41 protein-coding genes and 1 pseudogene are annotated in these 47,776 nt (G+C 36.5%); 25 read left to right on the top strand and 17 right to left on the bottom strand.

What is annotated here, in order from left to right; all coding sequences use genetic code 11:
• Positions 1 to 48: 48 nt before the first annotated feature.
• The 7 genes from WBM60_RS06610 to WBM60_RS06580 form a co-directional block, all read right to left on the bottom strand.
• A complete protein-coding gene (locus WBM60_RS06610; RefSeq protein ID WP_424282883.1) occupies positions 49 to 1,068 on the bottom strand; it encodes an endonuclease/exonuclease/phosphatase family protein in 1,020 nt (339 codons plus the stop codon).
• Entirely contained in the window at positions 1,068 to 1,943 is an 876-nt protein-coding gene (locus WBM60_RS06605; RefSeq protein WP_424278720.1) for a rhomboid family intramembrane serine protease, read from the bottom strand. The genes WBM60_RS06610 and WBM60_RS06605 overlap by 1 nt, the downstream gene beginning before the upstream one ends.
• A 1-nt stretch (position 1,944) precedes the next feature.
• A complete protein-coding gene (locus WBM60_RS06600; protein ID WP_299161165.1) occupies positions 1,945 to 2,688 on the bottom strand; it encodes a rhomboid family intramembrane serine protease in 744 nt (247 codons plus the stop codon).
• Positions 2,689 to 4,539: a DNA mismatch repair endonuclease MutL gene (gene mutL / locus WBM60_RS06595; protein ID WP_424277136.1), complete on the bottom strand. Its 1,851-nt coding sequence runs from the start codon at positions 4,537 to 4,539 to the stop codon at positions 2,689 to 2,691.
• On the bottom strand, positions 4,539 to 4,829 hold the full coding sequence (locus WBM60_RS06590) for a riboflavin synthase subunit beta (RefSeq protein ID WP_424258659.1): 291 nt from the start codon (positions 4,827 to 4,829) through the stop codon (positions 4,539 to 4,541). The genes mutL and WBM60_RS06590 overlap by 1 nt, the downstream gene beginning before the upstream one ends.
• Positions 4,830 to 4,982: 153 nt before the next feature.
• Complete coding sequence (gene ribH / locus WBM60_RS06585) at positions 4,983 to 5,459, bottom strand: 6,7-dimethyl-8-ribityllumazine synthase (protein WP_299161158.1); 477 nt, start codon at positions 5,457 to 5,459, stop codon at positions 4,983 to 4,985.
• Entirely contained in the window at positions 5,460 to 6,227 is a 768-nt protein-coding gene (locus tag WBM60_RS06580) for a tetratricopeptide repeat protein (RefSeq protein ID WP_424258656.1), read from the bottom strand.
• Positions 6,228 to 6,342: 115 nt separating this feature from the next.
• Between WBM60_RS06580 and recF the strand changes: the two genes are divergently transcribed.
• Genes recF through WBM60_RS06565 form a run of 3 tightly spaced genes read left to right on the top strand, consistent with a single transcriptional unit; the run spans position 6,343 to position 8,136 of the window.
• Complete coding sequence (gene recF / locus WBM60_RS06575) at positions 6,343 to 7,422, top strand: DNA replication/repair protein RecF (RefSeq protein ID WP_424277137.1); 1,080 nt, start codon at positions 6,343 to 6,345, stop codon at positions 7,420 to 7,422.
• Position 7,423: 1 nt separating this feature from the next.
• Positions 7,424 to 7,843 (top strand): lipocalin family protein, encoded by a 420-nt coding sequence (locus WBM60_RS06570; protein WP_424258652.1) that lies wholly within the window; start codon positions 7,424 to 7,426, stop codon positions 7,841 to 7,843.
• The gene (locus tag WBM60_RS06565) at positions 7,843 to 8,136 is read left to right on the top strand and encodes a DUF721 domain-containing protein (protein WP_424258650.1); all 294 of its coding nucleotides are present in this window, start codon (positions 7,843 to 7,845) and stop codon (positions 8,134 to 8,136) included. The genes WBM60_RS06570 and WBM60_RS06565 overlap by 1 nt, the downstream gene beginning before the upstream one ends.
• Positions 8,137 to 8,175: 39 nt before the next feature.
• Here WBM60_RS06565 and WBM60_RS06560 read toward each other — a convergent pair whose 3' ends face one another.
• Positions 8,176 to 8,595 carry a nucleoside-diphosphate kinase gene (locus tag WBM60_RS06560; RefSeq protein WP_299161147.1) on the bottom strand — a complete coding sequence of 140 codons (420 nt, stop codon included), beginning with the start codon at positions 8,593 to 8,595 and terminating at the stop codon, positions 8,176 to 8,178.
• 48 nt (positions 8,596 to 8,643) lie between these two features.
• Positions 8,644 to 9,672, bottom strand: coding sequence for an alkaline phosphatase D family protein (locus WBM60_RS06555; RefSeq protein WP_424258646.1), 1,029 nt, complete (start codon positions 9,670 to 9,672; stop codon positions 8,644 to 8,646).
• A 173-nt stretch (positions 9,673 to 9,845) separates the two neighbouring features.
• On the opposite strand from WBM60_RS06555, the gene WBM60_RS06550 reads away from it, so the two are divergent.
• From WBM60_RS06550 to WBM60_RS06540, 3 genes are read left to right on the top strand one after another with little or no spacing between them, the layout of a single operon-like run.
• Positions 9,846 to 10,862, top strand: coding sequence for a DHH family phosphoesterase (locus WBM60_RS06550; RefSeq protein WP_424282882.1), 1,017 nt, complete (start codon positions 9,846 to 9,848; stop codon positions 10,860 to 10,862).
• Complete coding sequence (gldI, locus tag WBM60_RS06545; RefSeq protein ID WP_424260783.1) at positions 10,859 to 11,410, top strand: gliding motility-associated peptidyl-prolyl isomerase GldI; 552 nt, start codon at positions 10,859 to 10,861, stop codon at positions 11,408 to 11,410. The genes WBM60_RS06550 and gldI overlap by 4 nt, the downstream gene beginning before the upstream one ends.
• Positions 11,411 to 11,420: 10 nt before the next feature.
• Complete coding sequence (locus WBM60_RS06540) at positions 11,421 to 12,539, top strand: peptidylprolyl isomerase (RefSeq protein WP_424282881.1); 1,119 nt, start codon at positions 11,421 to 11,423, stop codon at positions 12,537 to 12,539.
• A gap of 36 nt (positions 12,540 to 12,575) precedes the next feature.
• On the opposite strand, the gene WBM60_RS06535 is transcribed toward WBM60_RS06540, so the two are convergent.
• On the bottom strand, positions 12,576 to 14,030 hold the full coding sequence (locus WBM60_RS06535) for an aminoacyl-histidine dipeptidase (protein ID WP_424260779.1): 1,455 nt from the start codon (positions 14,028 to 14,030) through the stop codon (positions 12,576 to 12,578).
• Between the two features lie 70 nt (positions 14,031 to 14,100).
• Here WBM60_RS06535 and WBM60_RS06530 point away from each other — a divergent pair, with 70 nt between their 5' ends.
• Positions 14,101 to 15,171: a DUF3810 domain-containing protein gene (locus tag WBM60_RS06530; protein ID WP_424278174.1), complete on the top strand. Its 1,071-nt coding sequence runs from the start codon at positions 14,101 to 14,103 to the stop codon at positions 15,169 to 15,171.
• Positions 15,172 to 15,224: 53 nt separating this feature from the next.
• Here the strand turns inward: WBM60_RS06530 and WBM60_RS06525 are convergent, their stop codons facing one another.
• Positions 15,225 to 16,085, bottom strand: coding sequence for a DUF6503 family protein (locus WBM60_RS06525; RefSeq protein ID WP_424278175.1), 861 nt, complete (start codon positions 16,083 to 16,085; stop codon positions 15,225 to 15,227).
• 18 nt (positions 16,086 to 16,103) lie between these two features.
• On the opposite strand from WBM60_RS06525, the gene WBM60_RS06520 reads away from it, so the two are divergent.
• From WBM60_RS06520 to WBM60_RS06500, 5 genes are all read left to right on the top strand, one after another.
• Positions 16,104 to 16,916 (top strand): TrmH family RNA methyltransferase, encoded by an 813-nt coding sequence (locus tag WBM60_RS06520; protein ID WP_424260773.1) that lies wholly within the window; start codon positions 16,104 to 16,106, stop codon positions 16,914 to 16,916.
• 105 nt (positions 16,917 to 17,021) lie between these two features.
• The gene (locus WBM60_RS06515; RefSeq protein ID WP_424282880.1) at positions 17,022 to 18,254 is read left to right on the top strand and encodes a M48 family metallopeptidase; all 1,233 of its coding nucleotides are present in this window, start codon (positions 17,022 to 17,024) and stop codon (positions 18,252 to 18,254) included.
• A gap of 41 nt (positions 18,255 to 18,295) precedes the next feature.
• Entirely contained in the window at positions 18,296 to 20,503 is a 2,208-nt protein-coding gene (locus WBM60_RS06510) for a RelA/SpoT family protein (protein ID WP_424260769.1), read from the top strand.
• A 97-nt stretch (positions 20,504 to 20,600) separates the two neighbouring features.
• Positions 20,601 to 21,056, top strand: a complete 456-nt coding sequence (locus WBM60_RS06505; RefSeq protein WP_424260767.1) for a Fur family transcriptional regulator — start codon at positions 20,601 to 20,603, stop codon at positions 21,054 to 21,056.
• A gap of 15 nt (positions 21,057 to 21,071) precedes the next feature.
• The gene (locus tag WBM60_RS06500; RefSeq protein ID WP_424260765.1) at positions 21,072 to 22,343 is read left to right on the top strand and encodes an adenylosuccinate synthase; all 1,272 of its coding nucleotides are present in this window, start codon (positions 21,072 to 21,074) and stop codon (positions 22,341 to 22,343) included.
• A 51-nt stretch (positions 22,344 to 22,394) separates the two neighbouring features.
• Here the strand turns inward: WBM60_RS06500 and WBM60_RS06495 are convergent, their stop codons facing one another.
• Positions 22,395 to 25,631, bottom strand: coding sequence for an AAA family ATPase (locus WBM60_RS06495; protein ID WP_424282879.1), 3,237 nt, complete (start codon positions 25,629 to 25,631; stop codon positions 22,395 to 22,397).
• Positions 25,632 to 25,921: 290 nt separating this feature from the next.
• Between WBM60_RS06495 and WBM60_RS06490 the strand changes: the two are divergent.
• From WBM60_RS06490 to WBM60_RS06460, 7 genes and pseudogenes are all read left to right on the top strand, one after another.
• Positions 25,922 to 27,478, top strand: a pseudogene (locus WBM60_RS06490) (OstA-like protein); the annotation flags it as partial.
• 415 nt (positions 27,479 to 27,893) lie between these two features.
• A complete protein-coding gene (locus WBM60_RS06485) occupies positions 27,894 to 29,075 on the top strand; it encodes an aspartate aminotransferase family protein (protein WP_424260761.1) in 1,182 nt (393 codons plus the stop codon).
• A 99-nt stretch (positions 29,076 to 29,174) separates the two neighbouring features.
• A complete protein-coding gene (locus WBM60_RS06480; RefSeq protein WP_424260759.1) occupies positions 29,175 to 30,575 on the top strand; it encodes a tetratricopeptide repeat protein in 1,401 nt (466 codons plus the stop codon).
• Between the two features lie 30 nt (positions 30,576 to 30,605).
• Positions 30,606 to 31,529: a DUF368 domain-containing protein gene (locus tag WBM60_RS06475; RefSeq protein WP_424260757.1), complete on the top strand. Its 924-nt coding sequence runs from the start codon at positions 30,606 to 30,608 to the stop codon at positions 31,527 to 31,529.
• Between the two features lie 5 nt (positions 31,530 to 31,534).
• Positions 31,535 to 32,557, top strand: a complete 1,023-nt coding sequence (locus tag WBM60_RS06470; RefSeq protein ID WP_424260755.1) for a DUF368 domain-containing protein — start codon at positions 31,535 to 31,537, stop codon at positions 32,555 to 32,557.
• Positions 32,526 to 33,281 carry a shikimate dehydrogenase family protein gene (locus WBM60_RS06465; protein ID WP_424260753.1) on the top strand — a complete coding sequence of 252 codons (756 nt, stop codon included), beginning with the start codon at positions 32,526 to 32,528 and terminating at the stop codon, positions 33,279 to 33,281. The genes WBM60_RS06470 and WBM60_RS06465 overlap by 32 nt, the downstream gene beginning before the upstream one ends.
• A gap of 153 nt (positions 33,282 to 33,434) precedes the next feature.
• Positions 33,435 to 35,441, top strand: coding sequence for a DUF349 domain-containing protein (locus WBM60_RS06460; RefSeq protein WP_424282878.1), 2,007 nt, complete (start codon positions 33,435 to 33,437; stop codon positions 35,439 to 35,441).
• A 101-nt stretch (positions 35,442 to 35,542) separates the two neighbouring features.
• On the opposite strand, the gene WBM60_RS06455 is transcribed toward WBM60_RS06460, so the two are convergent.
• Together WBM60_RS06455 and WBM60_RS06450 are read right to left on the bottom strand one after the other, a co-directional pair.
• Entirely contained in the window at positions 35,543 to 36,121 is a 579-nt protein-coding gene (locus WBM60_RS06455; protein ID WP_424260749.1) for a 3-keto-disaccharide hydrolase, read from the bottom strand.
• A 146-nt stretch (positions 36,122 to 36,267) separates the two neighbouring features.
• Positions 36,268 to 38,478: a DUF5916 domain-containing protein gene (locus tag WBM60_RS06450; protein ID WP_424260747.1), complete on the bottom strand. Its 2,211-nt coding sequence runs from the start codon at positions 38,476 to 38,478 to the stop codon at positions 36,268 to 36,270.
• A gap of 174 nt (positions 38,479 to 38,652) precedes the next feature.
• Between WBM60_RS06450 and WBM60_RS06445 the strand changes: the two genes are divergently transcribed.
• The 3 genes from WBM60_RS06445 to WBM60_RS06435 are packed head-to-tail and all read left to right on the top strand — an operon-like array spanning position 38,653 to position 42,203.
• A complete protein-coding gene (locus WBM60_RS06445; protein ID WP_424260745.1) occupies positions 38,653 to 39,891 on the top strand; it encodes a serine hydrolase domain-containing protein in 1,239 nt (412 codons plus the stop codon).
• 36 nt (positions 39,892 to 39,927) lie between these two features.
• Complete coding sequence (locus WBM60_RS06440) at positions 39,928 to 40,575, top strand: GDSL-type esterase/lipase family protein (protein ID WP_424260743.1); 648 nt, start codon at positions 39,928 to 39,930, stop codon at positions 40,573 to 40,575.
• 11 nt (positions 40,576 to 40,586) lie between these two features.
• The gene (locus WBM60_RS06435) at positions 40,587 to 42,203 is read left to right on the top strand and encodes a family 20 glycosylhydrolase (protein ID WP_424260741.1); all 1,617 of its coding nucleotides are present in this window, start codon (positions 40,587 to 40,589) and stop codon (positions 42,201 to 42,203) included.
• Between the two features lie 13 nt (positions 42,204 to 42,216).
• Here WBM60_RS06435 and WBM60_RS06430 read toward each other — a convergent pair whose 3' ends face one another.
• Genes WBM60_RS06430 through ruvX form a run of 3 tightly spaced genes read right to left on the bottom strand, consistent with a single transcriptional unit; the run spans position 42,217 to position 43,699 of the window.
• The gene (locus WBM60_RS06430) at positions 42,217 to 42,642 is read right to left on the bottom strand and encodes a DUF5606 domain-containing protein (RefSeq protein ID WP_424260739.1); all 426 of its coding nucleotides are present in this window, start codon (positions 42,640 to 42,642) and stop codon (positions 42,217 to 42,219) included.
• A gap of 51 nt (positions 42,643 to 42,693) precedes the next feature.
• On the bottom strand, positions 42,694 to 43,284 hold the full coding sequence (def, locus tag WBM60_RS06425; RefSeq protein WP_424279173.1) for a peptide deformylase: 591 nt from the start codon (positions 43,282 to 43,284) through the stop codon (positions 42,694 to 42,696).
• A gap of 4 nt (positions 43,285 to 43,288) precedes the next feature.
• Positions 43,289 to 43,699 (bottom strand): Holliday junction resolvase RuvX, encoded by a 411-nt coding sequence (gene ruvX / locus WBM60_RS06420; RefSeq protein WP_424260735.1) that lies wholly within the window; start codon positions 43,697 to 43,699, stop codon positions 43,289 to 43,291.
• Positions 43,700 to 43,800: 101 nt separating this feature from the next.
• Here ruvX and WBM60_RS06415 point away from each other — a divergent pair, with 101 nt between their 5' ends.
• From WBM60_RS06415 to WBM60_RS06405, 3 genes are all read left to right on the top strand, one after another.
• The gene (locus WBM60_RS06415; protein WP_299161068.1) at positions 43,801 to 44,616 is read left to right on the top strand and encodes a 2,3,4,5-tetrahydropyridine-2,6-dicarboxylate N-succinyltransferase; all 816 of its coding nucleotides are present in this window, start codon (positions 43,801 to 43,803) and stop codon (positions 44,614 to 44,616) included.
• A 96-nt stretch (positions 44,617 to 44,712) separates the two neighbouring features.
• The gene (locus WBM60_RS06410; protein ID WP_424260733.1) at positions 44,713 to 45,510 is read left to right on the top strand and encodes a glycosyltransferase family 2 protein; all 798 of its coding nucleotides are present in this window, start codon (positions 44,713 to 44,715) and stop codon (positions 45,508 to 45,510) included.
• A 311-nt stretch (positions 45,511 to 45,821) separates the two neighbouring features.
• Complete coding sequence (locus tag WBM60_RS06405) at positions 45,822 to 47,681, top strand: glycosyltransferase family 9 protein (protein ID WP_424282877.1); 1,860 nt, start codon at positions 45,822 to 45,824, stop codon at positions 47,679 to 47,681.
• The last annotated feature ends 95 nt before the right edge of the window (positions 47,682 to 47,776 follow it).

The following is a 47,776-nucleotide window of genomic DNA, read 5'->3' as shown; positions in this document are numbered from 1 at the left end:
GCCTTACTCATTCATATATTGGCGGATTTAATCGATTGTTACTTCTTGTTATCGGAGGCGAATTGAAGACAGGACCGCATAGTGGTCAGAAAGTCTCAATTCAAAGTTTTGATGTGTCATTACTTTCATGGTCTTATCCGCTAAAATAAAGTCGATCCGAAATGGAACTACCTTTAAGTCAAAAGTTTTTCCAAAACCAGTACCTTTTTCGTCAAATGTATCCTGCATTTCACCTTTGGCAATACGATACACATTTGAAAATGGTGTATTGTTAAAATCCGCACAAACTATGGTCCTGAAAGGAGATTCTTTCCTGTGTTTGTCAAATAGTTGCACCTGCTCTTCATGTTTTACGAAGGTTTTTCTCATTTTACCATAAGCGCTAACCACGCGCTTCACGCTCTTAACCCGGGATGGACTAACGTTAAAGGATTGTAAGTGTACGTTATATACTCTAATGGAGTTGCCTTTATATTTAATATCCACATAAATGGCATTGTTAATAGTCTCGGGAAATTCGAGAGATCCATTTGCAATAATAGGATATTTTGAGAAAATAGCTTGTGTCGATTTATTTGAACCATATGGTGTTATATAATGAAAGTCATATCCAGGTAATAATTTTATTGCAGCTCTATTAAATTCCTGAAAACAGACTATATCAGGGTCTTGTTCTATGATAAAATTGATAATTTCATTCCCATTTAATTCACCTTTTATTAGACCAGTAAAGGTAAAAGCTCTAGTATTATAAGTCATTATGCTCAGGTCTTCATCCAGAGGCGATTTACTGGAAGAACCAAATCTATAAAAGGAGCCAAAAGTGAAATAAGAAATGAGAACAGCTAAAGATGACAGAACAAAAATCTTTTTTTTTCTAAATAGCCAATATAAAATAAATGGAATGTTTATGATAAAAGTTATTGGGACTACAAGGCCTAAAAAAGATAAAGGAAGAAATATCTTTACAGAAATATAGGGTGCCAGACATGACAATAAAAGAAGTACGCCTATTATCAAGTTTAAAAAAAAGGCTACTTTATCAAAAAATGATAATTCTCTCAACATTAGTCCTCTTTGCCAGCCTTAAACAAGAAATCCTTTTCCGATTTGGATAGGCTTTCATAACCGGATTTACTTATTTTATCGAGGATGGTATCAATTTTGCGTTGCTTACTTTCCCTGTCGTAATTCAAACTGGAAGCGCTATTTCCTTTTGCGCGACGATACACCGTTTTTAGAGGTGCTTTTTTTTCTTTCTTCTTAAAAAGATCTTCAATGCTTTCCAGGATTTTGATAAATCCTTCTCCTATATCTCTGCCTCTTAAAAGCTGTCTGGCATAAACATATCCCAATAAAGCCCCCCCCAAATGGGCAAGATGCCCCCCGGCATTTCCGCCGGATGGAATTTGAATTAAATCTACCAACACAAAGAAAACTCCAATATACCATAACTTTACATTGAAAATAAAGAGCCTTACCTCCTGGTTAGGAATATAGGTACATACAAATATTAATACGGCAGTTACACCAGCGGAGGCACCTATAAGTGCTGTATTGGTACTTAAAAGAGCAGGGAATACATTGTAACTTAGCAAAAAGACCAAACCACCCAATATGACTCCCAAAAAATAAACACTTGTAAATTTTTTAGGACCAAAAAGATTAAGGAAAATTCTCCCTGAAAAATAAAGCATTACCATGTTCCAAAATAAGTGCCAAATACCTCCATGGAAAAAGGAATAGGTTACCAGAGACCAGGGTTGAGAAATAAAGTCGATAAAATCTTTTGGCAGTTCAAACCATTGGAGCAATGAATTGGAAGGCATCCCCATTAAGAAAGTAAATAATCCGTTTATTATAAAAACAAATACATTTACTGCAATTAATTTTTCTGCTATACTAAGCCTTGCATATTGATATTTTAAATTTCCAGAATTCATTCTAGTCCCATCGGTTTTTATTATACTGATTTTTTTTCCAGTACCACATCATTAGAAATCCAAAAAGGGCTCCGCCTACATGGGCAAAATGAGCAATTCCATCCCCAAATATGGAATAGCCGGTAACACCTGAAAACAAGTCCAGGCCTATTAATACAGGAATGAAATATTTTGCTTTAATAGGAACAGGCAGGAAGATAAGGAATAATTCACTATTTGGATAAGACATTCCAAAAGCTACCAATATTCCATAGATAGCTCCCGAAGCACCTACAGCCGGCGTATTATATGCACTCAAAAAATTATCTATAACACTACGCGGCGCGTAATTATACCAGTCCGGACTATATTGGCCGCCAGAAATAATTTCGATTATCTGACTTTTCTCTATTCCCGAATTCACAAGGGCCTCAATTCCCTGATTGAAATAATAATAATTTACACCAGAATGTATCAGTGCTGCACCAATTCCCGCTGAAAAATAAAAGAACAAAAACTTATTCCGACCCCACATACGCTCCAATGGCGTACCAAAGGCCCAAAGCGCATACATATTAAATAAAATATGCATAAATCCGCCGTGCATAAACATATGGGACAATATCTGCCAAATTCCAAAATTCTCATTTTCCGGAAACCACAATGAAAACCATTGATACATCTGATCTCCATATAAATTGGTCGCCACAAAAAACAACACATTAACTATTAGCAGATGCTTAATGGCATCAGTTAGTCTTCCCATCTAAATAAATTTATTATCAATATCACGCTCGGTTATTGTAACGTAAATTAATTTGTTAAACGGACTTCGATTAGTTTCCTTACATGCAAACAATGCATTTACCAATGCCTGCTGTGACTCATTATCTAAAATTTCACCTGTTTTTACAGCCAAAGACTTACAAAGTGCTTTTGATAATACCTCAGACTGAGTAAATCCGTTCCCATTTATCTCCATCTGATAATCAGAAATTAATTGATCCAGGATAATACCTATTTCACTCTCATTAATAAGCTGAGGGATTCCGGTTATTTCGATTTCATCCGGTGTAAAAGGACCGAACGCAAAACCCAGAGATATTAAACTAGCCTTAATTTCCTCAAGTATCGCTAGTTCTGTTTTTGAAAAAATGAAAGATATAGGAAAAAGTAATTGCTGGCTTAAAGTTTCCTTTACTGTAATACTCTTAAGAAATTTTTCATATAACACCCGTTGATGTGCACGTCCCTGGTCAATAATAAGCATGCCAGATTTTATGGTCGTAACTATATATTTTCTTCTAAGTTGAAATGTAGTTGCCCCTATTCCATCTAATTCCCCCTGTTCCTCAAAAATAGAACCCGTAATGGTCTCAGATTCAAAATGTACTGTACTAAATCCCTCTCCTCTGCCAACTTTTGACTCCAAACCTACGTACATACTTTCCCAATCTCCCGATGGTTGGCTTCTAAAGGAGCTTTTGGTGCTTTTTTCAAATCCGCTTTCCTTAAAAGGATTATAACCAGGATTAATTGTAATACCAGGCTGTTGTGCCTGTTTGTTTAATAAAACATAAGGAGTATCTAAATTCTGATCTTTCTCAAAATCTAAAACCGGACTTACATTAAACTGACCTAGGCTGTGCTTTATTGTTGATTTTAGTATAGCGTATAAGGTATGTTCATCATCAAACTTAATTTCTGTCTTTGTAGGGTGTATATTAATATCTATTGTTGTTGGATCTACCTCGAGATATAAAAAATAGCCCGGACTTGTATCAGGTCTCAACAGTCCTTCAAAAGAAGCCATAACGGCGTGATGGAGATACGGGCTTTTTATAAAGCGATTATTCACAAAGAAAAACTGTTCTCCCCTACTTTTTTTTGCATATTCCGGTTTGCAAATAAAACCTGATATCTTTACCACCTGGGTTTCTTCCTCCACAGGTACTAATTTTTCTTTTGTTTTACTCCCGAATATATGAACAACTCGTTTTTTTAAATTGGTTGAAGGCAAGTTGAAAAGCTCACTGTTGTTGTTATAAAAGTAAAAGTGCACCGAAGGATGTGCAAGAGCAACACGGTGAAATTCATCAGTTATATGACGTAATTCTACCTGGTTGGACTTTAAGAATTTTCTCCTTGCCGGGATATTAAAAAAGAGATTCTTTACGGATACAGATGTTCCTTTAGGTGTCACGGCTACTTCCTGAGACAATACCTTACTCCCTTCAATTTTAAGAAGTGTACCCACTTCATCTCCCTCCGGACGGGTATTCATTTCAACATGCGCTATAGCAGCAATAGAAGCCAGAGCTTCACCACGAAATCCTTTTGTGTTCAAATGAAATAAATCCTCAGCACAATTAATTTTGGAGGTAGCGTGCCTTTCAAAACTCAATCTGGCATCCGTTACACTCATACCCAATCCGTCATCAACAATCTGTATCAGGGTCTTTCCTCCATCTTTTACAATTAATTTTATGGTAGTAGCTCCTGCGTCAATGGCATTCTCCAACAACTCTTTCACCACAGAAGCAGGGCGTTGAACTACTTCACCCGCGGCAATCTGATTAGCCACATGGTCTGGCAAAAGTTGTATGATATCTCCCATTAGTTTGAATAGAAGATTGACAAATCAAAATCGATAATATAAAGGAATAAAAGGATTAGGATAGCGATTATAATTAGCATCCTTAATTTTAAGTTTCGGTCGCCGGCGCTCCTGATATCAGCCATTGCATTACTAAACTTTCCCTTTAAACCTCGCGGTGCATCTATGGTAGTGCGATATTTATCAAGTTTTGGCTGCATTTTAAACGGGCTACCCTCACCCTTGTCGTCATAATAACGTGGCGTATAATTGTATTTTCTATTTTTACGTAGTTTTGAAAATTTTCCCATATATCTATGGTCCAAAGTTACTCAAATTCAAAAAATATGAAGAGATATCCTTCCTAAAAATTGTTAACAGTTGGCCGTATTTTCTTTATTCAGATCATATGTCACAATATAATCCAATTGTTCCTAAATGTGAATAATAGCCAAAGTAATCTATTAAAGTAAAGCCATTTTAATCGCGGCAATTGCAGCTTCCGTTCCTTTATTTCCATGTTTACCGCCACTTCTGTCCTTTGCCTGTTGAAGGTTATCATCGGTTAACACACAAAAAATCACCGGGGTATCGGTATCTACATTCAGGTCTTTTATTCCCTGGGCAGTAGCGCTGCAAACAAAATCAAAGTGTTTGGTTTCTCCCCGTATTACGCTGCCTATTGCAATGACAGCATCCGGATTATTTTTTTGTATCATTTTTTTACACCCAAATGTCAACTCAAAACTACCCGGAACATTCAACCTTAAAATGTTCCCGTGAATTGCACCACAATCCAATAGTGCGGCTTCAGCACCTTTATATAAGTTTTCAGTAATCTCCGGATTCCATTCTGAAACAACAATCCCAAAGCGAAGAGTCTTTGCGTTTGGGATTGTTTTCCTGTCATAAACTGACAGATTTTTGTTGGACGTAGCCATCTATTTTTTGCTTTTAGCCATTCCTATAAAGGCGTCTATAGTTTGGGCTTCTTCTGAATTGGGAAATTCATCTTTTATTCTCTGGAAATACTGAAGCGCCTTATCATTCTGATTAAGTTCCATAGCCGTAACTCCGGCTTTATAAAGAAATCTTGGGGTGGTATAATCATTTATATTGTGGGCAAATGCCAATTCATAATACCCTAAAGCATCCGTGGCTTGCCCTAATTGCATAAATGCATCTCCAATTCCCCCTTTGGCAAGAGCGCCAAGGATGGCATCGTCTGAAGAAAAATTCTCCAAATGCCTGATAGCATCTTCGTATTGTTTCATGTTCAAATAAGCCATGCCAGCGGAATAATTTGCCAGATTGGATGCTTTTGTCCCTTTGTATTCGTCAATAATATCCAGAAAACCATATTTACCTTCGGCTCCATTTAATGCTAAAGTAAACAGTGAATCCTTTTCCGTTGTATTGTTTAAAGCCTGATCAAAATACTGCTGGGGATAAAAAAGTTCATTGGCGGCATTTGCCTCTTTTGGTTTTTGAATGAACTGATTATAAGAAAGATATCCTAACACAGCTATGGCAATCACACCTATCAGGCCAAGGATATAATTTTGATTTTTGGCCACCCATTGTTCTGATCTGGAAGCACTCTCATCCAGGCTGCTAAAAACCTCCGCCGTCGCACTTTTCTGAGCATCAAGTTCTCTTTCTTCGGCTTTATTTTTAGGTTTGTAACCCCTTTTCTTATATGTTGCCATCTTTAAATTTATTGGTCGCGCAAAAATAAAGTTTTTATCCAAAACCAAAAGCCAAATTATTCGTTATTTTTCGATAATTTGCACATTCCATGTTTATTGCCAAATTACTTTCCCAATGTTTCTGAAGAATTTATCACTGGTTAACTACAAAAATTTTGAAGCGCAACAATTTGAATTCGATTCCAAAACGAATTGTTTTGTTGGTGATAACGGAAAAGGAAAGACCAATGTGCTTGATGCTATTTACCACCTTGCTTTCGGTAAAAGTTACTTTAATCCCCTTGCCGGACAGAATATAAGGCACGGAGAGGAATTTTTTATCATAGAAGGTACTTTTAAACTCAAAGACCGGAGCGAAAAGATTGTTTGCAGCCTTAAAAAAGGCATGAAAAAAATCATAAAACGAAATAATAAAGTATATGATCGTTTATCTGATCATATTGGACTTTTACCTTTAGTTATTATTTCACCAGCCGACAGAGATTTAATTCTTGAGGGAAGTGATATTAGAAGAAAATTTGTAGACAGTGTCATATCTCAGTCAGATAAAGAGTATCTGCAAACACTTCTTAAATACAATAAAATACTACAACAGCGTAATACCTTGCTAAAATATTTTGCGGTAAATCACTCTTTTGATCAGGCAACAATTTCTGTTTATAACGAGCAGTTAAACGGCTATGGAACAAGTATTTTCCAAAAACGGGCGGCTTTTATCGAAGATTTTATTCCAATTTTTAAAGAACAATACTTATCAATTTCAGGAGGACAGGAATTGGTTAGCATACACTATGAAAGTAAATTGTTCTCACAAGATCTATTATCACTCCTTGAAAGCAATATTGAAAAAGACAGGGCATTGCAATACACCTCCACAGGAATTCATAAGGATGATCTTCGCTTTGAAATAGAAGATTATCCCATAAAGAAATTTGGTAGTCAGGGGCAGCAAAAATCATTTTTAATAGCTTTAAAGTTTGCTCAGTTTCAATTTCTTAAGGCACATGCGAAAACAACACCGATAATGCTTTTGGATGATATCTTTGATAAATTGGATGAGAGTAGGGTAAAACATATTATTACCTTAGTTGATGATGAGAATTTTGGGCAAATATTTATTAGTGACACACATCCAGAACGGACAGAAAATGTGGTGAAATCTATTCATCAATCCTATAAAATTTTTAAATTGTAGTATGCGCAAGTTGATTTCTTTACTGCTGTTTTTTTGCTTTCTGGCCTGTTCCGAAAAAATATCCGTTTCAGATTTAAATCATATCAATGGTTATTGGGAGATTGAAGAGGTTAAATTTCCCGATGGTGAAAGCAAAGAATATGACGTAAATATGACTATTGATTATTTTGAATATAATGATATGAAAGGTTTTCGCAAGAAAGTGCAACCCACATTTGATGGAACTTTTAATACTTCCAGTGATGCAGAGTCATTCCAAATAAATATTAGAGATGGTTTATATTGGATGAGTTACCGGAATGACTTAAGTTTCTGGGAAGAGCAAATAATCAGGATTACTAAAACCAATATGGTTGTGAAAAATAAAGAAGGCCTGTCCTATCATTATAGACGATTTCAGCCCATCAATGCTAAAGAGTAATGGCTAAAGAAAAAAATATACATTCCCTGAGTGAAGCTTTGAATGCATTTATTAAAGAAAATAAATTGCAGAAAGGTATAGATAAGGTCATGGTCAGGAAAGCCTGGGAGAAGATAATGGACAACGGAGTGAATAACTATACTACCGCAGTGGAACTGCGCAACGAAACACTTTATGTCTCACTTTCATCTTCTGTATTACGAGAAGAACTGAGTCATGGTAAATCCAAGATCATTGATATGCTAAATGAAGAATTGAACAAGGATTTAGTCAAAAATATTGTATTGAGGTAATTGGTAAGTTTTATTTACGATTTTTTAGTATTACTCTTTTTAGTAAATTTCCCTCCCTGAAAAATGGAAACTTCCTTCTATAGCAGCGTTTTCATCACTATCCGAACCATGTATTGCATTTTCACCTATATCTTTGGCGAATAATTTTCGAATAGTTCCCTCAGCAGCTTCCATAGGATTTGTAGCCCCTATTAAAGCTCTAAAGTCATCTACTGCATTATCTTTCTCTAAAATAGCAGAAACAATAGGTCCTCTTGTCATAAACTGAACCAATTCGCCAAAAAATGGTCGGTCGCGGTGAATGGCATAAAACTGCTGGGCATCACGTCTGCTCAACTGAGTATATTTCATAGCTATGATCTTGAAACCTGCAGATGTGATTTTTTCTAAAATGGCTCCAATATGTCCATTTTCAACTGCATCTGGTTTAATCATTGTAAAAGTTCTGTTAGCTGTCATTTATAAAATTTTGGGCAAAAATACATTTTCTTGCAGCAAACCACAACATTAATAATTCTGTCTAATCTCAAGAGGAACAATCCCTTTATTTTCAACGATTTGTAAATGAACTTCCTTTGTAATCAAATTCAGCTTAACCAGTCCAAAACTTTCTTTGGCAATAACATTACCCAGTCGGTATGGATTGGGTTCTCCCGAAAAATCTGAATAGGCATGCGTAAGTCCGCTACTCGTAAAATCTATGAGCGGGTAAGAAAGTCCGGGAATATCAATTTTAGAAAACTCGGAAATATGGCGATCCCCTGAAAGGATAATTACCCCCTTTGCCTGTGAATCCACAAGCAGTTGTTTAAATCTATCTACTTCATGAGGGAAATTTCCCCAACATTCAAAACCGTGCTCATTGGACAAGAACTGAATGCTGCTTACAATAAGATTAAAATCGGCATCCGATTTATTCAGCTCGTTGGCAAGCCATATCCATTGTGTTTCTCCAAGAAGTACGCCTTCACCATATTGGTTTGGCTTAATACGTTTCTCAGTTTCTGTGTCCGGGGTTAAAGCTGTTCTAAAATATCGCGTATCCAAGACTATAATTTTTATTTTACCCAGACTACCGTTATAGTTATAGGCAAAATAAACACCCTCCTGAGTTCGTCTCGGATGATCCGCCGGTACGTCCATAAAATCTAAAAAAGCCTGTTGACTCTGCTTTTTAGCTACAAATTCTGTGCCTCCATCATTTAAACCATAGTCATGATCATCCCAAGTTCCTATTACCTGTGTGCTTTTTTTTAATTTTTTATAGCCCGAAACCTTATTTTGGGCGTTATATAATTCTCTTATTTGTGTTACATCGTCTGTGTCTGCGTAAATTATATCCCCACCCCATATCCATAACAATGGATTAGCTTTCTTTATGTCATCCCATAAAAGATTTTCCATGTTATGTTTATTACAAGAACCAAAAGCAATTGTAATTTCCGCATCCGGAATAGCTGTTATAACTGATTTTTTTTTATTGGCGCAACCTGCTAGAAAACCAAACACGAGAATAACAACGAAAGATTTGTACATGATTCAGATGTTTTAGATAACAAAAATAACCTTTTATACAAAAAGGAATATTAGTTAGTCACCAGAATACTTTACAGTCTGTTTCAAAGTTGAATATATGAAGTATTCAACAAGCTCTATTTTTTGAAATTCCTGGTTTAGGGAATCTCTAATTTAATTGTATCTTTGCGCGCATGAATTCTGAGGATGTAAAGGCCATAGAAGCTCTGCTCTCAAAGCCGCAAAAAATAGCTATTGTACCCCATAAAAACCCGGATGGCGATGCTATTGGCTCTTCGCTGGGTTTATGGCATTATCTTAAGGCAAAAGGACAGGAAGTAAGAGTAATTGTTCCCAACGATTATCCCAGATTCCTAAAATGGATGCCTGGCACCAATGAAGTCCTTAATTTTGAAAGAGATAACGCTGCCGCCGTTGAATACCTAAATAACGCTGACATTTGTTTTACCCTGGATTTTAATCATCTGGGAAGAGTAGGTAAATTTACACCCATTCTGGAAGGGTTGAAAGCCACTTTTATAATGATAGACCATCATCAGGCTCCGGATAGTTATGCACAAATAACATATTCAGATGCCAAAATGAGTTCTACTTCTGAAATGGTGTTTAATTTTATAAGTTACATGGGGGATGTCGAAAAGATATCCAGTGAAATTGCAGATTGCTTGTATGCAGGAATCGTGACTGACACAGGTTCCTTTAAGTATTCTTCAACGACAAGCAAAACCCACAGGGTGGTGGCTGAGCTCATAGACAGAGGGGCAAACAGTTTTAAAGTTCAAAATGTAATATTTGATACAAATACACCCGACAGACTCCAGCTTCTGGGTTGCGCCCTAAATAATATGGTGATTCTAGAGGATTATAATACTGCTTACACGACATTGAGTCAGGAAGAACTGAATGCCCACAATTATAAAAAAGGAGATACTGAAGGTTTTGTAAATTATAGCCTCACGCTTCAAAATATTCGTTTTGCCGTTATTTTTATTGAAAATAAAGAAGAAGGAATTATAAAGATTTCATTTCGTTCGGAGGGAAGTTTTTCCGTTAATGAGTTTGCGAGAAATCACTTTCATGGAGGCGGGCATACTAATGCGGCCGGGGGAAGAAGTGAAAGCAATATGGAAGACACAGTAAAGTATTTTGCAGCCTTATTGGAGAATTATAAAGACCAGCTTAGCAAATGAAGAACTTCCTCTATGTCGTACCCATCGTATTCCTTATAGCCTGTGGTGAAACTGAACCCAGGCGACCCGTTAAAACAAAGTCCGGTAGTCTTATTAATGCCTCTGTTCAGCGGAATATAGAACTTTTAAACCAGGAGGAGCAGATTATTAAACAAATCATTGCCATTGATACTCTTCACCACTATCTGGCATCGGCCACAGGCTCCTGGTACTTTTATAGTGCTATTAATGAGGAAAGTGATTACACTCCTCTTTCAGATGATTTGGTGACTCTTAGTTACAATTTAGTCAGTCTTGAAAATGATACTATATATTCTATGGAGGAAATCGGGATTATAAAGTATAAAGTAGATAAACAAGAATTATTTCCAGGCCTTCGTTCTAGCGTTAAGCTTCTTAAAGAAAATGAAACGGCCACTTTCTTTTTCCCCTCTGCCATGGCATACGGTTATCATGGTGATAATAACAAAATTGGACCTAACGTAGCATTAAAGTCCACCATTCGCATTCTAAAAATTGATAAACAAAAAGAAAATATTGATAATTAAACCCTTAAAAATGAAGAAAATAATTGTAATTGTTTTAATCAGCATATCCGCATTAACAAGCTGTACATCAAGTAAGTACCGAGATCTGGGAGATGGGTTATTTGCAGATATAAATACCAGTCAGGGAGACATCATTATAAAGCTCGAAATGGAAAAAACACCGGTAACGGTGGCTAATTTTGTTTCCCTTGCAGAAGGCAATAATCCTTTTGTAAGTGAAGAGTATAAAAACCGAAAGTATTATGACGGGATAATTTTTCACAGAGTCATTAAAGATTTTATGATTCAGGGGGGTGATCCTACCGGTACAGGTCGTGGCAACCCAGGCTACAGGTTTAAAGATGAATTCAATGACTCCCTGGTACATGATAAGGCCGGCATTCTTTCTATGGCAAATTCGGGACCAAAAACCAATGGAAGCCAATTTTTCATAACTCATAAAGAGACCCCCTTCCTGAATGGTAAACACACAGTTTTTGGAGAAGTTGTAGTGGGATTAGAGGTGGTAGATTCTATTGCCAATGTTAAGACCTATGCAGAACCCAATAGAAAGGACAAACCTGTGGTTGATGTAGTAATGAATTCAATGACCATCGTTAGAAATGGGAAAGAAGCCAAGAATTTTGATGCCGTACAAGTGATGACCGATTATTTTGCAGAAGAAGAAGCTGTTATCGCAGCCATGGCTAAGGTTAAAACCGATTTTGTGGCAGAAATTCAACAACAACAGGAACTTGCTAAAGAGCTCCCTTCTGGTTTAAAAATTCATACTCTGGTAGAAGGTACAGGTGCTAAGCCAAATATTGGCGATAAAGTATTGGTTTATTATGCTGGTTGGCTTACAGATGGAACTCTCTTCGATAGTAATTACGAAGATGTAGCCATCAAGTTTGACAAATTCGATGAAAATAGAAAACAAGGGGGAGGTTATGAGGCCTTTCCAATGGATTATAGTCCTGATTCAAGGCTGGTAGCTGGTTTTAAAGAGGGGTTATTAGGTATGAAAATTGGAGACAAAATCAGAGTATTTATTCCACCACATTTGGGTTATGGCGCACAAGGTGGCGGTCCAATTCCCCCAAACGCTGATCTCATTTTTGACCTGGAGATTCTAGGTATAGCCGAGTAATAAAAAAGGGCCTGAAAATTTTCGGCCCTTTTTTATTTAAGGGGTATTTTTTAATATCTGTACTAGAAAGGTCCAAAATTTCTTTACAGAAGAGATACTCACTCTCTCATCCGGAGAATGGGCGCCTTTTATGGTAGGTCCAAAACTTATCATATCCATATCCGGGTAGTTTTTTCCTAGAATACCACATTCCAATCCGGCATGACAGGCTACTACTTGTGGTTGTTCATCAAAAAGAATTTCATACTGATCTTTAAGCACTTCCAATATCTCAGAATTCGGATTTGGACTCCAACCCGGATATTCCCCGTTTAAAGTAACTTTGCAATCTGCAAGCTCAAAAACACTTTTTAGAGAATTTGCTAAGTCAGTTTTAGCGGAATTTACAGAAGATCTGGTAAGGCAACCAATACTAATCTTCCCGGATTTGACTTGAATTTTGGCAATATTATTTGAAGTTTCCACCAAATCAGGAATTGCCGCGCTCATTCCATAAACCCCGTTATGGGCTCCGTATACAGCTCTTAAAATTTTATCCTGAGCGGTTTTCCCCATCATTTTTGCAGGTATTTCAACTTTATTCAGGCTAATTTCCAGATTGGTTTCGATAAAAGAATTCTCGTTTTTTATTTCCTTTATCCATTCAGACATTTTTACTTCAAAATCTTCTTTTCGGTCTGCTCTTAAAGCAACAGTCGCAAAACTCTCACGAGGAATGGCATTCCTCAGGCTGCCCCCATCAATTTGAGACACTCCAATACCGAATTCTTCAGTACTTTTAAACAAAAGGCGGTTCATGATTTTATTTGCATTCCCAAAACCACGGTGTATGTCCATACCACTATGTCCACCGTGTAATCCTTTTACGCTTATGGCGTATGCAATAGACCCTTCTGGAACAGTTTCTTCTTCATAGTCTCTTGTAGCCGTAATATCTATCCCTCCGGCGCATCCAATGTCTATCTCGTCATCTTCTTCCGTATCTAAATTTAATAAAATCTGACCCCTGAGGATTCCTCCTTTTAGTCCCATTGCCCCCGTCATGCCTGTTTCTTCATCAATAGTAAACAAGGCTTCAAGAGGGGGATGTGGAATATCCCTGCTCTCCAGTAAACTCATAATTGCTGCTACACCCATTCCGTTATCCGCGCCAAGTGTTGTTCCCTTTGCTCTAACCCAATCACCATCTACATACATCTCAATCCCCTGAGTATCGAAATTAAAATCTGTAGCGGAATTTTTTTGATGTACCATGTCTAAATGAGATTGAAGCGTAATTGGTTTACGGTCTTCCATTCCAACGGATGCCTCTTTTCTGATAATGACATTGCCTACTTCATCTTTAAACGTCTCTAACTGCAACGACCTGCCAAAATTGAGCATGAATTCAATTACTCTTTCTTCTTTCTTGGAAGGACGTGGTACAGCATTCAGTTTTGAGAAATTATTCCAGATTCTCCTTGGTTCTAATTGTTCTATTTCTTGGCTCATATTTTAAATTAAAAGATCAAAAATACATATTGAAAATTAACCTAGCGAGATAATTGGTATTTTTGAATTCATGAATAATAGGTTGAAGAATGGGATAGCGTTATCAATTATCCCGCAAATAATAATAGTCAAGAGCCTCGGCAGTTACCCAGAGCTTGTTGAAAATTATTACAGCAAAGGCCTATATCCCTTTATTTCGCAGTCTTTTCGTATTGCATTTGGATGGTTCCCATTGTCCATTGGCGATCTTATTTATACTATCCTCATAATACTTGCCATCCGTTATATTGTTGTCAAAAGAAATCAAATAAGAAAAAATCTAAAACTTTTCTTTAGAGATATCGTTTTAATTCTTTCCGTAGCCTATTTCACATTTCATCTCATGTGGGGTTTCAACTATTACCGTGTACCACTTTCTCAAACACTTGACCTAAAAGATACGTATACGACCAATGAATTGATCATGTTCACGGAAAAGCTTATTGAAAGAACCAACAAGCTACAGTATGAAGTAACTTCAGATACTTCGCAAATAGTAAATATCCCTTATAATCAGAAGGAAATCTTTCAAAAAACCTTGGAGGGATATACCGAGCTCGAATTCAGGTATCCATTTTTTAGTTACAAGAATCCAAGTTTAAAGAAATCTATTTTTAGTACTGCACTTACTTATATGGGATATGGCGGCTATCTAAATCCCTTTACAAGTGAGGCTCAGGTAAATAGTAAAATCCCTAATTTCAGATTTCCCGTGGTTACCGGACATGAAATAGGGCATCAAGTTGGTTATTCTGCCGAAAACGAGGTTAATTTTATTGGCTACCTGGTAACAGCCAATAATAAAGATCTTTACTTTAAGTATTCTGCCGCAGCCTATGCACTCAGTTATTCATTAAGTGAAATAAAATCAAGAGATGAAACGAAATTTCGTGAATTATATGCCAGATTAAACCGGGGTGTTCAAAAGAACTATGATGAATTGAATAAATTTTGGCTGGCCTATGAAAACCCTTTTGAACCTGTGTTTAAGTCGATTTTTAATACATTCCTGAAAGCGAACAACCAGGAAGAGGGCATTAAAAGTTATGGCTTAATAGTTACACTTTTAGTGACATATGATATAAAATATCCGATCGAATGAGCGTGTTCTTCGATTTTCAGGTAATTAGAGTGTGCTTCTCAATTTATCAACTTTTATTGTTGTGGCCTTTCAATTATTTTACTTCCTTCGGGCATAGCATAAAAGGTTTCCGGTTTTGAAGTTTCAGAAAGTACAATATTATCAAATTGTACCGTGTTTTTAGCTTCTTTTATTACTTTTCCCTCGTAGGCATACCAGGTCATGGCTTTTGGCAATATGATATTGGTTACTTCCATCCATTGGTCATATCGGATCCACTTGACATTGTCGGACTTTTCCCCGCTATTGTAAGTTACGGTATAACCTAACCAGGCCATTTGATAAGTTTGGGGATCATAATGCAGGAAATATTCGTCTTTAGGTGAAGTACCCACCCCTGAATCATAACTGATAGAAATACCGGGATAACTTTTCCCCTCAAAGATCAAATTTGTTGTCTCTCCATATATTATACCATCGTCAGCTAAAACAAAAGGCATGGCATAGAAATAGAACATTAAATTATGATAAAAAACAGGGTCTCCTTTATAGCTTCCATATTTATCCAATAGCCAAACATGTTTACCATCAAAACCCAAGGAATAATCGGGAGATACTATCTTATCCATCCTCGTTATGAGGTCCGTAGTATGAATTTCAGTGTATCCAGCTTTGGGTAAATCATATACGAGCACCTTTTTCTTTGTCCAGTTTTGAAGTCCGCCATGGGCCTTAAAAACCCTGTCTAAAGCATCAGGATATTTAGATTGTATAATTTTTTCCGACAAAACCTCGGAATTGTTCTTGTCTGCTTTAACGCTGGACGATTCTTTACAGGAAAATAATCCTAAAAAAATAAGTGATAAAAAAATGATACGCATTTCCGTTTCTATAAGTTGTGGTCTTTGTCGAACAATTTGTAGATAGTTTACCAATTCTTCTATTTTTGTCCTATGAACAAAGTTAAGCAGATTAGTAGTTTACAAAATTCTTTGGTTAAAAAAGTATTGTTATTAAAGCAAAAATCACGTGAACGTAGAAATTCTGGCTTATTTGTATTGGAAGGACAGCGAGAATTTGAATTGGCATGTAAAGGCGGTTATACTATTCAGAGTATCTTTTTTTGCCCCAATATTATTTCTGAGGAAAAAGTGCTGCAAATTATTGACCAGCTTGAGAAATTTCCGGAATTAATAGAAGTATCAGAAGAGATATACCAAAAAATAGCCTATCGGGAAAGTACGGAGGGAATTGTTGCCATTGCCTGTTCAAAAAATCACCACCTGAATGATATTTCTTTTAGGAATAAAAATCCTTTGATACTGATTGCGGAAGCACCGGAAAAACCTGGAAATGTCGGTGCCTTATTAAGAACTGCGGATGCGGCTAAATTAGATGCTGTAATTATTGTAAATAGCAACGGTGATCTGTATAATCCAAATATAATCAGAGCAAGTGTCGGATGCCTTTTTACGGTAAATATTGCAACGGGAAATACTCAGGAAGTCATCAATTTTTTAAAAAAGAATAAAATAGCAATTTATTCAGCCGCCTTGTCAGCTTCATGCAACTATACCGAAGTGGATTATAAGAAGGCCTGCGCGATAGTTGTAGGAACAGAGGCCACCGGACTTACATCAGAATGGTTGGAGAAATCCGATCAGAATGTTGTAATACCCATGCAAGGCGAAATAGATTCCATGAATGTTTCTGTATCGGCTGCAATTCTTATCTTTGAGGCAAAGCGACAAAGAGAATTTCTTTGAGATTATAACCTCGATTGCTCAGTTCACCAAAAAAAATATTCAATCCTTTATCAGTCCTAGCTTATTAAAATTTGTCACGTTTTTATTAAATGATAAAAGTCTTATATGAATAGTTCATTCCTATTTTACACAATAATTGCAATCATAGTTCTTCAATTCCTTATGGAAACGGTCCTGGATTATCTCAATTCACGAAAATTTCAGGATCCTATTCCAGAAGAATTGCAGGATGTCTTTGATAACAAAGAATATTTAAAATCTCAGGCCTATAAGAAAGATAATTACAATTTAGGAATTTTATCTTCCACCTTTTCAATTGTCCTTACTTTAGGATTCCTAATATTCGGTGGATTTGAATGGATAGACTTACTCGCCCGAAATATTACAGAAAACCCAATTTTAATGGCTCTGTTATTTTTTGGTATCATTATGATTGGCAGTGATATTATTACTACACCTTTTTCGTATTATCAGACCTTTGTGATAGAAGAAAAATATGGGTTCAACAAGTCTACCAGAAAGTTGTTTTTTTTGGATAAAATTAAAGGCTGGTTGATGATGGCTATATTAGGAGGAGGTATGCTCTCAATGGTCATTTGGTTTTTTCAATTAGCCGGTAATAATTTTTGGATATATGCCCTTGGCCTGATTGCCATATTCACGGTTTTTATGAACCTTTTCTACAGCCGGTTAATAGTACCCTTATTTAATAAACAAATTCCCCTTGAGGAAGGATCTCTTAAGAGTAAAATTGAAAATTACGCAGGCAAGGTGGGTTTTAAACTTCAAAACATCTTTGTTATAGACGGTTCCAAGAGAAGCACTAAGGCCAATGCATATTTTGCTGGTTTTGGAAAAGAAAAAAGGGTAACGCTTTATGATACGTTAATTAAGGACTTAGAGGAGGAAGAAATTGTAGCCGTACTGGCCCATGAGGTTGGTCATTATAAACGCCACCACATTATTATAAACCTAATTATTTCTATACTTCTTACAGGAGTTACACTTTTCATACTATCGTTTTTTATCAATAACCCTGAGTTTTCATATGCTATAGGTGTCTCAGAACCTAGTTTTCATGCAGCTTTAATTTGCTTTGGAATCCTGTATAGTCCAATCTCCGAAATAACCGGTTTGGTCATGAACATTTTGTCGCGAAAATTTGAATTTGAAGCAGATGATTATGCCAAAAATACGTATGAAGCCTTGCCTTTAATCAACTCATTAAAAAAGCTCTCAAAAAATAACCTCAGCAATCTAACCCCGCATTCAGCCTACGTATTTATGCACTATTCTCACCCGCCCTTGATTCAAAGAATACGTAATCTTAAGGCATGATTTTTGTTGGTTAGTAGAAAAGATTGTGGTAAATTTATTTTATGAGTGTGGAAACGGCCATAGAGCAGGAGAACAAGCAAATTGCAAAGCAATACAAGGAATTACTTCGAATTAGTTATCAGGCATTAACTACCGAAGACAAGAAACTTGTTCGCTCTGCTTTTGACATTGCCGTTGACGCCCATAAGAATCAACGAAGAAAATCCGGAGAAGCTTATATTTTTCACCCTATAGCAGTGGCCAAAATAGTAGCTTCAGAAATTGGTCTCGATGCTGTATCTATTGCAGCAGCATTACTACATGACGTTGTTGAAGATACCGAATATACATTAGATGATATTGAGCGAATGTTTGGTGAAACAATTGCTCGCATTGTGGACGGTCTTACGAAAATTGCACATCTCAAAAAGGATATGAACATATCCCAACAGGCGGAGAATTTTCGGAAAATGTTACTAACCCTGCACGATGATGTTCGGGTAATTATCATTAAGATAGCAGATAGATATCACAATATGCTAACCATGGACGCCATGCCAGAGCACAAGCAGGTACAAATGGCTTCTGAAACCCTTTATATCTATGCTCCCCTGGCCCATAGAATTGGACTCTATAATATAAAAACAGAACTAGAGAATCTAAGTCTGAAATACACGGAGCCGGAAGTATACAATGACATTCAGGAAAAAATTGAGCAAACCAAGGAAGAACAGCAGAGTTATATTGACGAATTCTCCAATATTATTAGAGATTCTCTGGATAAAGAAGGTCTTGAATATTATATAAAAGGAAGGATGAAGTCTATCTATTCCATCAGAAAGAAAATGGTATCCCAGAATGTTACTTTTGATGAAATATATGACAAGTTTGCCATTCGCATCATTTATAGATCTGATAAACAGAATGAGAAATTTATCGCATGGAAAATATACTCTATAGTAACAGATCATTTTACGCCTAATCCAATACGGCTTCGCGATTGGATATCTTCCCCCAAATCAACGGGTTATGAAGCTCTTCATATTACTGTAATGGGCCCTGAAGGTAAATGGGTTGAGGTTCAGATACGCAGTGAGAGAATGCATGAAATAGCCGAGAAAGGATATGCCGCTCACTTTAAATACAAACACGGAGCACAAAAAGAACAGGGAATAGAGATGTGGCTCAACCGTTTACAGGAAGCCCTGGAAACCTCTAATGGAAATGCTGTAGACTTTGTGGAGGAATTTAAATTAAATCTTTATTCAAAAGAGATTTTTGTTTTTACGCCAAAAGGTGAATTAAAGTCGTTACCAAAAGACGCCACTCCTTTGGATTTTGCTTTTAATATCCATACGGAAGTAGGAATGAGAACCCGGGGGGCGAAAGTAAATGGAAAATTGGTACCCCTGAACACTACATTAAATAGCGGTGACCAGGTTGAGATTATTACCTCAGATAAAGCGAAACCCAATCAGAACTGGCTGGATTATGCCACTACAGCCAGAGCCAGAGCAAAAATACGTTCGTCTTTGCGAGAAGAACAAAAACAAATTGCTAATGAAGGTAAGGAAACGCTAAGACGTAAACTTAAGTCTCAAAAAATTAATATGAACGAGGATTCCATCAATAAGATGGTGGTTCACTTTAAACTGAAGACCAGTTTAGATCTCTTCTATCGCATAGGTATCGGGGCAATAGATAATCAGATGATCAAAGACTTTGCATCATCTTATAACAATGCATTTATCAGTTTTTTCAAGAATAAGATACGGCGTAAACCGGTCCAGGAAGATATTGATAAGGCCGAAATAACTTCCAAATATGATATGCTCGTATTTGGTAAGGAGGAAGAAAAATTAAATTATACCCTATCCAAATGTTGCAACCCAATTCCCGGAGATGACGTCTTTGGTTTTGTGAGCGTGGCGGAAGGAATAAAAGTTCATAAGAAAAACTGTCCGAATGCTATTTCTTTACAATCCAATTATGCCTACCGGATTATCAGTGCCAAATGGATTGATTCAAGCCAGGAAGAATTTACTTCAGAAATTAAACTTACGGGAATAGATAATATGGGCTTGATGAATGAGATTACCGAAATTATTTCGGATAATATGCATGTGAATATGCGCAATCTTAATTTTAGTACCGATGGAGGTACATTTACCGGTAAAATTACGGTTGTAGTGAAAAATAATGCCATACTCAAAAGGCTTATCAATAATTTGAAGAAAGTAAACGGCATTGAAAAGGTGACCCGTGTATAAAGAAATCCTCTAAAAGTTAAGCCATAATCTTGCATTCATAAAATATCTATATTCGTATTTTTAGATGTACATTTGTCACTAAGATGATGACTTAATTATGGGGACCAGTAAGGATCAAGAAATCGTTAAAAAAGTTTTTACCGCCTTTTTGGAGGAAAACGGGCATAGAAAAACCCCTGAAAGATATGCCATTCTCCAGGAGATTTATGAAAGTGATGAACATTTTGATATTGAGTCGCTCTATATCAACATGAAGAACAAAAACTATCGCGTAAGCAGGGCAACACTCTACAATACTATAGAACTTTTACTGGATTGTAAATTAGTACGCAAACACCAATTCGGAAAGAATCAGGCCCAATATGAAAAATCCTATTTTGATCGGCAGCATGACCATGTTATCCTTACGGATACCGGTGAGGTAATTGAATTTTGTGACCCGCGAATACAATCCATCAAACAAACCATTGAGGAAGTATTCGACATTAAAATAAATAATCATTCATTGTACTTCTACGGTACAAGAACTCATAAAGAAAAAGCTAATAACTAACCAATAACTTACTGCATGGCCGTAGATTTATTACTAGGTCTTCAATGGGGAGACGAAGGAAAAGGAAAAATTGTTGATGTACTTACCAAAAACTATGATATCATCGCCAGATTTCAGGGTGGTCCAAATGCGGGACATACTTTGGAATTTGATGGCATAAAACACGTTTTACACACTATTCCTTCCGGGATATTTCATGATAATGCAATTAACGTTGTAGGTAACGGAGTAGTTATTGATCCGGTTATTTTTAAAAAAGAACTGGATAACCTTAAAAAGTTTAATCTGGATATAAAATCCAAACTTTTAATTTCCAGAAAAGCCCATTTGATTCTCCCCACCCACAGGCTACTGGATGCAGCCTCAGAGGCCTCAAAAGGAAAAGCAAAAATAGGTTCAACCCTGAAGGGAATAGGACCTACTTATATGGACAAAACAGGACGAAATGGAATGAGGGTAGGCGATCTGGAACTTAGTAATTGGAAAGATAAATATCGTGCTTTAGCTGATAAGCATGAAACAATGATTGATTTTCATAACGTAGATATACAATACAATCTTCAGGAACTGGAAACAGAATTTTTCAATGCCATTAAGGAATTAAAACAACTTACCTTTATTGATAGCGAGGAGTATCTGTACCAGGCCCAGAAAAGTGGAAAAAAGATCCTGGCCGAAGGAGCACAAGGCTCATTGCTGGATATCGATTTTGGCACTTATCCCTACGTCACCTCGTCTAATACAACCGCTGCGGGTGCCTGCACCGGTCTTGGTGTTCCTCCTGGGAACATTGGAGGGGTATTTGGCATATTTAAGGCTTATACAACCCGGGTAGGAAGTGGTCCATTCCCCACAGAACTCTTCGACGAAGTAGGGGCGACCATGGGAAGAGTTGGCAATGAATTTGGAGCTACAACCGGCAGACCCAGACGTTGTGGCTGGTTAGATCTTGTAGCTCTAAAATATGCAGTCAGGATAAATGGAGTTTCAGAATTAATGATGATGAAAGCAGATGTGCTTAGCGGATTTAAAACAGTAAAAGTATGTGTGGCTTACAAATACCAGGGCGAAAAAGTAAGTCATCTTCCCTATAATATTGAAGCCGAAAATGTTTCACCTATCTATAAAGAAATGAAAGGATGGGAGAAGGATCTCACTAAAATGACAAATGCTGAACAACTGCCGGAAACCTTAATGGAATATATTGATTTCCTGGAAACCGAACTAGAAATTCCAATAAAAATTGTATCCGTTGGCCCTGATAGAAAACAGACTATTCATAGATAAGCACAATTATTTAGAAATTATTTTCAGAAGTCGATATCTATATCTGCTTAATTAATTCTTCAATGTTTCTAATATTTTTCGGGCTTCTTTAAGATCCTGCGAATCGAATCCCTCTGTGAACCATTCATATACCCCTTTCATTAGTTCATATGATTCATCCGTTTTACCTTGATTTTTCCATAGTTTAGCCAGATCACCGGCAGCTCGGAGTTCAAAGATTCTGGCTGATTGCTCCCTGGAAAGCTCTAAAGCCTTTCTAAAGTTTTCTTCAATGTTATTATTTGGTTTGCCAAGTGCTTGCAAAGTGAGGCCTTTAATCCTGAACAATTCGGCTGTTTGAATATGGGAACCTGTCGTGTTTACATGATCCAAAATCTTTTCAATCCATTTTAAGGCAGATTCATATTCCCCTATGCGTAAATATTGTTCACCAATGTAGGGAGACATTGACACAGCAAAAGCCTTAAATCCGACGTCAAAGCAAACACTGATAAGTTCAACAGCTTTATCAAACGCACTTCTGTCACCCTGGAATGCTTTTGCTATATTATAATAGACTTCTGCGGTAAGTGTAAAAATCGGATCTCCAAAATCTCTTACGATCGGCAGATATTCCTCAATTATTCTTTCAGACAACTTCCATTCTCTTGCTTCCAGGCAATAAAGCGCCGGAAATGTATAAATATGATAAAGGGTCATTGAATCTTTGTGATCTTTGGCATAAGACAAATGATGATCAAAAAGATTTTTAGCCTGATCCAAATTACCCATGATATAAAGGCAAACCATTTGCCAGGATTTGGCGCCTATTTCGATATACCCGCTTGGAGCCAGTTCCCAAGGGAAAGGCAATGAAGGATCGAATAATTCAAGAACACGTCGAAAACCACGCTCAGCTTTTACAAATTCACCTTTGAGTATTGCTCCCCCACTTAATTGATTTACTGTAAGTTCAAACCAATATCCGTGCTCTTGGCTCTCAGCTAATTTCCTGATATAGACGGACAATTCCTCTGCTGACCCATAGTCTTCTGTATTAAAATAATATGAAAGTAAATTAAACAGGATTAAGGCAAGTTTAGGACTAACTTCGATTGTTTGAGCAATATCCCTCGCCCGGTTAAAAGTTTCTTTTACTTTTGGATGTGGAAACCCATGAGAAACAACAAAAGTACCTCCCAGAGTCAATTGAAAATCCAATTCCAGGTTATTTCGATCTTCTTCCTTTTTTATATGAGGCAATAAATCAATCCCTTTCTCCAGATGGGCGATAGCTTCAGATGTCGCATTCTTCTGACTGGCTTGCTGACCGGCTTTTAACCAGACTGGTATGGCCCTTAGTGGTCGTCCGGCTTCTGTAAAATGATGCGCCAATAACTCAGGCTGGGTCTGAACGGTTTCAATAAATTGGCGCTCCATTACATTGGCTACACGAAGGTGCAATTGTTGCCTTCTACTTTTTAACAGAGACTCATAAGCCGCATCCTGGATCAAAGCGTGCTTAAACTGATAAACAGATATTTCGCCCGGAGTAAGTTGATAGAAAATTTCTGCCTGTATTAGTTGCGACATGGCCCGCTCCATATTAAATCCCATGTGGGGAAGAACCGCATTTAAAATTTCCAAAGAAAATTGACGTCCCAGGACGGCTCCCACCTGTACAATCTCCTTTACTTCAGACAAACCGTCCAGACGCGCAAGAAGCGCATCCTGCAAAGTTGAGGGAATAGCCATTGAGGACATTGATCCCATTAATTCATATCCATCTGTTTTTTCAACCAATAAATCGGATTCCAAAATCATTTTAGTCAATTCCTCAACAAATAAAGGAACCCCTTCGGTTTTGAATGTGATCTGTTTTAATATTTCTTCAGGAAGCGTTTTCCCATTGGTTTGATGATGACATATCTCCTCTATATCCTCCACTGATAGTCGTTTGAGATCAATTTGTTTAAAATCCAGTGACTCCTTCCAGTTTGGACGAAAATTTGTGCGAGTGGTACAAAGTGTGAAAATATTATGAGTGGGGAGTTCTTTTATGAACTGATTTAACCATTCCTTCGTGGAAGCATCAGCCCAGTGCAAATCCTCAAGTACAAAAAAAACTGGTTGAATGTTGGCTTTAAACGACAAAAGCCTGGTCAGGCTATCCATGGTCTTTTGCCTTTTGGCAAATGGACTCATAATAAGTTGCGGAAATTGCTCGGTAGTAATAGACAGAAACTCTGCTAATAGGGCCATTTCAGATTTATAATCGAGTTTGGTTTCCAATAATAAACCTTCTAATTTAAGCAGTTTATCTTCCGGACTATCAGCTGTTTCAAATTGGAACAAGTATTTTTCAAACATTTCAATAACAGGGTAAAAAGCACTATTACGCTGATAAGCGGAACATCTTGCCGCAGCAAACCAACTAGTCCTATCAAGGACAATGAGTTCTTCCATGGTATCAACAAGGCGGGATTTGCCTATTCCGGCTTCTCCATTTATTAAAAGAAGATTTCCTTTTCCTGATTTTGCCTGCTCCCAACATTTTTCTAATATACATAATTCGACTGTTCGACCTACCAGGGGAGAAAGACCTCTGCTCTTGGCTGCATCCAGGCGGGTTTTTGCTCCACTTTCGCTTAAAACCTGAAAGATTTCCATAGGTTCGGAAATACCTTTCAAAGCACGTTTGCCAATACTTTTAACATTGAACCAACCTTGTACCAGGTCCATTGTCTGTGGGGTTATTACCAATCCATTATGAGGTGCCAGACCTTCAAGGCGGGCAGCTATATTGACAGTTTCACCAAGAGCGAGATGATCGTCTACCACCACCAAGCCGGTATGAATGCCAATGCGTATTTTTATTGAAGTTTTTCCTTCAGCTTCCCAACCCTTGTTCGCATCAGCAACGGCTTTCAAAATACCAAGACCCGCCTGAACACCCAATTTGGGGGCATCCTCCAGGCCTTCGGGATAACCAAAGTAAACGAGCAAACCATCGCCCAGGTATTGGGCAATATGGCCATTGTATTGCATCAGGACTTTTTCCGCCACCTCATGATAATCCGTTATTACCTGACGATACTCTTCGGGGTCAAGTTGTTCGGATAGGGGTGTGGAGCCAACCATATCGCAAAATAAAATGGTAAGTTGTCTCCTCTCTGCTAATCTATTTGTTTTCTTCTCTTTACTGTTTGAAAAAGACTGAACATCAGTATCGCTTAATCTCGCCCCACATTTACTACAAAAATTGGACTGGGATGAATTTTCATATTGACATTGGACACAAACTTTCATCAGAACAATTTTAGCTATATAAATAATGACACATATAAGATACTAAATATTTGAAATTCAGACAAGTATCTTATAAAAACAATATGAACTTTGTAAAGAGATTTAGGCTTACTTAAAAATAGGACATGAACTTCACCCGAATTGAAGAATGACTTGTTTGTACAAATGAAGTAAGGCCAATTGAAATCCTAAAACCCTGCCAATACTTATGCTCATCTTCTAATTTATCCTATTTTTGAATAAAAATTTGGGTCTTGAGTAGATTGGTATTATTATTTTTATTTGTTGGTATGCTATGGAATGTTTCTGCGCAGGAACCCGCCGAAGAAGAAGCTAAACAAATTAATATTGTATACGGCGCTAACTTCACAAAAGACGAAGCACAATTTCCCGGTGCATCTATATTTAGTAAAGATGAGAGGCAAGTTCAGTTTGAACACCAGGGGGCAGATCTTTGGTGCGATATAGCTATATTCTATCAAAAAGAAAATAAATTAAGAGCTATTGGTAACATAAGCCTAAAACAGGGTGATTCCATTGAAATGACCGGCGGAAAAATTAATTATGATGGAAATACCAAAATTGCCAAGGCCTGGGATAAGGTAGTCTTAAAAAACACCGATATGACCCTGCGCACGGACACTCTGTACTTTGACCGTGAAAAACAGGAATCTTATTACACAAGTTTTGGTACCATCGTGGATTCTGCCAATACCCTTACAAGTCAAATTGGAAGATACTTTATGGTACCCAAAAAATATCAGTTTGTAAAAAATGTATTCATTCGTAATCCTGATTACACTTTAGAATCAGCACAATTAGATTATTATACTACTTCTAAAAATGCCTATATGTACGGCCCTTCCACTATAACAGGTGAGACTTATAAAATATACTGTGAACGTGGTTACTACGACACCAGGATAGAAAGTGGTTACGGGATAAAAAATACACGAATTGATTACAATAATCGAATCATTGAAGGGGATAGTGTTTATTTCGACAAAGCTTCCGAATTTGCTTCAGCTACCAATAATATTACCGTCACAGATACCATCAATAAAGGAGTAATTAGGGCTCACTACGCAGAAGTATATAAAGCCAAAGATTCTGTATTTGCTACTAAAAGGGCTGTTTCCATAAGTTTGGTAGAACAGGACTCACTCTATATGCACGGGGATACCCTATTACTCACGGGAAAACCGGAAAAACGAATTTTAAGGGCTTTCAGAAATGCCAAATTCTATAAAACTGATTTAAGTGGTAAATGCGATTCTATTCACTTTGATCAAACCACCGGAATAACTCAGCTTATAAATGAACCTATTTTGTGGAATTTAGAAAACCAAATGACCGGTGATAGTATATATCTGATTTCTGATATGGAAACTGAAAAATTGGATTCATTAAAAGTAATAAACAACGCCTTTATTATCTCCCTGGATAGTATCAGTATGGAAGGTTATAATCAGGCCAAAGGCAAAGACCTCTTCGGAAAGTTTATTGATAATTCATTAAAGATTGTAGACCTGGTTAAAAACACTGAAGTAATTTACTATATGTATAATGATGATAATGAACTCATTGGCATTAATAAAACAATTTGCAGTGAAATTCGGTTGACCTTAGCTGAGAATGATATTGAGGATATTACTTTTTTTACCAATCCGGATGGGGACATTTTTCCGGAAAAAGATCTTCCAATAAGCAGCAGAAAGTTAAAGGGGTTTATCTGGCGAGGTGATGAACGCATCCGGAGTAAGGATGATCTTTTTGATGAAGATGATAACAATATTGAATTAGTAAAAATAAGAGGAGTCGATAATCCTATTGATACCGATATTGATTTGGCTACTTCCTTGGTAGAAAAAAAAGCACGGGATTTTGTTAATTCTTCCAATGGTACAGGAGATAAAACACAATATAAAAAAGTACCCTTGGATAAGTCTGTGGAAAAGACCGGGGATCCCGAACCCAAACAACGATTTGAAGAAAGCCAAGGGGAAGAAGATCTTATTCCCGGCTATTATCTTATTGCCAATGTATTTGAAGACCAGCTCAACTTTAATAGGTTCATGGGTATTTTATCTGATCACGGCCTGCAGCCTAAATCTTTCTTTAGAAAGCTGAACCAGTATACCTATGTGTATCTTGAACGTTTTGATACATTAGAAGAAGCCAAAAAGGCCAGAGATAACCAGCTTAATGGTCAATACACGGATGAAACATGGGTTTTTCGGGTAAAGGGCAAATGAAGCAGCTATGAAAAAAGATTTTTTTACATATCAGGCTCAAACCACTCCCCATCCCCTTGCATTAGAAATCTCACATGCCAAGGGCAGCTATATTTACGATATGCAGGGAAATGGTCACTTGGATTTTGTTGCCGGGGTATCTGTATGTAGTTTAGGTCATTGCCATCCAAAAGTAGTAGAGGCGGTAATTGAACAAACCAGGAAATACATGCATGTTATGGTATATGGTGAATTCATACAGCAACCAGCCGTGGTGTTTAGCAAATATTTAGCCTCGCTTTTACCGGGTAATCTCGAAACAACATATCTGGTAAACTCGGGCACGGAGGCCATAGAAGGAGCAATAAAACTGGCAAGGCGCTATACAGGTCGTTCCAAACTCATAGCCGCCAAGAATGCTTATCACGGAAATACTTTAGGTAGTCTTAGTTTAATGAATTTTGAAGAACGAAAAGCTCCATTCAGGCCTTTAATTCCGGATATCTCTTTCTTGGAATTTAATTCCGAGCAAGATCTTTGTAAAATCTCTAAAGATACGGCAGCGGTTATACTGGAAACAATTCAAGGAGGTGCCGGATTTATTATGCCAAAAGAGGGGTATCTTAAAAAGGTGAAGGATCGTTGCGCTGAAATGGGTGCCTTATTAATCCTTGATGAAATACAACCTGGATTTGGGCGTACTGGTAATTTGTTTGCCTTTGAGCACTACCAATGCGTACCAGATATACTCGTAATGGGTAAGGGTATGGCTTCAGGGCTACCTGTTGGCGGGTTTACGGCTTCGCATGAAATAATGAATTCTTTAAGTAATTCTCCCAAATTAGGCCATATAACGACCTTTGGAGGTAATCCGGTTATAGCAGCGGCCGCTCTGGCAACACTAAAGGAATTAACCAATAGCAATCTTATTCCGGAAACTCTTGAAAAAGAAAAACATTTCAGGTCCAGGTTAAAGCACCCATACATAAAAGAGATAAGAGGAAAAGGGCTAATGCTGTCTTTAATTATGAAAGATGAAGAGATTGCCAATAAACTAATACTTTCTTGTGCAAAAAAGAATCTAATCCTTTTTTGGCTGCTTTTTGAACCAAAAGCTGTTCGAATTTCTCCCCCACTAACCATAAACACTGAGGACATTGACCTAGGCTGCGACATAATATTGCAAACTTTAAATGAGTTGGAGCAATAATTTGTTAACTATTTTGTTAATAATATAGCCCTAAAGTGGAATTAAGGGTAGTACCAAAAAGACTATTTTTAAATCCATAGATTAACCAAGCTCGTTCTTATGGCGTTAGATCCTAACGAAAGTCAAAATCAACCAATCGCGAAGTTTGAATCCATGTTGAAGACGGATGACATTTATTTTTTTGACGCGGAAGACTTTGAAGACATAATTCACCACTACTTGAACAATGGCAAAATATCCTTAGCGAAAAAGGCCATTAAAATTGGACTTAAACAACATCCGGGAGCTATGGATTTAAGGCTTTTGGATATAGAAGTTCTTGTATTTGAAAATAATTTGGAAGTTGCTGAAAAGCTTTTAGATGAACTTCAATTGATGGATAGCGCCAATGAGGAAATTTATATTCAGCGCGCCAATATCTATTCAAAAAAAGACAATCATGAGGCGGCAGTAGACATGCTAAAAAAAGCTTTGGCCCTATCCGATGAAAGTTTTGACATTTATTCATTATTAGGCATGGAATACTTGTTCATGGATAATTTTGAGAAGGCAAAAGATAATTTTATAAAATGTGTATCTTTTGATGAACAGGATTATTCTTCCCTTTATAATGTCGTCTACTGTTTTGAATTTATGGAGGATTATGAAGGTGCCATAACTTTTTTGAACGATTTTCTTGAACGAAATCCATATTGCCAGGTGGCCTGGCATCAATTGGGAAAACAATATTGCATTAAAGAGATGCTTCCCGAGGCTTTAGCTGCATTTGATTTTGCCATAATTGCCGACGATTCTTTTATCGGAGCTTATTTCGAAAAGGGAAAGGTTCTGGAAAAAATGGGAAAACACAATGAGGCAATTGAAAATTACGAAACAACTATAAAAATAGAAGATCCTACCTCGCATGCATACTTGAGAATTGGAAAATGTCATGAAAAACTAAACAACGACGAGCTTGCAAAATTCTATTTCTACCAGACCGTACATGAGGATCCACTGCTAGATAAAGGTTGGTTAGCAATTACCGATTTCTACTTTCGTAAGGAAAATTATGAAAGAGCCTTGTATTATGTAAATAAGGCCATTAATATTGATGGTGAGAATGCCTTATACTGGAAAAAATGTGCTAAAATTCATTACGTCCTTGAAAACCTGGATGAAGCAGATTTTTCATATAAACAAGCCGTAGATCTTGGAAACTATGAGTTAGATACCTGGTTAAATTGGGCAGAAGTCGTTACGAAAAACAGTGATATTGATTCTGCTGTTGAAATTCTGATACAGGGACTCCAATTTTATCCGGAAGAAGCTGAAATAGAGTATAGAATGACCGGGTTATATCTTATGTTAAGTGATTCTGAACAAGCAAGATTTAGATTTATCAATGCACTAAAATTAGATATCTCTAAACTTACTATTTTTGAAGATGCATTCCCTGAGTATTACAACTCCATCTGGACCCAAAACATAATTAGTAATATTAAAAAGGCTTCGGAATAAAAGAACTATTTTTGTTTTTTTATTTTTTTAATGGGTCGTCGCAATTTATTAAGTTATATTATAATTTCTCTGAAAGGAGTCGCCATGGGAGCTGCAGACGTGGTGCCGGGAGTTTCTGGTGGTACCATAGCATTTATTTCGGGAATTTATGAGGAGCTTATAACCTCCATAAATAGTATAAATTTTTCCAAATTCAAAGTCTTAAGAAAAGAGGGATTTAAAAGTTTCTGGAAGGCTATTAATGGGAATTTTTTACTTGCTCTTTTTTCAGGTATTTTCATAAGTGTTTTTTCTTTAGCCAAGATGATAAGCTGGCTCTTGGTTAACCAACCTATATTGCTATGGTCCTTCTTTTTTGGATTGGTATTTGCCAGTATTTTTTTTATCGCCCGGGTTATTGAAAATTGGAATTTAGGCACTATTTCGGCATTTGTTTTAGGAGCGGTAATAGCGTATTATATAACAACCCTGCCACCTTCAGAAAATACTGAAAGTTTACCTTTCCTATTCCTTTCCGGAGCTCTTGCAGTGTGTGCTATGATCTTACCGGGAATATCGGGAGCATTCATTTTGGTGCTTCTCGGATCATATAAAACCATTTTGGATGCTGTTCACGAGAAGGAACTATACACCGTTGCAACGGTTGCTATGGGTGCGGTGTTTGGCCTTTTAAGCTTTGCCAGACTTTTAAAATGGATGTTCGAAAATTATAAGAACAGTACCCTGGCTCTTTTAACCGGATTTATTTTAGGTTCACTTAACAAAATATGGCCCTGGAAAAAAGTCCTGGAAACAAAAATATTTGGTAAGAAAGTTATTCCTGTAAATGAAGTAAACATTTCCCCCTTTCAATATGAAGGTGATAACCAATTACTCTACGCCGTAGTTTTAGCATTGCTTGGATTTTGCGTTATTTTTATACTTGAAAAACTAGCAGTAAAAAGTAAAAAATAACTCCAATGCAGAAGCCAAGAACTTTTCTTGATAAATTATTTCTGATCATAAAGGGTTTAGGAATGGGTGCTGCGAATAAAGTTCCCGGTGTCTCAGGAGGTATTGTCGCATTTGTCGCCGGCTTTTATGTAGAGTTTATTTATTCATTACAAAAAATAAATCTAAAAGCCTTTAAATTGCTTTTGAATGGCAGATTTAAAAGTTTTTACCGATACGTAAACGGACAATTTTTATCGCTACTAATATTTGGAATGTTGGTTAGCTATTTTAGCGTTTCCAAAATACTTGATTATTTTCTTGACCGACAAGAGTTGTTTGTTTGGGCCACTTTCTTCGGGATGATAATAGGTTCCATTTATTACATTGCCAATGATTTTAAACATTGGAATAAAGGAACTATCACATCGGGTTTTATTGGGTTTATTGTTGGAATTTCGATCAGCTTTTTAAGCCCGGCAAGGGAAAATGACAATTTGTTTTTTATCTTTCTCTGCGGAATTATAAGCGTTTCCGGCATGACCCTACCGGGCTTATCAGGATCATTTATACTGATACTTTTGGGTAATTACGTCTTGTTATTGGTAGATTCTGTAAACTCCCTATACGATACGATGGCCGAATTGATAAAAGGCGATTTTAGTTTCATAGAAAATCAGGCTCGTCTAAGAACATTGAAAATTCTTGCTGTGTTTACGGCTGGATCGGCCACTGGACTGGTTACCTTGTCCCATCTGCTTGGATATGTATTAAAACACTATAAATATATTACTTCCGCTGTTATAATAGGCTTTATCACCGGTTCTCTGGGTGTAGTTTGGCCCTGGAAAAATCCAATTTACATAAAAGATGAAGCCGGAAACATCGCTATTGATTCAAATGGAGATAAAGTAGTAATGAACTATGAAAGATATATTCCGGATTTTAGTAATAGCGAAACCTGGTGGGCAATCATGTTCGTAATATTGGGAATTGCATTGTTAATAGGATTAGAAAGGTATGGCAAAAACAGAAGAGCAGGAAATAGCTAGTTTTGGACTAATTGGAAAAAATATATCGTACTCTTTCTCTAAAGCGTATTTTAACAATAAGTTCACTTCAATGAACCTCGTGAACTGTAGCTATGAAAATTTTGACCTCTCCAAAATAGAGGAATTACCTGCTCTTATTAAAAAGCATAATACACTGAAAGGCCTAAATGTTACAATCCCTTATAAAGAGGCCATAATACCCTATTTGGATAGATTAAATAAAAAGGCGGAGCGCATCGGAGCAGTTAATACCATAAAATTTACAAAGGATGGTCTTAAAGGATATAACACAGATGTTTATGGTTTCAAAAAATCTTTCCAGCCATTTATAAAAAAGTGGCATAGCAAAGCCTTGATTCTCGGTACGGGCGGGGCCTCTAAAGCTGTTGCATTTGTTTTAAAAGAATTAGGTATCTCGTTCAAATACGTTTCAAGAAACCCAAAAGGAGATCAGATTGGTTATACCGAATTAAATAAGAAAATTATTAGATCACACAATGTGATTATTAATTGCACACCTTTGGGTACTTTCCCTGATATTGAAGCCAAACCAAATATTCCATATGAATTTCTTACTTCAAACCATTTACTTTTTGATCTTATCTATAACCCCGTAAAAACTGCATTTCTCTTATCAGGAGAACGCAAAGGCGCAATTATTTGTAATGGGGCAAAGATGCTGGAACTACAAGCCGAGAAAGCCTGGCGAATATGGAATTCCTAATATTCTATTCCTGAAGTTTTATAATAAGGCAAACCTCATAACACTTAAGGTATTAATTGATGCTTAAAAGTAGTTTGATTACCTTTGCAGTTATAAATGCTGTATGTATCCTGCAATGCTGGATTTAGCAAATCCACAGAAACATTAAATAAAATGTTGGAAAATAAAGACCATAAACTACAGGAAATTGTAGAGGGAGAAGAAAATTCAGAAACTACTGAATCTAAACAGGAATCAGAGAAAAGCACTGAACCAGAAGATAAATCCCATGAAGTAATAACAGCCGATAAAACGGAAACTGTTATAGAGGACGTCCATGAAGAAATAAATGACTCTAATGCGGAAGACGCAGAAGACAAAGATAATCATCGGAGGCATCATATTCCAATCCTTGACTATCACGCCATGTCTATGGAAAACCTGGTTGGGGAATTACAGAGATTGGTTAAAAATGAGAAAGTGCAGGCCATTAAAAAACATGTTGATGGCATAAAACACGAGTTTGATTTAAAATTCCTTGATTTTTTAGAACATAAGAAAGAAGATTTCATAGCCAAGGGTGGTAACGAAATTGACTTCAGATATAATTCTGTCACCAAACGGCAATTCAACGAGGTCTATTCTGAATACCGTGATAAAAGAAATGCGTACTATAAAAGTCTCGAGCAAAATCTTAGCGAAAACCTTGCAACCAGACTGGAAATTATTGCTCAGCTTAAGGGACTCGTTAATGTTGAAGAAGACATAAACACTACTTACAAAAGTTTTAAAGACATTCTGGAAAGATGGCGACATGCGGGACCAATCCCGAGAAATAAATACAATGATGTATGGAGAACATACCATCACCATGTTGAGATCTTTTACGACTTTCTGCATCTTAACAGGGAATTAAGGGACCTGGATTTTAAGCATAATTTAGAGGAAAAGATTAAACTGGTTGAAAGGGCTGAAGCCTTAGCAGAAGAAGAAGACCTTAATAAAGCATTTAGGGAATTACAAACACTTCATAAGGTTTGGAAAGAAGACATAGGACCAGTTGATAAGGAACATCGAGAAGAAATTTGGGAGCGATTTAGCAATGCTACCAAAGCCATGCACCAAAGGAGACAGGATTATTTTAAGGATCTGGACAAAGTGTATGAGCAAAACTTAGAAAAGAAAAAAAGTATTATTCAAAAGATTATCGAAATAGGGTCTCATGTCGCCAGCCACCATAAAGACTTGCAACAACAAATAAGAGATATAGAAGAACAAAGAGAAGCTTTCTTTAAGGCCGGTAAAGTGCCCCAGAATGTAAATGAAAAAACCTGGGCAGATTTTAAAGAAGCTGTTAGAGGATTTAACAGAAATAAAAACGCCTATTATAAAAAACTTAAAAAAGATCAGCAGGATAATCTCGACAAGAAAAGAGATCTTCTCGGCTTAGCACAATCTTTAAAAGATAGTGAAGACTGGGATACCACAACCTCCGAAATGAAAAGAATTCAGAGGGAATGGAAAACTATTGGGCATGTACCCCGAAAATACTCTGACAAGATTTGGAATGATTTTAAAAATGCTTGCAATCATTATTTTGACAGACTGCACGCTACAAAAAATAAAGCTCATACTGAAGAGGCTGCAAATTTTGATAAGAAATTCGCCTGCCTGGAAAAACTGAAAGCCTTTGAACTGTGCGGAGATAAAGAAAAAGATTTGGCCATAGTGAAATCTTTTATAGATGAATGGAAGTCTTATGGCAGGGTTCCCTTTAATAAAAAGAATATAAATGTCAAGTTTAACACGATTCTGGATGCTATTTTCAAAAAACTTGATGTTAGCAAACAAGAATCGGAGCTAATGAAATATGGGGACAAGCTTAAAAAACTTGCAAACGCAGATAATGAAAGAGCCTTACTCAATGAGCGAACATTTATTCGAAGAAAGATAGATGAAAGCTTAAATGAAATTCGCCAATTAGAAAACAATTTACTATTCTTCTCAGATACTTCAGGTGATAATCCTCTTGTAAAAGATGTTGTAAAGAACATAGACCGTCAGAAAGAAACCCTGGCAACGTGGAAGGCCAAGTTGAAAAATCTGAATATTATGCAACATAATCTTAACAAAGAAGAAATTCAGGAAAGTGAAGATCCGGATAGTTCAGAAGAGGAATAAAACAATTGCTTAAAATTTCCTTCTTATAATTTCTCTTTATTAATTGTGAAAAAAACTAAAGATTAATAAAGTTGCATTATTTAACTTCGAGGGCAAGTAATTTAAAACTCTTTTATTTTTACATTTCTAAATTTGATTCTGCCAGGTTCTGTAGCCTGGAGTGCTATATAACCCTGAGATAAATCATCGTCGTAAATATCCGCTGTGAGTTTACCATTGATCCAGGTACGGATATGATTACTTTTACAAGTAATTTTATAGCTATTCCACTTTCCTACAGTTTCTACATTTACCAATGGTTTTGACCTGGTAACAATAGATCCGGTTCTTGATTCCTGGTCCGGATGGAAATCCCAAATATTCATCTCATAACAATCCGTGTTTGAGATCTCTTTGTTTTTACATCTCACAAATATTCCCGAATTTATCCCTGAATCCGGATAAAACTCAAGTGAAAGTGTAAAATTTTGATATTTTTTATTCGTCATAACAAATCCCGATCCACCTAATGAAGTTCCAACCAACAAATCGCCATCAAATTTCCAGGACGCCCTTCCTTCCTGAAACCATTCATTTGAATCCTTAACGAAAATAACCTTCTCAGCATCGTTACCCAGGCCGCAGGAAATAAATAAGAGGACTAATCCAAATAACCAAAAACTTGTCAAACTTTTAATCATAACTAACAGTATTAAGTTGATCTAATTATATAAAATTGAAATTATTATTACAAATTAAAGAAGTTTGATCTTGTATGAAAAAGTCGAGACTGTAAATATCATTTCAAGGATTAAACAGAGACTCAATGAAATAAACATAAGAATGTCTATTTGACCAAATCAAACATTCTGGTATATTTTACAATTATGCTGTTATTTAATGGATCGTTATTCTGCAAATTATGATTATACACAATAAACAGTCCTGTATTTGCTCGTTGTAGCCAGCTAAATCTAAAGTTGAACGCCCAAAGTTTGTTCACTGTATTGTTTTGCACAAGTCCCTGAATTAATATGTTTGATTTAAAAGCATAAGTCAATCGGGTTTGAAAAACATTTGCTGTAAAATCCCCTCCGGGAAGTTCAAATTTATTGTATTGATATGAAAGATTTGCATTAAATTTTTCACCTGCCCTAAATTGCATATCTGCTGTATTGAGGTATCGCGTACCACCAAAAGAACCTCCAAATACAGACCTTATATTAACGGATACTGGTTTAGAACCATTTGTAAAAAAAACAAGTTGTCCTTCCGCATGTTTATATGTTCCGGGCTCTACAATAACTCCTTCATAAATTTCAAATGGCTCAAGGAGACCTTCTGTAGTTAAATTAATCCCTGTATGTATTTCCGTACCACTTTTAAACGCCCAGTGATTATCAATATGCAAAAAACCGGTTTCCTGAAATCCATCAAAATCCCAATATCCTCTGTAGGATACATGTGGCCTTAATTCCAAAATCTTTGAATTTTCATTTTTAGGCCTGAGATGATAGAGCACCAGGCCCTCTGGCTTTCTGAATGCTGAACGCAAAAGAAACCCTACTTCCGGATTAAAACCCTGGCCGACTTCTGTATATGCTGCACGCATTTCCCAATTATCCCAATTATAGTCTGCCTGCAATTTAAAAGCATGTTCATTGATGGTGTCATACGAACCTGAAGTTTTAGAGTAAAAACCGGATAATCTTGCCTTTTTACCCAAGCCAAATTTCCCGTCAATTGAATATGTCCGGTTATAATCATCTGGGGATTCCAGGCCTGAACGATTTACAAAAATAGCACCTAAAGCAGTTCTTCCTTTAAATTCATAATTAACTCTGGCTACCGTAAAATTATTTTTTTCTATACCTTCCTGTTCCACGTCATCTGTAAACATGGTAAGTAAACCAACATTAGTTCTGTTTAATTTACCGGATACTCTTGCACCACCAATGATTGGGACTATATTTCCGTCGTCTCCTATGCCTATTCGCCGACTAAAAAACAGATCTACCTCCCCCGGGCTACCTACGGTAAATAAACCGGCATTTTCCAAAAAGAAAGGTCGTTTTTCAGGAAAAAACAAGTTAAACCTATCAAGGTTCACTTGCTGATCATCCACCTCAACCTGAGCAAAATCTGTATTATAAGTGAGATCAAGGGTGAGACTTGGTGTAATGCTGTATTTTATATCCCCACCAATTTCGGGTGTAAATTCATTTTTTGGTTCACTGGAAGTGTAGTCCTTGTCTAGCCTACCTAAAACATAAGGGATTATTTTAAGGTTACCGGGGCTTCTAAGCTCCAGGCCTGTTAATGTCCCGGCAAGCGAAAGACGATACAATGTAAATCCGATAGGCATCGGTGCCCAATAAACAATTTCATTCGTCTTGCGAATATTTCTTCGAAAGTTTATTCCCCAGTCTTTACCAGCTTGAAATCGAATTGTTCGCAAGGGAATGGCAAACTCTGCACTCCATCCATATTCTTTGACCTGTGCCTTTACGGTATAAGAGGCATCCCAATTAAGGTTAAAACCTCCTATAGTACCTGATTGTTGTCTGTTTACATTTCTATTGCCTTGTCCTTCATTATCTACCTGGGCGTCATATTCAATTCCGAGTGAGTTTGTTCCAAAAACAAAACCATTCTGTCCATCTTTATAAGTGTCTAAAATAAAAATAAAGGCATCGGTGTTATCTAAATTTGCATCTCTTCGCGGATCAGAGACTACCAGCTTGTCGGGCTGTGCATCATAGCAAATAACAGAGAGATAAAATGTTTCATCGGTATAAGCTATTCGAATATCAGTTTTCTCAGATGCAGGATTTCCAAAATTAGGTTGAACTTGATATAGGTTGCCAAAGGGAGTTATTTCCTTCCAAAATTCATCATCCATTACTTCACCATCTATTACTGGTCCCTTTTTAACAGGTATCGCTCTGGCAATAGGACGATCTGCAGTGTCATAGGTAGACTCGGTAACCTGACAATATAAGTAGGTCGTATTGCATAAAATACACAAAATAACAAATAAAACGCAGGCTACCCGCATGAGCTGGTATTTAGTCAAGTGTATTAAATGTAATAATATTTTAACAAATAAATGAGTCCTATTTTAAGTATTATTTGTCTTTAATATATTTTTAATTAAAGCAGACAAAACACTGAATTAAAAAAGTTAACCAGTTTAAAATTTTTATATTTATGGGCACGTATTAAATTAATCATGAAAAAACAATTTTACCCTCTGTTTGCACTTCTATTTCTTCTATTTTCACTCGTTTTCACTTACGGGCAATCTTCAACGGCCTCTAATGAAGTAATCTCTGGATTCTCAGAAACACGCCTTGATAGGTATTCAAAATTTTTGAATAATGAAATAACTGAAGGACGAATACCCGGTGCGGTTTCCTATATTTATCGGAATGGAAAGATAGTACACAAAGCAGCTTATGGATATAGCAGTTGGGAAGCAAAGAAACCAATGCAACAAGACAATATTTTTCATATTATGTCTATGACCAAGCCAATTATCTCAGCTGCTTTTTTAATGTTGTATGAGGAAGGGTATTTTTTCCTTACAGACCCTGTTTCCAAATATCTCCCACAGTTTAAAGACTTCAAGGTATCTCTTGATGTAAATAAAGGAATAGATGGTGCTACCGAACCGGCAAAATCTGAAATAACTATTCATCAACTGTTAACACATACGGCCGGCTTTACCCATGGTATTGGAGGCACAACGTTGGACAATGAAATTGCTCAGGCCATATATTTTGAACCGCAATCTTCCATCGAAAGCAGGGTAAACACTCTTATAGGTTTGCCCCTTATAGGTCATCCTGGAGAGCAATGGCATTATAGCGCCTCCCCAGATGTACTATCACTACTTATTGAACATTTTTCCGGAATGACTACCGCTGAATTCCTGCAAATTAGAATTTTTGATCCTTTGGAAATGAAAGACACGGGTTATAATATTCCAACTAATGACCAGGATAGATGGGTTCCAGTTCATAATATCAACAAGGAAGGTAAATTAGTAAATTCAGATGAACAACTCCCTATTGAAGGGAATATGGTGTACGGAGGAACTCATGGCCTTTTTTCTACAGCAGACGATTATATGAAATTTTGTCAAATGATGCTCAATGGCGGTACAGGAAATGGAAAACGATTTTTAAGCCCTAAGACCGTTGAATTAATGACTATGAATCAGGTGGGAGACTTATATAATGGACAAGGGTTTGGCCTTGGTTTCGGAATTACGACAGATGTAGCTAAAAGCAAAGCTCTTGGTTCAGAAGGAGCATTTTATTGGAGTGGTGCCTATAGCACCTACTTCTTTATAGATCCAAAGGAAGATTTAATAGCCATCTTAATGACCCAGGTTCAGCCATATAGCAACTATTATGGTGCCAAACTTCCACAATTTGTTTATCAAGCTTTGTTAGATAAAAACTAATTAAAATAAAAAGTATCTTGCTTTCTTTTTTACTGTATGCAAATTCACTTAGTTCTATTAATTATTTTTATTAGCCTGAAAGCTGTTGCCCAGGATACCTTTCGTTTTCAGAAAGAAGTTCTTGCCATTCAGAAAAAATACGACACATTATGGGACAATTCCAAAGAAACAATAGTTTTTACAGGCAGTTCAAGTATACGAACATGGAAAAACCTGCAGGAACTTTTTCCCGATTACCAAATTGTAAATTCAGGTTTCGGAGGCTCCCAGACAATTGATTTACTTTCGTATACGAATGAATTGATATTGCACTACAATCCGAGGAAAGTGTTTATTTATGAGGGAGATAATGATTTAAATGATCGTAAAAAACCCCGGGAAATTATTTCCGTTACCAAAGAAATCATTACGAAAATTAAGAGTACTATTCCAGATATCCGAATTGTTATTATATCTGCCAAACCCAGTTTGGCGCGATGGCATTTAAAAGGAAAATACAAAAGACTCAATCGTAAGTTTAAACATTTATGTAAAGAAGAAGAGAACCTGGATTATGCTCATATATGGGATATTATGCTTAATGGAAAGAAATTGAAAAGAGACATTTTCATTGAAGACGGTCTGCATATGAATGAAAAGGGATATGAGTTATGGTATCAGATAATTAGTAATTATGTTCAATAAAAATTTTAATCATGATAAAATCAATACTTTCAAAATCGCTTGTTTTACTTTTTGGTATGACTTTATTCTATGCATGTCAAAAGGGTAAAATGAAAGAAATAATATTTCCTTCAACAGACCTGAGTTCAGAAAATCTTATTCCAAAACCGTTAAAGATAATTCCTACCCATAACGCCTTTGGATTAGATCATACCACCGCAATCTACACATCACAAACCGACAAGAGTTTTGAAGAAGTAGGTTCTTTTCTAGCCGATAAAATAAAATCGAAAACGAATTTAAGGCTTGCCGTAAACGAAACAGACGCCGGACAGGTTAATCGAATGATCTTTATAAATCAATCTGACAGCGAAGAACTTGAAGGCCCGGAAGCTTACCAATTATATATTTCTAAAGATTCAATTATACTTAATGCAAAAACATCTGAAGGGGCGTTTCGCGGAGTACAGACCCTTCGACAGCTCATCCCCGAAACCAGTAATGATACACTTGCCGAAATGCCATTATGGCCAATCGCCACGGGAAAAATTTTAGATAAACCTAATTTTGAATACAGGGGTTCCATGTTAGATGTGGCACGTCATTTCTTTAGTGTTGATGATGTAAAAAAATATATTGATCTCCTCGCTTATTATAAGATAAATGCGCTGCACCTGCATCTGACAGATGACCAGGGCTGGCGGATAGAAATCAAATCCTGGCCGAAGCTAACTGAAGTTGGAGGCAGTACAGAAGTTGGTGGCGAAGCAGGCGGTTTCTTTACACAGGAAGATTATAAAGATATTGTGGCCTATGCACAGCAAAGATATATGATTATAATTCCTGAAATTGATATGCCCGGACATACCAATGCGGCTTCAGTCTCCTATCCCATTCTAAATGGAAATGGAAAAACTCCGAAATTATATGAGGGAACTGCGGTGGGATTTAGCACATTTGACACCAGAAAGGATACGGTTTATGCCTTTATTGATGATGTGGTACGTGAGATCTCTGCTATAACACCCGGTCCCTATTTCCATATTGGCGGGGATGAAAGTCATGTGACCAAAAAAAACGACTATATCTTCTTTGTCAATAAAGTAGAAAAGATTGTACAAAAGTATGGTAAACGAATGATTGGATGGGATGAAGTTGCCCAGGCAGATATTGATAATTCGTCGATTGCACAGTTCTGGGACAGCGAGAAAAATGCAATAGAAGCGTCTCGTAAAGGAATGAAAGTAATTATTTCACCTGCAAAAAAAGCGTATTTGGATATGCAATATGATACCCTTTCCAAACATGGACTCCATTGGGCAGCATATATTCCTGTTGATACGGCATATGTTTGGTCTCCGGAGAGTTATGCAGGCATTCCAAAAGAAAACATTTTAGGAGTTGAGGCTCCTCTTTGGTCCGAAACAATTAGCAATATTGATGAATTAGAATATCTGGCCTTTCCAAGAGTTATAGGATATTCTGAACTGAGCTGGAGTACGGAAGAAAACCGAAATTGGGAAAACTTCAAGGTACGCCTGGCAAACCAGGCAACATTTTTGGACCGAATGAATGTGAAATTTTACCCTTCCAAATTAATCGATTGGAAGGAAAGTAGATTTACCTATAAAACCATTGAAAAAGACTAATTTTTACAGTAAACTATTCTTCTTCTGCCTTATCGGTATCTGCAGAAGTTTCAGTAAAATCTGTAATTCCATGATCGTGTAAAATATTATACCATTGTATAACTTTTTTGATATCACTTACATAGACCTTGTCTTCATCGTAATTAGGCAATACTTCAAAAAAATATTCCTCAAGACTTAATTTATCCTCTTTATGCTTAACGGAGGTTTTACCGCCTTTTTCCTTGGTTTGGATTTTTTGAAATACAGCTCTTAGTGGAAGTTCTTCTTCCAAAGTATAAATCGCAATTTCAGATAGTACGCTTACATTACTGCTCATACCCACAGTAACTTTTTTATTATCTAACAGGGATTCCGCGACAAGCCCTGTTCTTGTTTGGGTAAGCAATCTATAAAGTCCGGGCCTCCCTCCAATTGATAGTATTTTATCTAAACTCATAAATATTTTTAAAACAATAAATATTAAACTCTATGTAATTAATCCGCTGGTTTAGCGAACTTTTTTTAAGTCAGGGAAACGCATTTTATACTCCACATTAATTTTACCTTTTGAAATATTAACAAGTTTGCCTTTCAGCAACCTCTTTTTAAGGCTGGAGAGTTTATCTGTAAAAAGAATTCCTTCAATATGGTCGTATTCATGTTGTATAACTCTGGCTAAAATTCCATCATAAGTCTCCTTATGTGGCTTGAAATTCTCATCCAAATAGCTAATTTCAATAGTATCCTTTCGGGTAACATCCTCACGGATATCAGGAATACTAAGACAACCTTCATTAAAAGCCCAATTAGTTCCGGATTCCTCCTCAATTTTGGCATTAATAAATACTTTTTTAAAATTTTTAAGAGCCTCCTGTTCTTCCGGAGCTAGTTCTTCATCATCCGCAAAAGGTCCTGTATCTACCAAAAATAGTCTAATTGGCAGTCCTATTTGTGGAGCAGCTAATCCTACACCATTTGCGTTATACATAGTTTCCCACATATTGGCAATTAATTCCTTTAATTGGGGGTAGTCTTTGTTTATAGATTGCCCTGTTTTTCTTAAAACAGGATCCCCGTATGCTAAAATAGATAAAGTCATTCTGCTATTTTCTGTTTAAATATGACTGTAAAATAAGGGTTGCACTTATTTCATCTATCAATTCTTTATTCCTGCGTTGCTTTTTTTTAAGTCCTGCTTGGACCATGGTCTGAAAAGCAACTTTTGATGTAAATCGCTCATCCTGACGATCTATGGGAATTGATGGAAAAGTTTCTTTTAATTTTTTTAAAAATGGCTGAATTAATACTTCCGATTCAGATGGTGTATTGTTCCATTGCTTAGGCTCACCCACAACTATCCTTGCTATATTTTCCTTTGCAATATAATCTTGCAGATACTTTAAAAGTTCTTTGGTATTTACGGTAACCAAGCCAGATGCAATAAGCTGCAGCTCGTCTGTAACTGCTATTCCTGTTCGTTGTTTACCAAAATCCAGTGCAATAATTCTCGCCAAATCAATTTTTTTGCAAAAATAAGGGATAATTTGTTACGCCTATAAAAATTAAAGATTTATTAATAGTTACGGCCTATCTTTGCGCAAATTATTCTGACATGATGAATGTACTCCGAAATATAATTGAAAATGCCTGGGAAAATCGAGAACTCCTGAAAGAAACCAAAACACAAGATGCTATAAGAGAGGTAATTCAATTAATAGATGATGGAAAATTACGCTGTGCAGAACCTGTGAAGGGAGATTGGCAGATAAATGAATGGGTGAAAAAGGCCGTTGTACTTTACTTCCCAATTCAAAAAATGGAAACTCTGGAAGCTGGGATTTTTGAATATCACGATAAGATTCCGCTCAAGAGAGGCTATAAGGAAAAGGGGATTCGTGTTGTCCCTCATGCTGTAGCCAGACATGGTGCCTACATTTCAAAAGGCACAATACTAATGCCTAGTTATGTAAATATAGGCGCCTACGTGGATGAGGGCACCATGGTTGATACCTGGGCCACCGTTGGGAGCTGCGCGCAAATTGGTAAAAACGTACATCTAAGCGGTGGTGTTGGCATAGGAGGGGTTTTAGAGCCCTTACAGGCTGCCCCGGTTATAATTGAAGACAATGCCTTTATTGGTAGCAGATGTATTGTCGTTGAAGGTGTAAGAGTTGAGCAGGAGGCTGTTTTAGGAGCAAACGTTGTGTTAACTGCTTCTACAAAAATTATTGATGTCACTGGTGACACTCCCGTAGAGCGAAAAGGTTTGGTGCCTGCAAGATCTGTAGTAATTCCCGGCAGTTATACTAAGAAATTTCCAGCCGGAGAATTTCAGGTCCCCTGTGCTCTTATTATAGGTGTTCGTAAAGCCAGCACAAACAAAAAAACATCCCTAAACGAAGCTCTCCGGGAGTATAATGTAGCCGTTTAATTTTTTTAATAAAATTGTGCGGGATAATATTTTCTCTTATTTAAAGTTATAACTTTGTTAATTGTTTAGGAATAATGCCTACTTACCATTTATCAAATGAATAGTTCCAGAGAGAAAATATCAGCTTTAATTATTACTTATAATGAAATTGGCTATATAGAAAAGTGCATCCAATCTATAAATTTTGCAGATGAAATAATCGTAGTTGATTCTTTTAGTACAGATGGAACTTATGAATATTTAGCTAATCTTGATAATGTAAAAGTAATTCAACATCCTTTTGATAACTTTACCTTACAAAAATCATTTGCCTTAAAGCAGGCTTCAAATGATTGGGTTCTTTTTTTAGATGCAGATGAGGTTGTTTCAGAAAATCTTAAATCTGAAATCATAGAAACAATTAGTTCCAATCCGGAACATTCGGCTTATTGGTTTTACCGGAAGTTTATGTTCCAGAATAAATCCTTGCTATTTAGCGGATGGCAAACAGATAAGAACTATCGGCTGTTTAGAAAAAGTAGAGCTAAATTTTCCGAAGAAAAGTTGGTACATGAGACCTTGGTAGTTAATGGGTCTTCGGGAATTTTAAATGAAAAACTAGTTCATTATTGCTACAAAAATTTCAATGAGTATAAGGAGAAAATGATAAGTTATGGCCGATTAAAGGCTAAGGAGTCATTTTTTAAAGAGAATAAATTCAATTACGTTTCCCTGGTCGTCAAGCCAGCTTGGAAATTTTTACATCGTTATTTCCTTCGATTAGGTATACTTGATGGCCAAAAAGGAATTATTATCTGTTATCTTGATGCACTTGGAGTTCTAGAGCGTTATCGGGAATTAAAGAGATTGGAGAACACGAATGACCTAGCCTATTATTTAGCTATGCCAGAATAACTCTGGATAATCTCATTTATTCATACTTCATTACTTAGTAGCGGAAAAGGTTAATTCTGAACCAGGCAAACAGCATTATTTTTTTTGCCATTTTCAGGTGTTATGCTTACTTATTTTAGCCCAAATACACATTAAAACTCCTTTACTTTTATAATATCATATTCGCATTTTAATTACTTTGCAAATATGTGTGATTCATTGAATTTAATGGGCCTGTTAGGCTTGAAAATCTTGTATTAATTTGATGAGCATATTGGATATGCTATGCAAAAAACTACATTTGTAATAATTGTGAAAATAAATAATTTTAAATGAGTGCGGTAAGTGTAGTAGTTAGTACTTGCAACCAACCTGAAATGTTGGAAAAGGTTCTATGGGGATTCAATTGCCAAACTTACATGGATTTCGAATTGATCATTGCCGAGGATGGGTCGGATACCCAAACTAAAGAATTGATCAATAAAATAAAGACCCGGGTATCCTTTCCCATAAGTCATATTTGGGAAGAGAATGATGGCTTTCAGAAAAGCAAAATATTAACCAAGGCCATTTTATCATCCAATGCGGATTACATAATTATAACAGAAGGCGACTGTATTCCCAGAGAGAATTTTATACAGGTTCACTATTTAAATAAGGAACCTGCAACATTTATTTCAGGAGTTTCTTATTTGTTGCCTTTGAATATTTCAAAGGCATTATCGCTAAAGGACATTGAAGAGCAAAATTGCTTCAAAATCAAATGGCTTGAAGAGAAAGGAATAAAAAAATCATTTAAAAATGCAAGGACTGATTCAAGAGGATTTGTTTCAAAAGTCCGTAATATTTTAACCCCCACAAAGTACGGTTGGAACAGGTACAATTCTTCGGGATGGAAAAAAGATATTCTTAAAATTATTGGTTTTGATACAGGTATACCATTTGAAGCTGAGGACCGGGAATTTAGAGAACGTTTACATAATTATGGGATTAAGTTTAAGCAACTTCGATATAGCGCCGTCTGTGTACATTTAGATCGTAAAAGCGTTTCCAAATCGCCTGAAGTTCTTAATAAGAATGCGGTAAACAAGAAATTTCTTGTTATCCAACAAAAAATGATTGGGGATGTATTAGCAAGTACGATTATCTGCCGTACTTTAAAACATTTGCACCCTGAATGTACCATCCATTATGTCGCAAATGAAAATACCTTAGCAGTATTGAACAACAATCCACACATCGATCATATCATCATTTTTAAACAAGAATTTAGCGAAAATAAAAGGGCCCTTTATTCATTTTTAAAATCGATCCGAGCGCAATCTTACGACGTAGTCATAGATGCTTATGGGAAATTGGAAAGTAATCTGATTTCTATTTTTGCCCGATCACAACGCAAAATTGCTCACCACAGGTGGTACACTTCCTGGATATATACTGATACCGTAATAGAAAGCCAAATAGCGGATAACAAGAATTCACTTGCTAATAAAATCAGATTGCAACTACTTAATCCTATCGCATCGGAATTTGATGATTATTCTATCTCTCCTAAATTATATCTTAGCGAGGAAGAAATTGCTCTGGCCAAACACAAAGTTGGGGAATTAAAAAGCACTTCTGATCAGAAACTGATCATGATAAGTATTTTGGGAAGTAGTGCCTTAAAAACTTACCCCGCTGAATATATGTCCAAGGTTGTTGACATAACTTGTTCAAATACTGATGGCATCATACTTTTTAATTATTTACCCAATCAAAGAGATGAGGCCAGGGCTATATATGACAAGTGTAACGAAGTCTCTAAATCAATGATAAATTTTGACTTTTACGCAAATTCTTTAAGGGAATTTATTCTGATACTTTCACAGTGTGATGCCCTAATTGGGAATGAAGGAGGGGCAGCCAATATGGCCAAAGCCCTAGGGGTACCCACATTTTGTCTCTTTAGCCCTTTTATCGTTAAGGAGGCATGGCATGATAGTTCATCTGCATCGAATACTGCCATCCATTTAAATGACTATCACCCGGAATTATTTATAAATATGGACAAAAAGAAAATTAAAAAAGAAATACAATCCATCTACGAATATTTTAAACCCATTCTTTTTGAAGAACAATTACTTCTTTTTCTAAATAAGTATTGCAATAATAGGGCTCTAATAGATAATTCTTTGAATGAAAGATATTAAATTTGATTTAGCCATAATCATAATAAATTATAACTCTGCCAAGTACACCAAGCAGTGTATTCAAAGTGTTTTGGACAATACGACAAGTACAATTT

The organism is Eudoraea sp., from assembly GCF_049669105.1.
Classification (GTDB): domain Bacteria; phylum Bacteroidota; class Bacteroidia; order Flavobacteriales; family Flavobacteriaceae; genus Eudoraea.
The sequence above is the reverse complement of the archived record's forward strand: the minus strand, read 5'-3'. Positions and strand labels throughout refer to the sequence as shown.

What these genes read in the sequence shown, in the direction of transcription:
- WBM60_RS06470 (WP_424260755.1), top strand. Translation starts at nt 31,535, where the DNA reads ATGCAGAAGCCAAGAACTTTTCTTGATAAATTATTTCTGATCATAAAG.
- WBM60_RS06460 (WP_424282878.1), top strand. Translation starts at nt 33,435, where the DNA reads ATGTTGGAAAATAAAGACCATAAACTACAGGAAATTGTAGAGGGAGAA.
- WBM60_RS06565 (WP_424258650.1), top strand. Translation starts at nt 7,843, where the DNA reads ATGGCTAAAGAAAAAAATATACATTCCCTGAGTGAAGCTTTGAATGCA.
- def (WP_424279173.1), bottom strand. Translation starts at nt 43,284, where the DNA reads ATGACTTTATCTATTTTAGCATACGGGGATCCTGTTTTAAGAAAAACA.
- WBM60_RS06570 (WP_424258652.1), top strand. Translation starts at nt 7,424, where the DNA reads ATGCGCAAGTTGATTTCTTTACTGCTGTTTTTTTGCTTTCTGGCCTGT.
- WBM60_RS06590 (WP_424258659.1), bottom strand. Translation starts at nt 4,829, where the DNA reads ATGGGAAAATTTTCAAAACTACGTAAAAATAGAAAATACAATTATACG.
- WBM60_RS06435 (WP_424260741.1), top strand. Translation starts at nt 40,587, where the DNA reads ATGATAAAATCAATACTTTCAAAATCGCTTGTTTTACTTTTTGGTATG.
- WBM60_RS06610 (WP_424282883.1), bottom strand. Translation starts at nt 1,068, where the DNA reads ATGTTGAGAGAATTATCATTTTTTGATAAAGTAGCCTTTTTTTTAAAC.
- WBM60_RS06520 (WP_424260773.1), top strand. Translation starts at nt 16,104, where the DNA reads ATGAACAAAGTTAAGCAGATTAGTAGTTTACAAAATTCTTTGGTTAAA.
- WBM60_RS06430 (WP_424260739.1), bottom strand. Translation starts at nt 42,642, where the DNA reads ATGAGTTTAGATAAAATACTATCAATTGGAGGGAGGCCCGGACTTTAT.
- WBM60_RS06510 (WP_424260769.1), top strand. Translation starts at nt 18,296, where the DNA reads ATGAGTGTGGAAACGGCCATAGAGCAGGAGAACAAGCAAATTGCAAAG.
- WBM60_RS06600 (WP_299161165.1), bottom strand. Translation starts at nt 2,688, where the DNA reads ATGGGAAGACTAACTGATGCCATTAAGCATCTGCTAATAGTTAATGTG.
- WBM60_RS06415 (WP_299161068.1), top strand. Translation starts at nt 43,801, where the DNA reads ATGAATGTACTCCGAAATATAATTGAAAATGCCTGGGAAAATCGAGAA.
- WBM60_RS06535 (WP_424260779.1), bottom strand. Translation starts at nt 14,030, where the DNA reads ATGAGCCAAGAAATAGAACAATTAGAACCAAGGAGAATCTGGAATAAT.
- WBM60_RS06450 (WP_424260747.1), bottom strand. Translation starts at nt 38,478, where the DNA reads ATGCGGGTAGCCTGCGTTTTATTTGTTATTTTGTGTATTTTATGCAAT.
- WBM60_RS06530 (WP_424278174.1), top strand. Translation starts at nt 14,101, where the DNA reads ATGAATAATAGGTTGAAGAATGGGATAGCGTTATCAATTATCCCGCAA.
- WBM60_RS06515 (WP_424282880.1), top strand. Translation starts at nt 17,022, where the DNA reads ATGAATAGTTCATTCCTATTTTACACAATAATTGCAATCATAGTTCTT.
- WBM60_RS06540 (WP_424282881.1), top strand. Translation starts at nt 11,421, where the DNA reads ATGAAGAAAATAATTGTAATTGTTTTAATCAGCATATCCGCATTAACA.
- WBM60_RS06485 (WP_424260761.1), top strand. Translation starts at nt 27,894, where the DNA reads ATGAAAAAAGATTTTTTTACATATCAGGCTCAAACCACTCCCCATCCC.
- WBM60_RS06465 (WP_424260753.1), top strand. Translation starts at nt 32,526, where the DNA reads ATGGCAAAAACAGAAGAGCAGGAAATAGCTAGTTTTGGACTAATTGGA.
- WBM60_RS06455 (WP_424260749.1), bottom strand. Translation starts at nt 36,121, where the DNA reads ATGATTAAAAGTTTGACAAGTTTTTGGTTATTTGGATTAGTCCTCTTA.
- WBM60_RS06475 (WP_424260757.1), top strand. Translation starts at nt 30,606, where the DNA reads ATGGGTCGTCGCAATTTATTAAGTTATATTATAATTTCTCTGAAAGGA.
- WBM60_RS06560 (WP_299161147.1), bottom strand. Translation starts at nt 8,595, where the DNA reads ATGACAGCTAACAGAACTTTTACAATGATTAAACCAGATGCAGTTGAA.
- recF (WP_424277137.1), top strand. Translation starts at nt 6,343, where the DNA reads ATGTTTCTGAAGAATTTATCACTGGTTAACTACAAAAATTTTGAAGCG.
- WBM60_RS06580 (WP_424258656.1), bottom strand. Translation starts at nt 6,227, where the DNA reads ATGGCAACATATAAGAAAAGGGGTTACAAACCTAAAAATAAAGCCGAA.
- mutL (WP_424277136.1), bottom strand. Translation starts at nt 4,539, where the DNA reads ATGGGAGATATCATACAACTTTTGCCAGACCATGTGGCTAATCAGATT.
- WBM60_RS06410 (WP_424260733.1), top strand. Translation starts at nt 44,713, where the DNA reads ATGAATAGTTCCAGAGAGAAAATATCAGCTTTAATTATTACTTATAAT.
- WBM60_RS06550 (WP_424282882.1), top strand. Translation starts at nt 9,846, where the DNA reads ATGAATTCTGAGGATGTAAAGGCCATAGAAGCTCTGCTCTCAAAGCCG.
- WBM60_RS06445 (WP_424260745.1), top strand. Translation starts at nt 38,653, where the DNA reads ATGAAAAAACAATTTTACCCTCTGTTTGCACTTCTATTTCTTCTATTT.
- WBM60_RS06605 (WP_424278720.1), bottom strand. Translation starts at nt 1,943, where the DNA reads ATGAATTCTGGAAATTTAAAATATCAATATGCAAGGCTTAGTATAGCA.
- WBM60_RS06505 (WP_424260767.1), top strand. Translation starts at nt 20,601, where the DNA reads ATGGGGACCAGTAAGGATCAAGAAATCGTTAAAAAAGTTTTTACCGCC.
- WBM60_RS06555 (WP_424258646.1), bottom strand. Translation starts at nt 9,672, where the DNA reads ATGTACAAATCTTTCGTTGTTATTCTCGTGTTTGGTTTTCTAGCAGGT.
- WBM60_RS06405 (WP_424282877.1), top strand. Translation starts at nt 45,822, where the DNA reads ATGAGTGCGGTAAGTGTAGTAGTTAGTACTTGCAACCAACCTGAAATG.
- WBM60_RS06480 (WP_424260759.1), top strand. Translation starts at nt 29,175, where the DNA reads ATGGCGTTAGATCCTAACGAAAGTCAAAATCAACCAATCGCGAAGTTT.
- WBM60_RS06500 (WP_424260765.1), top strand. Translation starts at nt 21,072, where the DNA reads ATGGCCGTAGATTTATTACTAGGTCTTCAATGGGGAGACGAAGGAAAA.
- WBM60_RS06495 (WP_424282879.1), bottom strand. Translation starts at nt 25,631, where the DNA reads ATGAAAGTTTGTGTCCAATGTCAATATGAAAATTCATCCCAGTCCAAT.
- gldI (WP_424260783.1), top strand. Translation starts at nt 10,859, where the DNA reads ATGAAGAACTTCCTCTATGTCGTACCCATCGTATTCCTTATAGCCTGT.
- WBM60_RS06440 (WP_424260743.1), top strand. Translation starts at nt 39,928, where the DNA reads ATGCAAATTCACTTAGTTCTATTAATTATTTTTATTAGCCTGAAAGCT.
- ribH (WP_299161158.1), bottom strand. Translation starts at nt 5,459, where the DNA reads ATGGCTACGTCCAACAAAAATCTGTCAGTTTATGACAGGAAAACAATC.